General features: G+C 74.0%; 51 protein-coding genes and 1 other RNA gene (1 of these 52 cut by a window edge). 26 read left to right on the top strand and 26 right to left on the bottom strand.

Translation table 11 applies throughout. The features are described 5' to 3' along the window. Positions 1-118: 118 nt before the first annotated feature. The 3 genes from V2J85_RS20915 to V2J85_RS20925 form a co-directional block, all read right to left on the bottom strand. Entirely contained in the window at positions 119-1,276 is a 1,158-nt protein-coding gene (locus V2J85_RS20915) for a serine hydrolase domain-containing protein (RefSeq protein ID WP_419836814.1), read from the bottom strand. Between the two features lie 77 nt (positions 1,277-1,353). Continuing rightward, positions 1,354-2,670 (bottom strand): multidrug effflux MFS transporter, encoded by a 1,317-nt coding sequence (locus V2J85_RS20920; RefSeq protein ID WP_330822433.1) that lies wholly within the window; start codon positions 2,668-2,670, stop codon positions 1,354-1,356. A gap of 133 nt (positions 2,671-2,803) precedes the next feature. Continuing rightward, positions 2,804-4,471 (bottom strand): alkaline phosphatase D family protein, encoded by a 1,668-nt coding sequence (locus V2J85_RS20925; RefSeq protein WP_330822434.1) that lies wholly within the window; start codon positions 4,469-4,471, stop codon positions 2,804-2,806. Positions 4,472-4,646: 175 nt separating this feature from the next. On the opposite strand from V2J85_RS20925, the gene V2J85_RS20930 reads away from it, so the two are divergent. The 3 genes from V2J85_RS20930 to V2J85_RS20940 all read left to right on the top strand — a co-directional run bounded on the left by V2J85_RS20930 (position 4,647) and on the right by V2J85_RS20940 (position 7,813). Continuing rightward, the gene (locus tag V2J85_RS20930; RefSeq protein ID WP_330822435.1) at positions 4,647-5,573 is read left to right on the top strand and encodes a DUF4429 domain-containing protein; all 927 of its coding nucleotides are present in this window, start codon (positions 4,647-4,649) and stop codon (positions 5,571-5,573) included. 52 nt (positions 5,574-5,625) lie between these two features. Continuing rightward, positions 5,626-6,561 (top strand): SDR family oxidoreductase, encoded by a 936-nt coding sequence (locus tag V2J85_RS20935; protein WP_261951838.1) that lies wholly within the window; start codon positions 5,626-5,628, stop codon positions 6,559-6,561. 220 nt (positions 6,562-6,781) lie between these two features. After that, positions 6,782-7,813, top strand: a complete 1,032-nt coding sequence (locus V2J85_RS20940) for a trypsin-like serine peptidase (protein WP_419836815.1) — start codon at positions 6,782-6,784, stop codon at positions 7,811-7,813. Positions 7,814-7,841: 28 nt separating this feature from the next. Here the strand turns inward: V2J85_RS20940 and V2J85_RS20945 are convergent, their stop codons facing one another. Continuing rightward, positions 7,842-8,153 (bottom strand): hypothetical protein, encoded by a 312-nt coding sequence (locus V2J85_RS20945; protein WP_330822436.1) that lies wholly within the window; start codon positions 8,151-8,153, stop codon positions 7,842-7,844. Between the two features lie 123 nt (positions 8,154-8,276). Further along, a complete protein-coding gene (locus tag V2J85_RS20950; RefSeq protein WP_261951835.1) occupies positions 8,277-9,851 on the bottom strand; it encodes a S53 family peptidase in 1,575 nt (524 codons plus the stop codon). Positions 9,852-9,991: 140 nt separating this feature from the next. Between V2J85_RS20950 and V2J85_RS20955 the strand changes: the two genes are divergently transcribed. Further along, on the top strand, positions 9,992-10,570 hold the full coding sequence (locus V2J85_RS20955; RefSeq protein ID WP_261951834.1) for a dihydrofolate reductase family protein: 579 nt from the start codon (positions 9,992-9,994) through the stop codon (positions 10,568-10,570). 21 nt (positions 10,571-10,591) lie between these two features. On the opposite strand, the gene V2J85_RS20960 is transcribed toward V2J85_RS20955, so the two are convergent. The 4 genes from V2J85_RS20960 to rnpB all read right to left on the bottom strand — a co-directional run bounded on the left by V2J85_RS20960 (position 10,592) and on the right by rnpB (position 13,598). After that, positions 10,592-11,533 (bottom strand): transporter substrate-binding domain-containing protein, encoded by a 942-nt coding sequence (locus V2J85_RS20960; RefSeq protein WP_330822437.1) that lies wholly within the window; start codon positions 11,531-11,533, stop codon positions 10,592-10,594. A gap of 179 nt (positions 11,534-11,712) precedes the next feature. Then, on the bottom strand, positions 11,713-12,441 hold the full coding sequence (locus V2J85_RS20965) for a hypothetical protein (protein WP_261951832.1): 729 nt from the start codon (positions 12,439-12,441) through the stop codon (positions 11,713-11,715). Next, positions 12,438-12,923, bottom strand: coding sequence for a hypothetical protein (locus V2J85_RS20970; protein WP_261951831.1), 486 nt, complete (start codon positions 12,921-12,923; stop codon positions 12,438-12,440). The genes V2J85_RS20965 and V2J85_RS20970 overlap by 4 nt, the downstream gene beginning before the upstream one ends. Positions 12,924-13,195: 272 nt before the next feature. Then, an RNA gene (gene rnpB, locus V2J85_RS20975) (RNase P RNA component class A) lies at positions 13,196-13,598 on the bottom strand. Between the two features lie 121 nt (positions 13,599-13,719). On the opposite strand from rnpB, the gene V2J85_RS20980 reads away from it, so the two are divergent. Then, complete coding sequence (locus V2J85_RS20980; protein ID WP_261951830.1) at positions 13,720-14,529, top strand: MerR family transcriptional regulator; 810 nt, start codon at positions 13,720-13,722, stop codon at positions 14,527-14,529. Then, positions 14,526-15,248, top strand: a complete 723-nt coding sequence (locus tag V2J85_RS20985) for a hypothetical protein (protein ID WP_330822438.1) — start codon at positions 14,526-14,528, stop codon at positions 15,246-15,248. The genes V2J85_RS20980 and V2J85_RS20985 overlap by 4 nt, the downstream gene beginning before the upstream one ends. 50 nt (positions 15,249-15,298) lie before the next feature. Here the strand turns inward: V2J85_RS20985 and V2J85_RS20990 are convergent, their stop codons facing one another. After that, a complete protein-coding gene (locus V2J85_RS20990) occupies positions 15,299-16,783 on the bottom strand; it encodes an RNB domain-containing ribonuclease (protein ID WP_261951828.1) in 1,485 nt (494 codons plus the stop codon). A gap of 242 nt (positions 16,784-17,025) precedes the next feature. On the opposite strand from V2J85_RS20990, the gene yaaA reads away from it, so the two are divergent. Then, the gene (yaaA, locus tag V2J85_RS20995) at positions 17,026-17,823 is read left to right on the top strand and encodes a peroxide stress protein YaaA (RefSeq protein ID WP_330822439.1); all 798 of its coding nucleotides are present in this window, start codon (positions 17,026-17,028) and stop codon (positions 17,821-17,823) included. 76 nt (positions 17,824-17,899) lie between these two features. Next, a complete protein-coding gene (gene eda, locus V2J85_RS21000; RefSeq protein ID WP_330822440.1) occupies positions 17,900-18,589 on the top strand; it encodes a bifunctional 4-hydroxy-2-oxoglutarate aldolase/2-dehydro-3-deoxy-phosphogluconate aldolase in 690 nt (229 codons plus the stop codon). A 137-nt stretch (positions 18,590-18,726) separates the two neighbouring features. Here eda and V2J85_RS21005 read toward each other — a convergent pair whose 3' ends face one another. Genes V2J85_RS21005 through V2J85_RS21015 form a run of 3 tightly spaced genes read right to left on the bottom strand, consistent with a single transcriptional unit; the run spans position 18,727 to position 21,551 of the window. Further along, entirely contained in the window at positions 18,727-19,929 is a 1,203-nt protein-coding gene (locus tag V2J85_RS21005; protein WP_261951825.1) for a bifunctional RNase H/acid phosphatase, read from the bottom strand. Between the two features lie 3 nt (positions 19,930-19,932). After that, a complete protein-coding gene (locus V2J85_RS21010) occupies positions 19,933-20,676 on the bottom strand; it encodes a zinc ribbon domain-containing protein (protein ID WP_261957148.1) in 744 nt (247 codons plus the stop codon). Further along, positions 20,673-21,551, bottom strand: coding sequence for a Nif3-like dinuclear metal center hexameric protein (locus tag V2J85_RS21015; protein WP_330822441.1), 879 nt, complete (start codon positions 21,549-21,551; stop codon positions 20,673-20,675). Before V2J85_RS21015 ends, V2J85_RS21010 begins: the two co-directional genes overlap by 4 nt. 364 nt (positions 21,552-21,915) lie before the next feature. Between V2J85_RS21015 and V2J85_RS21020 the strand changes: the two genes are divergently transcribed. Both V2J85_RS21020 and V2J85_RS21025 read left to right on the top strand, forming a co-directional pair. After that, positions 21,916-23,298, top strand: a complete 1,383-nt coding sequence (locus tag V2J85_RS21020; protein ID WP_330822442.1) for a hypothetical protein — start codon at positions 21,916-21,918, stop codon at positions 23,296-23,298. Between the two features lie 161 nt (positions 23,299-23,459). Next, complete coding sequence (locus V2J85_RS21025) at positions 23,460-23,627, top strand: hypothetical protein (protein ID WP_261951822.1); 168 nt, start codon at positions 23,460-23,462, stop codon at positions 23,625-23,627. Positions 23,628-23,710: 83 nt separating this feature from the next. Here the strand turns inward: V2J85_RS21025 and V2J85_RS21030 are convergent, their stop codons facing one another. The 3 genes from V2J85_RS21030 to V2J85_RS21040 form a co-directional block, all read right to left on the bottom strand. Continuing rightward, positions 23,711-24,655, bottom strand: a complete 945-nt coding sequence (locus tag V2J85_RS21030; protein WP_330822443.1) for a 3-oxoacyl-ACP reductase — start codon at positions 24,653-24,655, stop codon at positions 23,711-23,713. A gap of 116 nt (positions 24,656-24,771) precedes the next feature. Then, positions 24,772-25,848, bottom strand: a complete 1,077-nt coding sequence (locus V2J85_RS21035; RefSeq protein ID WP_261951820.1) for a Zn-dependent alcohol dehydrogenase — start codon at positions 25,846-25,848, stop codon at positions 24,772-24,774. A gap of 152 nt (positions 25,849-26,000) precedes the next feature. Further along, on the bottom strand, positions 26,001-26,876 hold the full coding sequence (locus V2J85_RS21040) for a MaoC/PaaZ C-terminal domain-containing protein (protein WP_261951819.1): 876 nt from the start codon (positions 26,874-26,876) through the stop codon (positions 26,001-26,003). A 436-nt stretch (positions 26,877-27,312) separates the two neighbouring features. On the opposite strand from V2J85_RS21040, the gene V2J85_RS21045 reads away from it, so the two are divergent. The 4 genes from V2J85_RS21045 to V2J85_RS21060 are packed head-to-tail and all read left to right on the top strand — an operon-like array spanning position 27,313 to position 31,063. Beyond that, positions 27,313-28,338: an ABC transporter ATP-binding protein gene (locus V2J85_RS21045; RefSeq protein WP_419836816.1), complete on the top strand. Its 1,026-nt coding sequence runs from the start codon at positions 27,313-27,315 to the stop codon at positions 28,336-28,338. Beyond that, positions 28,338-29,066 carry an ABC transporter permease gene (locus tag V2J85_RS21050; RefSeq protein ID WP_330822444.1) on the top strand — a complete coding sequence of 243 codons (729 nt, stop codon included), beginning with the start codon at positions 28,338-28,340 and terminating at the stop codon, positions 29,064-29,066. The genes V2J85_RS21045 and V2J85_RS21050 overlap by 1 nt, the downstream gene beginning before the upstream one ends. Before the next feature lie 6 nt (positions 29,067-29,072). Continuing rightward, positions 29,073-30,461: a sensor histidine kinase gene (locus V2J85_RS21055; protein WP_261951817.1), complete on the top strand. Its 1,389-nt coding sequence runs from the start codon at positions 29,073-29,075 to the stop codon at positions 30,459-30,461. Beyond that, positions 30,458-31,063 (top strand): response regulator transcription factor, encoded by a 606-nt coding sequence (locus V2J85_RS21060; RefSeq protein ID WP_261951816.1) that lies wholly within the window; start codon positions 30,458-30,460, stop codon positions 31,061-31,063. The genes V2J85_RS21055 and V2J85_RS21060 overlap by 4 nt, the downstream gene beginning before the upstream one ends. A gap of 28 nt (positions 31,064-31,091) precedes the next feature. On the opposite strand, the gene V2J85_RS21065 is transcribed toward V2J85_RS21060, so the two are convergent. The 3 genes from V2J85_RS21065 to V2J85_RS21075 all read right to left on the bottom strand — a co-directional run bounded on the left by V2J85_RS21065 (position 31,092) and on the right by V2J85_RS21075 (position 36,262). After that, positions 31,092-32,540 carry an MFS transporter gene (locus V2J85_RS21065; protein ID WP_330822445.1) on the bottom strand — a complete coding sequence of 483 codons (1,449 nt, stop codon included), beginning with the start codon at positions 32,538-32,540 and terminating at the stop codon, positions 31,092-31,094. Between the two features lie 256 nt (positions 32,541-32,796). After that, positions 32,797-33,990, bottom strand: a complete 1,194-nt coding sequence (locus V2J85_RS21070) for a lipid-transfer protein (RefSeq protein WP_261951814.1) — start codon at positions 33,988-33,990, stop codon at positions 32,797-32,799. 76 nt (positions 33,991-34,066) lie between these two features. Beyond that, the gene (locus V2J85_RS21075) at positions 34,067-36,262 is read right to left on the bottom strand and encodes an acyl-CoA dehydrogenase family protein (RefSeq protein ID WP_330822446.1); all 2,196 of its coding nucleotides are present in this window, start codon (positions 36,260-36,262) and stop codon (positions 34,067-34,069) included. 362 nt (positions 36,263-36,624) lie between these two features. Here V2J85_RS21075 and V2J85_RS21080 point away from each other — a divergent pair, with 362 nt between their 5' ends. From V2J85_RS21080 to V2J85_RS21095, 4 genes are all read left to right on the top strand, one after another. Then, positions 36,625-37,290, top strand: a complete 666-nt coding sequence (locus V2J85_RS21080) for a class I SAM-dependent methyltransferase (protein ID WP_330822447.1) — start codon at positions 36,625-36,627, stop codon at positions 37,288-37,290. Positions 37,291-37,317: 27 nt separating this feature from the next. Beyond that, positions 37,318-38,250 carry an N-acetylmuramoyl-L-alanine amidase gene (locus V2J85_RS21085; protein WP_330822448.1) on the top strand — a complete coding sequence of 311 codons (933 nt, stop codon included), beginning with the start codon at positions 37,318-37,320 and terminating at the stop codon, positions 38,248-38,250. A 168-nt stretch (positions 38,251-38,418) separates the two neighbouring features. Continuing rightward, positions 38,419-39,267, top strand: coding sequence for a DUF5336 domain-containing protein (locus tag V2J85_RS21090; protein ID WP_261951810.1), 849 nt, complete (start codon positions 38,419-38,421; stop codon positions 39,265-39,267). 171 nt (positions 39,268-39,438) lie between these two features. Beyond that, positions 39,439-40,449 (top strand): LLM class F420-dependent oxidoreductase, encoded by a 1,011-nt coding sequence (locus V2J85_RS21095; protein ID WP_330822449.1) that lies wholly within the window; start codon positions 39,439-39,441, stop codon positions 40,447-40,449. A 17-nt stretch (positions 40,450-40,466) separates the two neighbouring features. Here V2J85_RS21095 and V2J85_RS21100 read toward each other — a convergent pair whose 3' ends face one another. The 4 genes from V2J85_RS21100 to V2J85_RS21115 form a co-directional block, all read right to left on the bottom strand. Continuing rightward, the gene (locus V2J85_RS21100) at positions 40,467-41,285 is read right to left on the bottom strand and encodes a maleylpyruvate isomerase family mycothiol-dependent enzyme (RefSeq protein WP_261951808.1); all 819 of its coding nucleotides are present in this window, start codon (positions 41,283-41,285) and stop codon (positions 40,467-40,469) included. 78 nt (positions 41,286-41,363) lie between these two features. Beyond that, positions 41,364-42,434, bottom strand: coding sequence for a prenyltransferase/squalene oxidase repeat-containing protein (locus V2J85_RS21105; protein WP_261951807.1), 1,071 nt, complete (start codon positions 42,432-42,434; stop codon positions 41,364-41,366). After that, entirely contained in the window at positions 42,431-43,297 is an 867-nt protein-coding gene (locus V2J85_RS21110; protein WP_330822450.1) for a class I SAM-dependent methyltransferase, read from the bottom strand. The genes V2J85_RS21105 and V2J85_RS21110 overlap by 4 nt, the downstream gene beginning before the upstream one ends. Positions 43,298-43,383: 86 nt before the next feature. Then, positions 43,384-44,775: a glycosyltransferase family 4 protein gene (locus V2J85_RS21115; RefSeq protein ID WP_410011154.1), complete on the bottom strand. Its 1,392-nt coding sequence runs from the start codon at positions 44,773-44,775 to the stop codon at positions 43,384-43,386. A gap of 260 nt (positions 44,776-45,035) precedes the next feature. On the opposite strand from V2J85_RS21115, the gene V2J85_RS21120 reads away from it, so the two are divergent. Then, positions 45,036-45,668: a TetR family transcriptional regulator gene (locus tag V2J85_RS21120; RefSeq protein WP_261951805.1), complete on the top strand. Its 633-nt coding sequence runs from the start codon at positions 45,036-45,038 to the stop codon at positions 45,666-45,668. A 53-nt stretch (positions 45,669-45,721) separates the two neighbouring features. Here V2J85_RS21120 and V2J85_RS21125 read toward each other — a convergent pair whose 3' ends face one another. Together V2J85_RS21125 and V2J85_RS21130 are read right to left on the bottom strand one after the other, a co-directional pair. Then, a complete protein-coding gene (locus V2J85_RS21125) occupies positions 45,722-45,976 on the bottom strand; it encodes a ferredoxin (RefSeq protein WP_330822451.1) in 255 nt (84 codons plus the stop codon). Beyond that, the gene (locus V2J85_RS21130; RefSeq protein WP_330822452.1) at positions 45,976-47,427 is read right to left on the bottom strand and encodes an aldehyde dehydrogenase; all 1,452 of its coding nucleotides are present in this window, start codon (positions 47,425-47,427) and stop codon (positions 45,976-45,978) included. Before V2J85_RS21130 ends, V2J85_RS21125 begins: the two co-directional genes overlap by 1 nt. 239 nt (positions 47,428-47,666) lie before the next feature. Here V2J85_RS21130 and V2J85_RS21135 point away from each other — a divergent pair, with 239 nt between their 5' ends. After that, positions 47,667-48,830, top strand: coding sequence for an MBL fold metallo-hydrolase (locus V2J85_RS21135; RefSeq protein WP_330822453.1), 1,164 nt, complete (start codon positions 47,667-47,669; stop codon positions 48,828-48,830). A gap of 176 nt (positions 48,831-49,006) precedes the next feature. Then, a complete protein-coding gene (locus V2J85_RS21140) occupies positions 49,007-49,906 on the top strand; it encodes an SAM-dependent methyltransferase (RefSeq protein ID WP_261951801.1) in 900 nt (299 codons plus the stop codon). Between the two features lie 16 nt (positions 49,907-49,922). Here the strand turns inward: V2J85_RS21140 and V2J85_RS21145 are convergent, their stop codons facing one another. Further along, positions 49,923-50,330, bottom strand: a complete 408-nt coding sequence (locus V2J85_RS21145; protein ID WP_261951800.1) for a cytidine/deoxycytidylate deaminase family protein — start codon at positions 50,328-50,330, stop codon at positions 49,923-49,925. A 535-nt stretch (positions 50,331-50,865) separates the two neighbouring features. Between V2J85_RS21145 and V2J85_RS21150 the strand changes: the two genes are divergently transcribed. The 5 genes in view from V2J85_RS21150 to V2J85_RS21170 are tightly spaced (each overlapping or abutting the next) and all read left to right on the top strand, a layout consistent with a single transcriptional unit that may run on beyond the window. Continuing rightward, positions 50,866-52,212: a prenyltransferase/squalene oxidase repeat-containing protein gene (locus V2J85_RS21150; RefSeq protein WP_330822454.1), complete on the top strand. Its 1,347-nt coding sequence runs from the start codon at positions 50,866-50,868 to the stop codon at positions 52,210-52,212. After that, the gene (locus tag V2J85_RS21155) at positions 52,212-52,874 is read left to right on the top strand and encodes an SCO2322 family protein (RefSeq protein ID WP_330822455.1); all 663 of its coding nucleotides are present in this window, start codon (positions 52,212-52,214) and stop codon (positions 52,872-52,874) included. The genes V2J85_RS21150 and V2J85_RS21155 overlap by 1 nt, the downstream gene beginning before the upstream one ends. Further along, positions 52,871-54,037 (top strand): CbiQ family ECF transporter T component, encoded by a 1,167-nt coding sequence (locus V2J85_RS21160; protein ID WP_261951797.1) that lies wholly within the window; start codon positions 52,871-52,873, stop codon positions 54,035-54,037. The genes V2J85_RS21155 and V2J85_RS21160 overlap by 4 nt, the downstream gene beginning before the upstream one ends. Beyond that, complete coding sequence (locus V2J85_RS21165; RefSeq protein WP_261951796.1) at positions 54,034-55,656, top strand: ABC transporter ATP-binding protein; 1,623 nt, start codon at positions 54,034-54,036, stop codon at positions 55,654-55,656. Before V2J85_RS21160 ends, V2J85_RS21165 begins: the two co-directional genes overlap by 4 nt. Next, a protein-coding gene (locus V2J85_RS21170) for an ECF transporter S component (protein WP_330822456.1) crosses the window boundary here: on the top strand, positions 55,653-56,005 show its start. The gene runs 463 nt beyond the window's last position; the window shows 353 of its 816 coding nt (coding positions 1-353); it begins with the start codon at positions 55,653-55,655; its stop codon lies off the right edge, out of view. Before V2J85_RS21165 ends, V2J85_RS21170 begins: the two co-directional genes overlap by 4 nt.

A 56,005-nucleotide genomic window follows, 5' to 3' on the forward strand; every position in this document is an offset into this window, starting at 1 on the left:
CGGCGGGGCGGGGGGGCCGCCGAGCCCCTGGTCTTTGACCCTTTCCCCCACCGGGCGGGGGCGCGGAATTCGGCGGGAGGGTGGGGGCCGGAGGGGGCGGGTTTCCGGACGTAAAGCGTCAGCAGTCCGGAAACCCGCCCCCGGAGGACCACACCCGGCACCACGACGACAGCGAGCGCCCCCGGCCCAACAACCCCACCCCGCCGAAGGCGAAAAAACAGCAACCCCCACGGCGGGCCAGCCGAAAACGTACGGCAAGCCTCAGCCGACCGCTCGCGCCAAGCACGTCGCGGCGGCGTGGATGGACCGTGTTGGCGAGCAGGACCAGGAACGTGTCGGTGGCGCGGTCCAGGACCAGGCTGGTGCCGGTGAAGCCGGTGTGCCCGGCCGCGCCGCGGCCCGCCAGCTCGCCCATGAAGTACGGCTGGTCGACGACGAAGCCGAGGCCCGGCGGGTCGAGCAGGGCGTCGACCGCGGCGGGCCCGAGGATCCGGGTGGTGCCGTACGCGCCGCCGTTGAGCAGGGTGCGGCACAGCACGGCCAGGTCCTGGGCGGTGGAGAACAGGCCCGCGTGGCCGGCCACCCCGCCCAGCGCCCAGGCGTTCTCGTCGTGCACCTCGCCGCGGAGCATGCCGCGGTCCGCCTTGGCCCAGGGCCGCCGCTGGTCCTCGGTCGCCGCCACGCCGTGCGGCGGCAGCGGTCCGTAGCGGGTCGAGGTCATGCCGAGCGGGCCGGTGATCTGCTCGCGGACCAGGGCGTCCAGGCGGCGTCCGGTGCGGCGCTCCAGGATCAGCGCCAGGGCGATGAGGTTGAGGTCGGAGTAGCGGTAGCCGGCGCCGGCGCCGCCGCTGGGGGCCGCCGCCTCCCGCCACAGCAGCGCCAGTTGGGCGGCCCGGCCGGGGTGGTCGTAGAAGGGCAGCTCGGGCGCGAGCCCGGAGGTGTGGGTGAGCAACTGCCGGACGGTGCGGCCGGGGGCGAAGGCCGGCAGATGGGCCCGGACCTCGTCGTCGAGGGAGAGCCGGCCGCGTTCGGCCAGCTGGACGGCGACGACGGCGGTGAAGAGCTTGGTGAGCGAGGCCAGGTCGAAGACGGTGCCGGCCCGCATCGGCTCCCACAGGTCGCGGGGCAGGTCCACCCCGCGGTCCCGCTCGGGGTCGTACGCCCGGTAGCGCTGCGCCCAGCCGGCGGCCTCCTCGGCGACCACGACCGGGCCGCGGCCGGCCAGCACCACGACCCCCGGGCTCCACGGCGGCCGGCCCTCGGGCACCTCCCGCACCCCACGCACCAGCCGCTCGACCCAGGCGGGGTCCAGTCCCGCCCGGGCCGGCGTACCAGAGGTGAGTCGCGGTGCGTTCAGAGTGCGGTCCTCCCGCCGTGGCTGCTCTCCCCCTTACGCTGCCACGGACGGCACAGTCCCAGGAAGCTCCCGAGCGCCAATACGGCGCAGGAGAGCTGGACGAGTGCCATCGGTACGGCCGTCCGCTCGCCCGCGATGCCCACCAGCGGCGAGGCCACCGAGCCGAGGAGGAAGGTCGAGGTGCCCAGCAGGGCGGAGGCGGAGCCGGCCGCGTGCGGGGTGCGCAGCAGCGCCAGGGTGTTGGTGCTCGGCATGACCAGACCCATCGCGGCCATCAGCACGAACAGTCCGGCGGCCGTCGGCAGGAGGCCGACGTGCCCGAAGACTCCTGCGGACATCAGCAGCAGCGCGGCCGCGGCGAGCGCGATCACGGCCAGGCCGGCGCCCAGCACCTTGTCCAGGGCGACCCGGCCGACCAGCACCTTGCCGTTGATCTGGCCGACGGCCACCAGGCCGACGGAGTTGATGCCGAACAGCAGGCTGAAGACCTGCGGGGAGGCGCCGTAGATCTCCTGGACGACGAACGGCGAGGCCGAGATGTACGCGAAGAGGGCGGCGAAGGCGAAGGCGCCGACGAGGAGGTAGCCGGAGAAGACCCGGTCGGCGAGGAGGTCGCGCATGGTGCGCAGGGCCTCGCCGATGCCGCCGGAGTGCCGCCGGGCGGGCGGCAGGGTCTCCGCCAGGCGGCGCCAGACCAGGAGGGTGAGGGCAAGGCCGACGGCGGTGAGGACGACGAAGACGCCGCGCCAGTCGGTGATCTGCAGGATCTGCCCGCCGATGAGCGGGGCGACGACCGGCGCCACCCCGGAGATCAGCATCAGGGTGGAGAAGAACCGCGCCATCGCCACCCCGTCGTAGAGGTCGCGCACCACGGCGCGGGCGATGACGATGCCGGCGGCGCCCGCCAGCCCCTGCAACAGCCGGAACGCGATGAGGAGTTCGGCGTTGGTGGCGAGCGCGCACAGGGCGGTGGCCAGGACGTAGACGACCATGCCGGCCAGCAGCGGGCGGCGGCGCCCCCACTTGTCGCTCATCGGGCCGACGATCATCTGGCCCAGCGCCATGCCGGCGAGGCAGGTGGTGAGGGTGAGCTGGACGGTGGCGGCCGGGCTGTGCAGCGCGGCGGTGACCTGCGGCAGGGCCGGCAGGTACATGTCCATGGAGAGCGGCGGGACCGCGGTGAGTCCGCCGAGGACGAGGGTGACGAGGAGGCCGATGCGGCGGGACGCGGCGGGAGGTGCTGCTGCCGCGTCCCGCCCGGCTATGGCAGGGGTGTCCGAGGGGTCTGCCGGTCTGGTGCCGGGCTCCGTCATGTGCGTCTCCATGGGTCGGTGGGCCGATCCATGGTGTCATGAGCAGGGCGGGTTCGGGCCCCTTACCGGGTGCGCCATTGGACCTAGGACCGTGGTCCCGGCCGGCGGTCCGGCCGGGGCCACGGCCCGGGCATCAGGCCGGCTTGAGGCCCGGGTTGCCGGCCTCGGTGACGAAGGACGCGGCCGTCCTCACCGGCGCGCCGGGGGTGGTGACGGCGGACACCGTCCGGTAGTCGCCGCGGGCGGTGTCCCGGTCCAGGGTGACCGTCACATAGCCGCGGCGGCCGTTGTAGAACTTCAGGTGCGGGTTGGCGGCCATGTACGTGCCCCAGTTGGCGGGCTTGTCCGCGCCGTCCTTGCCGCTGGCGATCGAGGTGGTGACGAACTCCACGCCCGCGGTGCGCGATCGGGGGTCCGCGAAGTCCTTCTTGATGTCGAAGGCGTAGTGGACGTGCACATCGCCGGTGAGCACGACGAGGTTGTCCACGCCGGCCGACTCGGCGCCCGCCAGCACCCGCGCGCGGGAGGCCGGGTAGCCGTCCCAGGCGTCCATGCTGACCTGGTAGCCGGGGCCGGTGGCGTTGCGCCGCTCGGAGAACGCGACCTGCTGCGGCAGCACGTTCCAGCGGGCGGTGGACTGCCGCCAGCCGTCGATCAGCCAGCGTTCCTGGGTGGCGCCGGTCAGGGTCCGCTTCGGGTCCGTGGACTCCGGGCCCGGTGCGTGCCAGCCGTCGCCGTAGGCCTGGTCGGAGCGGTACTGGCGGGTGTCGAGGATGTCGAACTGGGCGAGCTGACCGTAGTGGAGGCGCCGGTAGAGCCGGGCGTCCGGGCCGTGCGGCCGCTGCGGGCGGCGCAGCGGCTGGTTCTCCCAGTACGCGCGGTAGGCGGCGGCCCGGCGGACCAGGAACTCGGCGGGCGGGAGGTCGTCCTCGCTGATGTCGGAGGCGTAGTTGTTCTCCACCTCGTGGTCGTCCCAGGTGACGATGAACGGGTGGGCGGCGTGTGCGGCCTGGAGGTCCGGGTCGGACTTGTACAGCGCGTAGCGCAGCCGGTAGTCCTCCAGCGTGACCGTCTCGCGGTTGAAGTGGGCGGGCAGCGTGCGGCCGGTGTATTTGCGGGCGCCGCCGGCCGCGTCGACCGGGTACTCGTAGAGGTAGTCGCCGAGGTGGAAGACGACGTCGAGGTCCTCCTCCGCCAGGTGCCGGTAGGCGGTGAAGTAGCCGTCGTGGTAGGCCTGGCAGGAGACCGCGGCGAGCTTCAGCCGGGAGAGCTGGGCGCCGCGGGCCGGCGCGGTGCGGGTGCGGCCGACCGGGCTGATCCAATTGCCGGCCCGGAAGCGGTAGTAGTAGACGCGGTCCGGGGCCAGGCCGGTGGGCTCGATGTGCACGGAGTGGTTGAACTCCGGGTGGGCGTCGGCCCGGCCCTGCCCGGCCAGACGCGAGAAGCGCTCGTCGTAGGCAACCTCCCAGCGGACCGTGACTCTGGCGTTCGGCATCCCTCCCCCACTCTCACCTTCGTTCGAGCGGGAGGACCCCCATCCCGGCTCGTACGGGCGCGGCGCGAGGCGGGTCCAGAGCACGACCGAGCCGGGCTGCGGATCGCCGGAGGCGACGCCGAGGGTGAAGGGGTTCTCGGTGATCTTCCGGGCGTCGGCCTCGGCGGCGTGCGCGGCGCCGGCGGCCGGGAGGTTGGCCGTGAACGCGAGCGCGGCGGCGGCCCCGGTCGCGGTGAGGAAGCGGCGCCGGCCCACGCTCGCGGCAGCGGCCCTGATCTCCTGCTCGTACAGTGCGGTGTGCGTCATCTGGCCCTCCCCTGGCGGCGGTTGCTGCCGACGATTGGAGGGCCGCGGGACGGCGGGCCACTGACCCGTGTACGACGCAGGCATGACGGCTCGATGATGGTTGGTCCGACACCGGACGTCGCCGGACAATCACGGCACGGGGCACGCACCGCCGGCTCTCCGTAGGATTCGGGACATGGCTGAACTGATGGCGCGTGACGGCACCTGGAGCTTCGACGGAGAGGGCATACGCATCGTGCCGGGGCGCGAGCGCGGGGTGCACAAACTGCGCCAGGACCTGGGCGAGTTCACGGTCCCCCTGACCGCGCTGGCCGGCATCGCCCACGAACCGGGCCGCAAGGTCGGCCGGCTCCGGCTGCGGCTGCGGGACGGCGCGGATCCGCTGCTCCAGGTCACCGGCGGCGGGCTGTCGGACGACGCGAATCCGTATCAGGTCGCCGTGGAGGCCGCGCGGGTGGACGTCGCCGAGTACTTCGTGGACGCGGTCCGGCAGGCCCTGCTGCTGGAGCAGGTGCCGGACGGGCCCTGCGACCGCTATCTGCTGCCCGGCCCGTCGGTACCGCTTACGGCCGCCGGGGTGGACGGGGTCGCCACCTTCGACGGGGAGCGGGTGCGCGTGGAGTGGCGCTGGAACACCAGTGAGACCAAGCGGCAGTGGGGTCCGCGGGACTACGCCCTGACCGACCTCGAAGCGGTGGAGTGGCGCCCGTCCGCCGGCCTGGAGTCCGGCTTCCTGCGCTTCCGTCCGCACGGCGCGAAGGAACGGCTCAAACCGGAGCACGACCCCAACTCCATCGAACTGTGGGGCTTCAAGAAGGAGAGCGGCACCACCGCGCTGCTGGCGGCCGCGGTCACCGCACGGCTGCCGCACCCCTCGGCGCCCGCGGCCCCGGCCCTTCCCGCGGCCGCTCCGGCCGTACCCGCGGCGGCGTCCGCACCCCCCGCGGCCGGGCCCCCGGCCGCCGCCCCCGCCGACGACCACGACGCGCTGCTGCGCCGGCTGCGCGAACTGGGCGAGCTGCACCGCGAGGGCATCCTGACCGACGAGGAGTTCACCGCCACGAAGGCGGCGGTGCTGCGGCGCTTCGACACCGGCGGCTGAGTCGCCGCGGCGGGCGGCCGGTTCGCTCCCCGCCGCCGTTTACGCTGCCGCCATGGCACAGAACACACAGCGGGCAGGGGCAGCACAGGCGACGCCGGTGGCGCGGGCCGGGCACGTGGGCGGCACGGCGACCGCGCCCCGGCCGACACTGCCGGCACCGGCCACACGGGGCGGGCAGACCCCGCAGACCGCGGCGGCGGCCCAGGAGGCACGGGAGGGCGGCGCGGCGCCCCGTAAGGTCGCGGTGGTCACCGGCGCCGGATCCGGCATCGGGCGGGCGGTCGCCCAGGCGCTGATCCGCGCCAACTGGTCGGTGGCGCTGGCCGGACGGCGCGCCGAGGCGCTGGCCGAGACCGCCCGCCTGACCGACCTGACCGAGCCGACCAGCCCCGCGGTCGTCACCGTGCCGACCGACGTCACCCGCCCCGAACAGGTCGACGCGCTGTTCGCGGCGGTCCGCGACCGGTTCGGCCGGCTCGACCTGCTCTTCAACAACGCCGGCACCTTCGGCCGGGCGGTGCCGCTCACCGAGCTCTCGTACGACGACTGGCGCGCGGTGGTCGAGGTCAACCTCACCGGTGCGTTCCTCTGCGCCCAGGCCGCGTTCCGCACCATGCAGGAGCAGGAACCGCAGGGCGGCCGGATCATCAACAACGGCTCGATCTCCGCGCACGTGCCGCGGCCGCACTCCGTCGCCTACACCGCCACCAAGCACGCGATCACCGGGCTGACCAAGTCGCTGTCCCTGGACGGCCGTCCGTACCGCATCGCCTGCGGCCAGATCGACATCGGCAACGCGGCCACCGAGATGACCGGCCGGATGCAGACCGGCACCCTGCAGGCGAACGGGCAGACGGCGGTGGAACCGGTGATGGACGCCGCGGACGTCGCCCGGACGGTGGTGCACATGGCGGAGCTGCCGCTGGAGGCCAATGTGCAGTTCGCGACGGTGATGGCGACCACCATGCCCTACATCGGCCGGGGCTGACCGACCGTCGGCGGCGGCGTCGGCCGCACCGCCGGTCCCGGCCGTTTCCGTCCGACCCCTGCCCTCCGGTCGCTTCCGGTGGCACGCTTACCTCTCACCGCACCACTCGTCTGCCGGGCCGCCGCCTGCGGCGGCCTCTCCCCCGCGCTCTCAAGGAGCAGGGGGACCCCACTCGCGGCCGCGCGCCCGGTGTGCGCGGCCCCCGCAGAAGGAGTTACGCGTGAGACGAAACGAGCGTGGCCGCACGGCAGTTGACGGCATAGCGACGCGGCGTCCGGCGCGCGGGTCCCGGGCCGCCCTCGGCACCCTGACCGCCGCCGGCACGCTGCTGGCCCTGCTGCTCCCCACCGGTTCGGCCGGTGCCGCCACCCCGCAGGACTCCCACCGCTCCGCCACCCCGCAGCGCACCGCCGGCGCCTTCTGGACGGCGGCGCGGATGCGGTCCGCCACCCCGCTCGACCTCGCCGCACCGGCGAAGCAGCACCGCGCCGCGGTCCCGCGCAGCGCCCCGTTCACCGTACGGCCGACGCTCCCCGGGCTGCCGTCCCTCCCCGCGCCGCGGCCCACCGCCGCGGCCCAGCCGGGCGGGCCGTGGACCGGTGGCGGCGCGGTCACCAAGACCGCCGGCCGGGTGTTCTTCACCTACCAGGGACGCACCGCCTCCTGCTCCGGTGACGCGGTGACCAGCGCGAACAAGAGCACCGTGCTCACCGCCGGGCACTGCGTGAAGCTGGACGGCGCCTGGCACACCAACTGGGTCTTCGTGCCCGGCTACCACGACGGCCAGGCCCCGTACGGCAAGTGGTCGGCCGCCAAGACGCTCTCCACCCCGCAGTGGACGGCGAGCGAGGACATCAACTACGACGTCGGCGCGGCGGTCGTCGCCCCGCTCGACGGCAAGAAGCTCACCGACGTCGTCGGCGGGCAGGGCCTGTCCTTCAACTCCGGCTACAACAAGACGATGTACGCCTTCGGCTATCCGGCGGCGGCACCGTACGACGGCACCAAGCTGATCTACTGCAGCGGCACCACCATGAAGGACCCGCTGTTCTCCAACGACCACGGTCTGTCCTGCAACATGACCGGCGGTTCCAGCGGCGGCCCGTGGTTCACCTCGTTCGACGAGAAGACCGGCACCGGGCTGCAGTCCTCGGTGAACAGCTTCGGCTACCAGTTCCTGCCCAACACCATGTTCGGTCCGTACTTCGGCGACGACGCCAAGAACCTGTACAACACGGCACAGGCGTCCTGACCGGCGGTCCCCCACGGGCGGGCGGGGCCTACTCCCCGTCCGCCACCCCGGTCGTCACCGCCCGGCCGACGTCGTCGTAGCCGCCGGCGACCAGCGCCGAGGCCGCCACGACGAGCGCGACCAGGGCACCGAAGATCAGGAACGGGCGGGCACCGTACAGGCGTTGGCGGCTGCGCCCGGGTGCCCGCCCGGTGCGCGTCCGCTGCCGGCGCGGCCCCAGGGCGCCCGGGCCCATGCCGCGCCGCCATCCCAGCGACCGGCTGATCCGCCGCTTCCAATACACCAGCCGGTAGTAGTGCTTGAGCACCGCAGCCCCCACCCGTACACCCGTTCCGTACACCCATTCGAGAAAATTCCCCCCGAGGGTACCGGCCGCGGGACCGCTCCCCCGCGCGTTCGGGCCATCCGCCGAGGGCCCGCCGGGTGCGGTCGTGCACACCCGGCGGGCCGGCTGCCCAGGAGCTCAGCGGGGCACCATCTCCCGCAGGGAGGCGAGGAGTTCGGTGCCGTTCGGGACGCCCAGGCCGGTACAGGCGTCCCAGCCGGGGCCGGCCTCGAAGTCACCGTTGGTGCCGACGGTGACGTCACGGAAGCCGCGGGCGGTGTGTCCGGGGGTGGCACCGGCGTACAGCAGCGGGTGCAGCATGCCGAGCGGGCGGCCGAGCGCCTCGACCAGCCGGCAGGTCAGCGCCGCCCACAGCGGGGCCACGGCACTGGTGCCGCCGACCACCGAGCGGTGGCCGTCCACCAGCACCTCGTAGCCGGTGGCCGGGTCGGCGACGGCGGAGACGTCCGGCAGGCCGCGGCCCGGGCCGCTGCCGTTGTGCGGCACACCGGCCGTGGTCTGCCAGGACGGCAGCGGGAACGCCTCGCTGACGCCGCCACCGGTGGCGCCCCCGCCGTCGCCGCCCCACACCACTTCGCTGCGCACCAGACCGGAGTCCGGGTCGGCGTCCAGGCGGGTGCCGCCGCAGGCCAGGGCGTGCGGGCTGGAGGCCGGGAAGTCGGCGTGCGGGCGGCCGTCGGGGACACCGTCCCGGCTGCCGTCGTCGCCGGCCGCGGCACACACCGTCACGCCCAGCGCCGCCGCGTCCGCCAGCGCCTCGTCGAACACCGCGCGGGCCTGGTCGGTCCAGAACGGCTCCGCGGCGCCCCAGCTGATGCTCAGCGCGGCCGGGGTCGGGGTGTCGTGGACGGCCTGGGTCACCGCGTTGACGAAGCCCTGGTCGGTGTTGTGCGCGAAGTACACCTTCTGCTCGGCACCGGGCGCCAGCGCACCGGCGACCTCGATGTCCAGCAGCACCTCGCCGTCGGCGCCCTGCGGGTCGCCGCCCGGCTGGTTCCGGGCGGTGCCGACGCTGACCGCCGTCACCTTGGGCATCTTCGGCAGCCCGAGGGACCGGAAGTACTCCGCCAGCTCGCGCTGGTCGACCCCGCCGCCGAGTTCGATGATCGCCAGCGTCTGGCCGCTGCCGTCGGTGTCCGGCGGGAACTGGTACACGCCGGCCAGCTGCGAGGGCTTGTACGAGGTCTGGCGGGCCCGGGCCCGCGCGTGCCGGATGTGAGGGCGCGCCTGCGGGCGGTCGTCCAGACCGAGCACCGCCACGACCACGCCGTCCAGCTCGGCGGGCAGCTGCAGCGGGCCCTCGCGGTGCCGGTGCTCGACGAGCTCGCCGTGGGTGGGATCGGGGCTGGCCACCCGGGTCAGCCGGGTCCCGAACGCGGCGGCCATCCGGTCCGCGGTGCCGGACACCTTCATGCGCCGGGACGCCAGGTCGACCTCGTTCACGTCGACGCCGTGGCGGCCCAGCACCTCGCGCACGCGGTCGGCGTCGGCCTGGTCGGCGCCGTACCGCTGCGCCAGCTCGGCCTGCGAGATGGTGTCCGGCCCGGTGATCAGGTCCCGGGGGACCTCGGCCCGGCGGCGCAGCATGATCGTGGCGTGCACGGGCGTGGAACCGTCGAGGGAACCGGCGGGGCGCGCCTTGGGTGCGGCGGCCCGCTCACTGCCTGGAATGGGTACAAATCGTTCATTCATAGCACAAAGTATCGACCCGATCACGCCACGTCCGCATGTCGAGTGAGGGGCGGCGGGCGGGGCCCACTCGGGTGGCACGGGACGCGAGTCGGATCCCCCTCCCGCCGGGCGGGCGTAGGGTGCCGCCCGGGAGGACCGCCATGCGAAAGATCGTCCTGATGATGTCGATGTCGCTCGACGGCTTCATCGAGGGGCCGGACCACGACATCGACTGGCACCTCGTGGACGACGAGGTGCACCAGTACTTCAACGACCGGATCCGGACCATGGGCGGCTTCCTGACCGGCCGCGTCACCCATGAGCTGATGGCCGGTTTCTGGCCGACCGCCGACGCCGGTCCGGACGCCGGCGGGCCGATGGCCGAGTTCGCCGGGATCTGGCGGGAGATGCCCAAGTTCGTGTTCTCCCGGACCCTGGAGCGGGCCGACTGGAACACCACGATCCTGCGGGAGGTCACGGTCGAGCGGATCAGGGAGCTGACGGCTCGGCCGGGCGGGGACCTGGCACTCAGCGGCGCGCACCTCGCCGCGTCCTTCCTGCGGCTCGACCTGGTCGACGAGTACCACCTCTGCGTCCATCCGGTCCTCATCGGCCGCGGCACCCCGCTCTTCCCCGACACGGACACCCGGACCCGCCTCCGGCTCACCGGAACCCGTACCTTCGGCAACGGCGTCGTCCTGCTCCGGTACGCACGGAACGGCGGGCCCGAGGAGGGCTGACCGCTGCCGCGAGGTGGTCCCTCAGGTGCGCGGGCGGTCCCGGCAGGACAGGGCGTCGATGGTCTCGGTGCGCGGCTTGTAGTCGGTTTCCCAGGTCGGGTCGGCCTTCGTCGCGGCCCACAGCGACGTCGAGAAGTCGTGGCTCCAGTTGTTGCTGTTGACGTAGTCCCGCAGCGCGTCGCGCAGCCGCAGGCAGTCCTTGCGGTGCCCCTTGGCCATCGCGATGCCGTAGTGGTTGACGGAGCCGTAGGTGATGTCCGGGACGACCTTGAGGTCCGGGTTCTCCTGCGTGAAGCCGTAAAGGATCATCTGGTCGGTCGAGACCGCGTCGGCCACCTTCTTGACCTTGAGGTCGGTGAGGCAACTCGACGCGTCCGGCCGCTCGTAGACCGCGATCCGGGAGTACTCCGGCCCCTCCAGCGTGGTGGCGGACGTCGTCCCGGGCCAGGTGCAGACGCGCTTGCCGAAGAGGTCCTCGGGCTTGCGGATCCGCTTGTCGTTCTTGCGGACCATGATCCCCTGGTACGTGGACGCGTACGGGCCCGCGAAGTCCAGCGTCTTCATCCGGTCGACGGTGATCGAGAAGGTCGCGACGACCAGGTCCTTCTTCTTCTCGGTGAGCACCGCGCTGCGGTCCTCCGACGGCACGATCCCGAAGTCCGGCTCGGCGCCGACCGCCTTGAGGATCTGCTGGGCGACGGTGATGTCGAAGCCGGAGAACTTGTAGGTGTGGACGACGCCCGTGCCGGGCTGGTCGTTCTTGGCGCCGACCGACACCTTGCCGCCCGCGAACAGCGAGGGCGGCTCCGAGGAGCCGCAGGCGGTCGCCACGAGCGCGGTGAGCGCGAGCACCGCCGGCCCCGGGAAGGCCTTGGCGCGACGGGCCTTCAGCGGTCGCGCGGCGCTCGTGGGTCGGGCGGTGCTCGCGGGGCGGTCCGTGCTCGTGGGGCGGTCCGTGCTCATGGGCCGTGCGGTTCTCGACGCTCGGGTGGTGCTCAACGCTCGGGTGATTCTCCATGCTCGGGTGATTCTCATCGGTCTCCCCCGTTCCGACGGTTCTGCTTCCGGCGCGCATCTGCTTCTTACGGGATCCGCGTCACTCCCTGAGGTCCGTAGGGCACCGCGGCGGACCTGACGGTGCGTCACTGGTCATGCAACACCGCGCCGGTGGTCCGTACGTCCATCCGGCAGCCGCGGCCGGTGTGCAGCCGGACGCCGATCGTCACCGTCGTGGTCCGGGCTCCCAGGGCGAAGTCGGCGGTGCCTCCGGGCCGGAGGTCCGCGGTGCGGTCCGCGGTCCCCGCGGTGAGCAGCGAGAGCGTGGCGCGGGTGTCCGGCAGGCAGGTCGGGCCGGCCGGGTCGTGGTCGGTGATGGCCAGCGTCAGCCGCAGCGCGTTCCGCGGCTCCGCCAGGGCGCGGGCGTCGAGCCGGAGGGTGAGCGTGCGGTGCGCGGCGTCGTCCAGCGGCTGGCTGCCCTCCGCACGGACCTGCCCGGTCACATCGATCTCGCCGTGCGTCCGGACGCTCTGGAAGGCCAGCCAGCCGCCGACCGTGGCCAGTACGGAGACCAGGGACAGCACACCGGCCAGCCGGGCGTCGCGCGGGCTGCGGTCGAGGACGCGGGCCGCGGCGGTGAGCACCGACAGACCGGTGAGCAGGCCCCAGAGGGTGTACTGGCGGGCCGGCCCGTCCGGCCAGTCGGTGCCGGCGATCACCACGGCGGCGCAGGCCAGCAGCAGTGGCAGCCAGCGGGCGCTGGGGTGCATCACCCACTTGATGAAGATGTTCCTGATGTCGTGGGCCGCGATGGAGTGATCGCCGTGCGAGGTCGCGCTGTGGTGGACGTCGCCGCTGCCCGCCGGCCGGCTCATGAACCGTTCCGGGTGTCCGCGCTGCCTCCCATGTGGATGTCGCCGTGGATCTCGCCGGCCGCGATCGATCCCTGGCCGGTCGCGGTGACGTGGTGGTGGACGGTACGGCCGCCCGCGGCCCCGGCGAGCCGGTCGATCTGCCGCAGCAGCTGGGACCCGTCCCGCCGGTCGGCGGGCCCCGCCAGCCAGGCACCCACCGCCTCCGCCAGCACCCGCCGCTCGTCATCACCGAGGGCCGCCAACTGCCCGTCGAGGTCGTCCGCCCGCTCCCGGTCGAGGACCAGCCGGCCACCGTCGCCGACCGGATCCCCGTCCGCCCCGTCCCCGCGGCGCAGCAGCCGGCGGAAGAACCCCTCCCCGGCCGTCACGGTGCGCTCGGCGATCCGCTGCTGGGCAGCGCTGATCACGGACGTACCGAGGCTGTTCGCCGCCATGGTCAGGTAAGGCGCGATCTCCGCCGATACGGTCGCCAGGTCGGACATCCGGCTCTCCCCACGCTCAGAAGTCACGGCCCCCCGCCGCAACACCCATACGGGAAAGGCGTGTTACCCATGTGAGAGCTGGTCCACACCCGCACGCCTGAGGGGTTTTCACCACGAGCGATCCCGAACCGAGAAGCCGTTCGCACCGCCGCACGCGCGGGGGTGGCGCCGGGGCGCGGTCGCCCGGGCGGAAACCCCGGCGGGAACCCGGACGAGCGCAGACGGACGGCAGACGGCTGCAGCCGCATGCCGGCCGGAAGGACCACAGGCGGCGGACGAGTCGGCCTGTACGCCGGGTTCTGTCGCCCCCGGTCCTTGCGGGCCGGGGGGAGACGGCCATCCATCTAGGGCTGCCGTTGCCGACAGCCTCGTGCGGTCTACCCGCGGACTCGGGCGGGCAGCCCTCGGTCGTCCGCGCAGGGGCATCGCCGATGCCCCCTCTTGACCTTGCTCCGGGTGGGGTTTACCTAGCCCTCCGAGTCACCTCGGAGGCTGGTGGTCTCTTACACCACCGTTTCACCCTTACCGGAGGCCGAAGCCTCCGGCGGTTTGCTTTCTGTGGCACTGTCCCGCGGGTCACCCCGGGTGGGTGTTACCCACCACCCTGCCCTGTGGAGCCCGGACGTTCCTCGGGAGGGTCGTTGCCGATCCCCACGCGGCCGTCCGGCCGGCTCGTCCGCCGTGGCGACCATGCTACCCGGCGCGGAACCGGCCCCGCGTCCCGGCATCGCGTCCCGCCCTCGGAGCCCCGGGCCGCGCTTGACCTTGTCGCAGCGGCAACGTTTCTACTGGCGGCATGAGAATCGGTGAGCTCGCAGGTCTCGTCGGCGTCAGTACCCGTGCCGTCCGCCACTACCACCAGCTCGGACTGCTGCCCGAGCCGGAACGCCGGGCCAACGGCTACCGGGAGTACGGGCTGCGGGACGCGGTCGCGCTCGCCCGGCTGCGCCGGCTGACGGAGCTGGGACTCGGGCTGGAGGAGGTCCGGGACGTCCTCGCCGACGACTCCGGGCGCGAGCTGCACGAGGTGCTGACCGAACTGGACGCCGACCTGGCGCGCCAGGAGGCGGAGATCCGGGCGCGGCGGGCCCGGCTGGCCGCGCTGCGGCAGCAGGCGGAGGAGCACGGCGGGCTGCCCGCGGAGGGGCCGGTGTCGGACGAACTGGCCGCGATGTTCCGGGAGATGGCCCGCACCTCGGCCACGCTCCCCGGTCCCGAGCCCGCGGTGGCGGCGAAGGAACGGGAGGTGCTGGCGCTGCTGGAGTCGGCGGGCGACGGGGCGGGCGAGCGGGTCGCCGGCCTGCTCGGGGACTTCGCCGCGGCGCCGGGGGCGATGGAGCGGGCGTACGAGGTGTACGGGCTGCTCGACGAGCTGGCGGAGGCCGCGGCGGACGATCCGCGGGTGGAACGGGTCGCGCGGGCGCTCGCCGACTGCATTCCGGACACCGTGGTCGCCGAGGTCAGCGGCGAGCACTGGGCGCGCGCGGCCGATGCGGGCCGGGAGACGGACGGCGGATTCATGGCGGCGTACTACGCGCACTTCCCGCCCGCGCAGGCCGAGGTCATGCGCCGGGCGATCCGGCTGGTCGCGGAGCGTGCCCGGTGAAGCGGCGGCACGGGAGGGTGCGGCGGCTGCTGGCGCATGAGGGGCGGTGGCTGGCGAGTCTGGTGTGGTGGGTGGCGCGGCGGCGGTTCGGGGTGGCGGCGGGCGAGCGGGCCCTGCCGTACGCGGCGGCGCAGTCGGCGCTCGTCTACGGGCTGACGTTCGTGTGCGTGGTGGAGACGGCCGGGGTGCATGCGATGCTCGCCGACGTTCCGGTGGCGCGGGTGGTGATGCTGGTCGTCGACGTCTACACGGTGCTGATGCTGCTGGGCTTCCAGGCGGCCGCGGTCACCCGGCCCCATGTGCTCGGCACGGACCACCTGCTGCTCCGGGACGGCGCGCGGCGGGAGATCCGCATCCCGCTGGACCGGATCGCCTCCGTCCGGTACGACCTCCGCTTCTCCCACGACGGCAAGGCCGACAAGGACGGCGAGGGCTCCGGAAAGGGCAAGGGCTCCGGAAAGGGCATGGACTCCGGGGACGGGAAGGGCGGCGGGGGGGGCGGGGTGTGGTCGCTGGCCGTGGGCGGGCAGACGTCGGTGACCGTCGAGCTGACCGCGCCGGTCGTCGCGGTACGGCTCTCGGGGCGCCGCGACGAGGTGCGGACGGTGCGGTTCCATGCCGACGACGCACGGGGCGCGGTGGCGGCCGTACGGGCGGCGAGGGTGGCGGCGGACGAACGGACGCCTGCGGCGGACGGGCTGACCGCGGACGCCGCGTAGCGGCAGCGCGCGGGTCCGGGGCCGGGACCGGGACCGGCGTCGCCACGGCCTCACACCGGCGTGAAGCGGACCGGTTCGAGGCCCGGTTCGGCCTCGGCGAGGCGGACCTGGATGCGCTGGCCGAGGGGCAGCGCGGGGCCCTCCGGGGCGGCCTCGACGGAGCCGATGACGGCCGGCTCGTAGAGGTGGACGGTGCCCCGGGTGGGGTCCTTCTCCTGGATGTCGACGACCAGGGCCTCGAAGGTCTCGCCGACCCGGTCGCGCAGCAGCGCGGCCTCGACGAGGTCGACGCAGGCCCGCTCGACCTGGTTGGCACGCTGGGCGCCGGTCTCCATCTCGCGCGGCAGCGCGGGCAGCGCGCTGCGCACCCAGTCCGCCGGCTCGTGACCGGCGGAGGCGGCCAGGCACAGCTCGGAGGTGTAGCGGTCGACGAGCCGGCGCAGCGGTGCGGTGGCGTGCGCGTACGGTGCGGCGACGGCCGAGTGCAGCGCTTCGGAGGCGCTGGGCGGGGCGCCGTCGAAGACGGTGTAGCCGGCGCCGCGCAGCAGGGCCGTGCACTCCTGGAGGAACGCGGCGTGCGAGGCGCAGTGCGGGTCCAGACCGCGGATCAGCGCGGAGTACGAGGTGTGATGCGGCCAGTCGACGCCGAGCGCCCGGGCGGTCAGCCGCAGCCGGGCCACCGAGCCGTCCGGGGCGGTGGGCAGGGTCCGCAGGATGCCGGTGCCGGAGGCCAGCATCAGTTCGGCCGCGGCCATTCCGGTGAGCAGGGAGATCTGCGCGTTCCAGCCGTACGCCGGCAGGGGCGCGCGGTACTCCAGGTGGTAGCGGCCGTTCCGTTGGACGATCTCCTGCTCGGGGACGTGCAGCGAGATCGCGCCCCGGGCGACCTCCAGCTCCTCGCGCAGCAGGCCGATCTCCCGGAGCAGGTCGAGCGGCTCCTCGGCCGTCCCCTCGTCGATGGCCCGCTGGACACCCGCGTAGTCGAGGCGGGCACGGGAGCGGACCAGGGCGCGGCGGACGGAGGCGGCGACCAGGACGCCCTCGGGGTCGAGGTCGAGCTGCCAGAGGACGGCCGGGCGGTCCTGGTCGGGCAGCAGGCTGGCGGCGCCCTCGCTCAGCGCGTACGGGTAGAGCGGGATCCGCTCGTCCGGGAAGTACAGCGTGGTCACCCGGTGGTGGGCCTCGGCGTCCAGCGCACCGCCCGGCGTCACGAAGGAGGCGACATCGGCGATGGCGTAGTGGATGCGGAAGCCCCCACCGGGGCGGGAGGAGAGGAACATCGCCTGGTCGAGGTCGCGGGAACCGGGCGGGTCGATGGTGAAGAGGGGCAGGTCGGTGGCGTCGTCCAAGGCGTGCTCGGTCGCCACCGCGCCGTCGGCGGCCGGGATCCGCGGGGCCCGGGCCGCGCTGTCCGCCTCGGCCTGGGCCGTCGGCGGGAAGTGGTCCGGGACCTCCAGATCGATCCGCAGCTCCCGCAGCGCGGCGCGCAGCGGATCCTCGGCTGCGTCGGTCACATGCATATGGCGACGGGGCATGGAACCGAGCGTATGACCGGATGGCGCGGGTGGCGCGCGGGGCGACCGGGGCGGGGAGCGCGCCCGGCACGGGTGGCGCGCCGTTGTGATCGGGCCAGGGAGCGCGCCTGGCGCGTCCGGAAGGCGCGGCTCGGGGTGGGCCGCGGTCCCCGGGGCGGGCCGCGGTTCCCGGGGCGGGCGTCGCAGGCCATACGCTTTCCGGGGGCCGCACCCCCGCCCGTACCGCCGTGAAGGAGAACACCGTGCTCGTGCTGTTGCCGCCGTCCGAAGGCAAGGCCCCGGGAGCGGCCGGGGCGCCGCTGGACACCGGCGCGCTGTCGCTGCCCGGGCTGACCGCCGCGCGTGAGGCGGTCCTCGGCGAGCTCACCGAACTGTGCGCGGCGGACGAGATCAAGGCCCAGGAGGTGCTCGGGCTCAGCGACGGCCTCAAGGGCGAGATCGCCAAGAACGCGGGGCTGCGGACGGCCGGGACGCGGCCGGCCGGCGAGATCTACACCGGCGTGCTCTACGACGCGCTCGGCCTCGCGTCCCTGGACGGACCGGCCCGGAAAGCGGCCGAGCGGTCGCTGCTGGTCTTCTCCGGGCTGTGGGGCGCCGTCCGCATCACCGACCGGATCCCGTCGTACCGCTGCTCGATGGGCGTGAAGCTGCCGGGGCTCGGCGCGCTCGGCGCGTACTGGCGGGCGCCGATGGCGGAGGTCCTGCCTGCGGCGGCCGGGACCGGCCTGGTGCTGGACCTGCGGTCGGCGGCGTACGCGACGGCGTGGAAGCCCAAGGGCGAGGTGGCCGGGCGGACCGCGACGGTGCGGGTGCTCCAGTCGAAGACCGTGAACGGCGTGGAGAAGCGCACGGTCGTCAGCCACTTCAACAAGGCGACCAAGGGCCGGCTGGTCCGCGACCTGCTGTCGGCGGGCCGTACGCCGCAGGGCCCGGCGGAGCTGGTCGAGGCCCTGGGCGACCTGGGTTACGCGGTGGAGGCCCAGGCCCCGGCGAAGGGCGGCAAGCCGTGGGCGCTCGATGTGATCGTCACGGAGCTCTAGGGCCCAGGACCGGCACCGAGGCAGTGCATTGCACCCTGTGCAACGGTCGTTGCGCAGAGTGGGTGCGGCGCGCAGTATGGGCGGCGTGACTAGCGCCGCCTCCTCCCCCGCTTCCGCCCCCGGCCCCGCGTCCGCCCCCGGTCTCTCGGTCCCGTCGGTCCTCGGGCTCGCCCCGGTCATCCCGGTCGTCGCGCTGGACGAGGCCGCCGACGCGGTACCGCTCGCCCGGGCGCTGGTCGCCGGTGGGCTGCCGGCGATCGAGGTGACCCTGCGGACGCCCGCCGCGCTGGGCGCCATCCGGGCGATCGCCGACGAGGTCCCGGACGCGGTGGTCGGCGCGGGCACGCTGCTCGACCCCGGCCAGGTCGCCGCGGCCCGCGCGGCCGGCGCCCGTTTCCTGGTCAGCCCCGGCTGGTCGCCGCGGCTGCTGGGCGCGCTGCGGGACTCCGGTCTGCCCTTCCTGCCGGGTGTCTCGACGGCCTCGGAGGTGGTGACCCTGCTGGACGAGGGCGTCACCGAGCTGAAGTTCTTCCCGGCGGAGGCGGCGGGCGGGACGGCCTATCTGACGTCGCTGGCCGCCCCGCTGCCGCAGGCCCGTTTCTGCCCGACCGGCGGGATCACCCTGGCGTCCGCGCCCGGGTACCTCGCGCTGCCCAACGTCGGCTGCGTGGGCGGGACGTGGATGCTGCCGGCCGACGCGCTGGCCGCCAAGGACTGGTCGCGCGTCGAGCGGCTGGCCCACGAGGCGGCGGCACTCCGCGACTGACCCTCAGGACCGCCCGGCCCCTCTCAGCGCGGGTCCGACGCCTCGCTCAACGCAGGTACGACGTCCCCCTCAACACACCTGCGACGTCCCGCTCAACGCAGGTGCGACGCCCGCTCAACGCAGGTGCGACGTCTCGTTCAACGCAGGTGCGACGTCTCGTTCAGCAGCCGCAGGGAGGCGTTGCCGTCGGAGTAGTACGCGACCGCGGACAGCGAGGCGGCGGAGAGTTCCATCCGGAACAACGACTCCGGCGGGGCGCCCAGCGCCAGCCGGACCAGGGTCTTGATCGGCGTGACGTGGGTGACCAGCAGGACCGTCTTGCCCGCGTACCGGGCCAGCAGCTTGTCGCGGGTGACCGCGACCCGGCGGGCGACCGACGCGAAGGACTCGCCGCCCCCGGTGGGCGCCGCCTTCGAGGAGTGCAGCCAGGCGTCGAGGTCCTCGGGGTGGCGCTCGCGCACCTCGGCGAAGGTCAGCCCCTCCCAGGCCCCGAAGTCGGTCTCGCGCAGACCCTCTTCGACCCGTACCTCCAGGCCCAGCCGGTCGGCGACCGCCTGGGCGGTCTCCCGGCAGCGCCGCAGCGGTGAACTGACCACGGCCTGGATCGTGCCGCGGGCGGCCAGCGCGGCCGCGGTGGCCTCGGCCTGGCGGTGGCCAACGGCGGAGAGTTCGGGGTCGGTGCCGCCGCTGCCGGAGAACCGCTTCTCGGGCGTCAGCGCCGTCTCGCCGTGCCGCAGCAGGACGAACGTGGCGGGGACGCCGAGGTCCGGGGCGCCCCAGCCGACCGGCGGGGCGGCCGCCGCCTCGGGGGCCGCGGCCTGCTCCGCGCGTTCGGCGGCCTCGTCGGCGGCCCGGGCGGCGGCGCTGCGGGCGGGTGCGGTGGCGGTGGCCAGCGCCGCCCGGGAGTCCCGCGGCTCCCACTGCTTGCCGATCTTCCCGGCGTCCATCGCCTCGTTGGCGAGCCGGTCGGCGTGCTTGTTCTTGGCGCGCGGGATCCACTCGTAGCTGACCCGGTCGGCCGGGAAGACCGACCTGGCCTCGGCGGCCAGCGGCTTCATGTCCGGGTGCTTGATCTGCCAGCGCCCGGACATCTGCTCCACGACCAGCTTGGAGTCCATCCGGACCTGGATACGGGCCTCCGGGTCCAGCGCGTGCGCGGCCCGCAGCCCGGCCACCAGGCCCTTGTACTCGGCGACGTTGTTGGTCGCGGTGCCGATGAACTCGGCGGCCTCGGCGAGCGCCTCGCCCGTTTCCGGGTCGAGGACGACCGCGCCGTAGCCGGCCGGCCCCGGGTTGCCCCGGGACCCGCCGTCCGCCTCGACGATCAGCGTGCGCGGCACGGCCTACAGGCCCGAGTCCGGCGTGCGGACCAGGATCCGGCCGCAGTTCTCGCAGCGCACGACGGCGTCGCGGGCGGCCGCCCGGACGTCGTTCAGCTCGGTGATGTTCAGCTCCAGGCGGCAGCCCTCGCAGCGGCGCTGGTAGAGGCGGGCCGCGCCGACGCCGCCCTCCTTGGCGCGGATGCGGTCGTAGAGCTTCAGCAGGTCGGCCGGGATGTCGGCGACGGTCAGCTCGCGCTCCTTGGTGACCGCGGCGGCCTCGGCGTCGATCTCGCTGCTGGCGGCGTTGCGGCGGGCGACGGCGTCGTCGACCTTGGCCTGGATGGCCTCGACCCGGGAGGTCAGCTCGGCGACCCGCTCCTGGGCGGCCTCGCGGCGCTCCATGACCTCCAGGACGACGTCCTCCAGGTCGCCCTGGCGCTTGGCGAGCGAGGCGATCTCGTGCTGGAGGTTCTCCAGGTCCTTGGGGGAGGTGACGGCGCCGGAGTCCAGCCGCTTCTGGTCGCGGGCGGCGCGCTGGCGCACCTGGTCCACGTCCTGCTCGGCCTTGGTCTGCTCGCGGCTGGTGTCGCTCTCCTCGGTCTGCGCGGCGACGAGCAGGTCGCGCTGCTGGGTGAGGTCGGCCTCCAGGGTCTGCAGCTCGGCCAGCTCGGGGAGGTTCTTGAGCCGGTGCGCGAGCTGGGTGAGCCGGACGTCGAGGGCCTGGACGTCGAGGAGGCGGATCTGGTCGGCGGGCGCGGCGTTCAGCGGGGGGCTCCTGTGGTGTGCGTCGGGGTGAAGATCGGGGTGGACGCCGCGTGGGCGGTCCAGGGGTCGGTGACCGTACGGGAGACGTGCGTGCGCAGTCCCCAGTCGTGCCGGTCGGAGACCGCGTCGAGCTGGGCCGCGGCCTGCTCGCACCACGGCCATTCGGTGGCCCAGTGGGCCGCGTCGAGCAGCGCCGGCGGGCTGGTCCGTCCGGTGGTCTGGGTGGCCTCGGACGCCGGGTGATGGCGCAGGTCGGCGGTGAGGAAGGCATCCACACCGGCCGCCCGGACGTCGTCGAAGAGGCTGTCGCCGGAGCCGCCGGAGACCGCGACGGTGCAGATCTCGCGGTCCGGGTCGCCGGCCGCCCGGATGCCCTGCGCGGTGGCCGGCAGGTGCGCGGCCGCGTACGAGGCGAACTCGGCCAGGGTCATCGGGTGCGTCAGCTCGCAGATCCGGCCCAGGCCGCGGCGGCCCGCCGGGTCGCTCGGGTCCGGCACCAGGGGGCCGAGGACGCGCAGGTCCAGGGCGCCCGCCAGGGCGTCGGAGACGCCGGGGTCGGCGGTGTCGGCGTTGGTGTGCGCGACGTGCAGGGCGATGTCGTGCTTGATGAGCGTGTGCACGACCTTGCCCTTGAACGTCGAGGCCGCGACCGTCGTCGTCCCGCGCAGGTAGAGCGGGTGGTGGGTGACGAGCAGGTCGGCGCCGAGCCGTACCGCCTCGTCGGCGATCTCCTGGACGGGATCGACGGCGAACAGCACGCGGCGGACCTCGGCGTCCGGGTCTCCGCAGACCGTACCGACGGCGTCCCACCCTTCGGCCCGCTCGGGGGGCCAGAGGGCGTCGAGCGCGGTGAGGACTTCAGACAGTACGGGCACGGGTGGAAGGTTACCTCCCGGGCGGGAACCCGCACCGCCTGCGCCCGCGCGCGGGCGCAGGCGGGAGGTCATATGACGAGGAAGCCGCGCGGTCGTCCAGGACGCGGTCGCGGTGACGTCGAGGCCGAGGTACCGGGTCCCGTCGTCGACGTACGGCTTCGCTCCGGCGCCGTGGTCGCTGCCTCCGCCGACGAAGTCAGGTCGGCCTGAGTGAGCTCACCGTTGAAGCGTGAAGCACAACCGCCCCATCCGGCACCGGCGAACCGGACATCCGCCACCCTTATGCGTGAAGTGCCGCAACTCTCGTTGATCGGCCGGAAGTGCGAAAACTAGCTTCGGTCTGCCGACTGGAGGTGACCACTTCATGACGATCTGCGCCACTGAGGACGCCGCGGCGCCGCCCCGCCCGCACCGCGCGGCCCTGACGATCGCCGCCGACGGCTCGTACGCCGCCCGGCTCGCCCGGCACGACGACGCCGACCGGAGCTGGTTCCCGGAGCGCTGGACGCTGAGCGGCCCGGAGCCGTACGCGGTGCCGCTGCCCGGCAGCCAGCCCGAGGAGCCGGACAGCGAACTGCTGCCGCTCGCGGACGGCCGGGTGCTGATCCTGCGCCGGGCCGCCGACCGCTTCGCCCTCTCGCTGCTCTACCCGACCGGCCCCGGGACCGGTGAACTCCTGCTGGGCACCGTGGAAGCGGAGGAACTGACGCTGCTGCCGCCGACACCGGGCGGCACCGACGCGTACGCCCTGGCCCCCGCGTTCGGGCACACCGCGCTGTGGCGGGTGCCCGGCGACGCGGGCGGGCCCGAGCGGGTCGCGGAGATTCCCGGGCGCTGTACGGGCGGCGCGTGGCTGGACCGCGGCGGGCGGCTGCTGGCCCTGGACCGGGAGCTGGCCGGCCGGACGAAGACCGTGCTGGTCGACCTGGAGCGGGGCGGCGAGACCGGGCTGCTGCTGCAGATCACCGAGGAGAGCAACGACCGGCTGCTGCTGGCCGATCCGGACAGCGGGCTGCTGCTGGTCCGCTCGGACGCGCCGGGCCACGACCGGCTGGGCTGGGGCGTGCTGGGCAGCAGGTTGCCGGTGCGGTTCCCGGAGTGCCTGCGGCCGGCCGATGCCGCGGTGACGCCGTTCGCCGTGCAGCCGGGGCAGATGCTGGCGCCGGAGAGCTGCGCGGTGGCGTTCCGGGTGGACGCGGCGCACGGCACCCGGCTGGGGATCTGGCGCCCCTGGGGCCGGCGGCTGCGGCAACTGCCCGTACCGGAGGGGTGGCTGGCGGGGACCGGGCTGTGGACGGCCGACGGCGAACTGCTGCTGCCGTGTGCGACGGACGCCGAGCCGTGCGGGCTGGCGCGGATGGCCATACCGCTGGAGCCGGTGGAGCCCAGGATGCCGGTGGGATCGGTGGGCTCGGTGAGCTCGGTGGGGTCAGTGGGATCGGTGGAGCGAGGCGGGACGATGGGGTCGGTGGGGCGAGGCAGGCCGGTGGGATCGGTGGAGCGAGCGGGTCCGGTGCGGCCGGCAGGTCCGGTGGGGTCGGTGGGGCCGGTGGGGTCCGTACGGGCGGGGGCGGATGCGGCGGACGTGCGCGGCGGGGGGATTGTCCCGGATGCAGGGGATGCCACCAACCACTCCACATCATCTGCACAACCGAAGGCCGCCCACGCGGAACCGCGGCGCGCCCTCTCACATCCCCATATGTGCAGGCCAGTTCCGCTGCAGCAGGCGCCCCTCGGGGCCCGCTAGGCCCGGTGGAGCGTGATTTCCCACCCCGTTAAACTTTCGGGTGGGGGCTACGCAGCCGGTTGACCGGCCACCGATCACGCCGCTCGGGGTACGACCCCACGGCGGTCGGGCGGGGTCCCGACGCGTACAGCAGCAAGCGATCCGACGGAGTGACTCTTTCCATGTCCGAAGCCCGAACCGACACGACCCAGGCGCGCCCCCAGGAGGCATCCGCCCAGGCCGCCGCGGCTGCAAGCTCCGGCAGGCACCGTGGCCCGGCCGCCGCGGAGGAGTCCGACTCCACCGCGCACGGCCGGCACCGCCGGGACAAGCAGCCGCAGGGCGCGTAAGTCCCAGGGGATCCGGGGCCACGCCTCGGGACGCGCGCCTGGAGAGCCGCGCTCCAGAAGCCGTGCCCTCAGGAGCCCTGTCCTCAGGAGCCGTGTTTGAGAGCCAGCACCTCGCCCGCCGCGAACGTCTCGTGCGGCGGGCGCTGTGCGTAGTGGGGCGTCAGCAGCTCGTCCAGCTCCTCGAAGGTGAAGGCCTCCTTCGCGGTGTCGAACTTGGCGGCGATCCGGGGGCGTTCGGCGATCGCGACCATGCCGCCGTGGACGACCAGCAGCTGGCCGTTGACCCGGGCCGCGGCCGGTGAAGCCAGGTAGCCGACGAGCGGTGCGACGTGCTCGGGGGCCAGCGGGTCGAGCCGGCCGTCGGACGGTACCCCGAAGCCGGCGAAGACGTCCTCGGTCATCCGGGTGCGGGCGCGTGGGCAGATCGCGTTGGCGGTCACGCCGTATTTGGCCAGCGCCAGCGCCGTGGAGGTGGTGAGGCCGACGATGCCCCCCTTGGCGGCGGCGTAGTTGGGCTGGCCGGCCGAGCCGGCGAGGAACGCCTCCGAGGAGGTGTTGATGATCCTGCCGTGCACCGGGCCGCCGGCCGCCTTGGACCGCTCGCGCCAGTGGGCCGCGGCGAAGCGGGTGGTGTTGAAGTGGCCCTTGAGGTGCACCCGGATGACCGTGTCCCATTCGTCCTCGGTCATCGAGAACACCATCCGGTCCCGGAGGATGCCCGCGTTGTTGACGAGGATGTCGAGCCGGCCGTAGGTGTCGATCGCCAACTGGACGAGTTCGCCGGCCTGTTGGTGGTCGGCGACGTCACCGACGTGGGCCACCGCCGTGCCGCCCGCCGCGCGGATCTCGGCGGCGACGTCCTCCGCGGGGCCCGCGGAGGCGGCGCCCGATCCATCGCGGCCCGATTGCCCGTAGTCGTTGACCACGACCCGCGCGCCGAGCCGGGCGAGTTCGAGGGCCTCGGCGCGGCCCAGTCCGCGGCCGGCCCCGGTGACGATCGCGGTCAGGCCCTCAAGTGGCTGTGCCATCTGGCGTTCCCGTCCTCTCGGTCTTCGTGCGGTCCTCGGTCTTGGTGTGGCGGCTCTTGGTCTTCGTGCGGCCTCTCGGTCTCGGTGGGGCGGCTCTCCGTCCCGTTGTCCGCCGGTCAGATCTCTATGCAGGTGCGCAGTGCCGTCCCGGACCGCATCTGGTCGAGGGCGTCGTTGATCTCCGGGAGCCGGACGCGGTGGGTGATCAGCCCTTCGAGGTCGATCCGGCCGGCCCGCCACAGGGCGATGGCCCGCTCGTAGGAGCGCAGGACGTCCCCGCCGCCGTAGAGGGACGGCAGGATCCGCTTCTCGTCGAAGAACAGCTCGAACATGTTGACCTGGAAGGTGTCGTCCATGGCGCCGGCGCCGACCACGCACAGGGTGCCGCCGCGCCGGGTCGTCTCGTACGCGGTGCGGGCGGTGGCGGACCTGCCGACCACCTCGAAGACGTAGTCGAAGCCCTCGCCGCCGGTGATCTCGGCCTTGGCGCCGTCGAGTTCCTCCGGGGCGACGGCGTCGGTGGCGCCGAAGCGCAGGGCCGCCTCGCGCCGGGCGGGCACCGGGTCGACGGCGACGATCCGGGCCGCGCCGCAGACCCGCGCGCCCTGGATGACGGAGATCCCGACGCCGCCGCAGCCGATGACCGCGACCGAGGAACCGGGCGCCACCCGCGCCGTGTTGAGGGCCGCGCCGAGCCCGGTGGTGACGCCGCAGCCGATCAGCGCGGCGATCTCGTACGGGACGTCGTCCGGGATGGGGACCGCGCAGTTGGCGGCGACCACGACCTCCTCGGCGAAGGTGCCGGTGCCGGCGAACCCGAAGACGTCCCCGCCGGGGCGCCGGAAGTTGGGCGTGCCGGCGTTCATGAACCCGGCCAGGCAGAGGTGGGTCTGGCCGCGTTTGCAGGACGGACAGCTGCCGCAGGCGGGCAGCCAGCACATCAGCACCCGGTCGCCCGCCGCCAGGCCGGTGACGCCGTCGCCGACGTCGACGACCTCCCCGGCGCCCTCGTGGCCGGGGACGAAGGGCACGGGCTGCGGCAGCACCCCGTTCATCGCCGAGAGGTCGGAGTGGCACAGTCCGGTCGCCCGGATGCGGATCCTGACCTTGCCGGGCCCGAACCCCACCGCCTCGACGTCGTCGAGGACCTCCAGCTTGTCCTGCCCGGTCTCGTGCTGTACGGCTGCGCGCATCTCACGGCTCCCCTCGGAGACGACAACTCGGACGCATCAATCGGAGACATCAATCGGAGGCGACAACTCCGCGACCACCGCTCGGAGACTGCCGCTCGGAGACTGCCGCTCGGAGGCGACAAAGCGACAAAGGAGCGCCGGCCGAGCGGTGGCTAGCCGTGCTCGACGACGGTGTCCGCCAGCACCGCCGCCTCGTCCCGCTCGGGCGCCGTCACCGACACCTGGATCCGGCCGGGCTCGCGCCAGAGCCGGATGCGCAGTGCCTCGCCCGGGAAGACCACCCCGGCGAAGCGCGTGGTGTACGACCGGACCCGGGAGACGTCCCCGTCCAGCAGGGTGTCGACGACCGCCTTGAGCGTGACCCCGTAGGTGCACAGCCCGTGCAGGATCGGCCGGTCGAAGCCGGCGAGCCCCGCGAATTCGGGGTCGGCGTGCAGCGGGTTCCAGTCGCCGGAGAGGCGGTAGAGCAGCGCCTGGTCGGCACGGATCTGCCGCTCGGTGGTCAGGTCGGGGGCGCGGTCGGGAAGTTCGAGGCGGGCGGACGGGCCGCGGTCGCCGCCGAAGCCGCCCTCGCCGCGGACGAAGATCTGGGTGTCGCAGGTCCACAACGGCCCGTCGTCGTCCCCGACTTCGGAGCGCAGCACGATGACGGCGGCCTTGCCCTTGTCGTACACGGCCGGGACGGTCGAGGTCTGGGTGGCACGGCCGCGCACCGGCAGCGGGCGGTGCACGGTGACGGTCTGCCCGCCGTGCAGGACGGCGGCGAGGTCGACGTCGATGCCGGGGGCGGAGAGTCCGCCGGCCAGCGCCATCCCGCCGCCGGCGACGGTGGCGAAGCTGGGCAGGACGTGCAGCGCGCTCTCCAGGGTGTAGCGCAGTTCGTCCGGGTCGGTGGCGGCCTGCGGCTTCTCCGGGGTGGCCGCGCCGGCGCCGATGCCGAGGTGGTAGAGCTGGACGTCCTTGTGGTCCCAGGCGAGTTCGGTGGTCCGCGGTTCGGCGGCGGTGGCCTTGGTGACGTCGATGGGCATGGGGGCGGTTGCTCCTTCACCACGGTGGAGTTCATGGGAAGACCCCGGCCCGGCCGTCCGCACCGTCGGCCCGGCCGGGGTCGTCACTGGTCGGCGCGGACCGCGCGGGCCGGCGGTGCCGCACGGGACAGCCGCCAGGCGCGGACCGCGCCGGTCGGCCGTGCCGCACGGGACACCCGCCAGGCGCGGAACGCGCGCCGGTCGGCCGTGCCGCACAGGACACCCGCCAACTTCTAGAACGCGTTCTAGCCGATGGCCTTCATGTATAGCCGATCCGCCCGACACCGGGAAGCCCCCTGACGGTATGTCAGAAACGCGTCGCGGCCGCGGTCCGCACCCATGACATTTGTCAGGGGGCATCACCCACATTCGCCCCTGCCCCGGCCCGCCCACGCTCCGTAACGTCATGGACAGGAAACGACCGAAGGGGGCGGACATGACACCGGGGACGACACCGGAGACGACACCGGGCAGGGCACGGCAGACGGCGCAGGTGAGTCCGGTGGGGCGGGGCGGCGACGGGACGGCCGTGGCGTTCTCCGGCGTCACCCGGAGTTACGGCGCGGTGCGGGCCGTGGACGGCATCGACCTGCGGATCGCCGCCGGCGAGACGGTGGCGCTGCTCGGCCGCAACGGCGCCGGCAAGTCCACCACCCTGAACATGCTGCTGGGGCTGCTGCCGCCCTCCTCGGGCACGGTACGGCTGTTCGGCGGCGAGCCGGAGACCGCCGTACGGGCCGGCCGGGTCGGGGCGATGCTGCAGGACGGCAAGGCCATCCCCCGGGTCACCGTCCGCGAACTGGTCGGCTTCGTGGCCGCCACCTACCCGCGACCGATGGACGTCGCCGAGGCGCTGGAGCTGGCGGGCCTGGCCGAGTTCGCCGGGCGGCGGGTGGACCGGCTCTCCGGCGGCCAGGCCCAGCGCGTCCGGTTCGCGGTGGCGCTGGCCGGCAACCCCGACCTGCTGGTCCTCGACGAGCCGACCGCGGCCCTGGACGTGGAGGCCCGCCGGACGTTCTGGCGCGCGATGCGGGCCTACGCCCGGCGCGGCAACACCATCGTCTTCTCCACCCACTACCTGGAGGAGGCCGACGACCACGCCGACCGGATCGTGGTGATCGACCGGGGCCGGGTGGTCGCCGACGGCAGCGGCGAGGCGATCAAGCGGCGGGCCGGCGGGTCGCTGGTCTCCTTCGACCTCGCGGGCGCGCCGACCGCGCCGCTGTCCACACTGCCCGGCGTGCACAGCGTGGAGGTCCGCGGCGACCGCGCCCTGCTGCGGACGGCGGACTCCGACGCCACCGTCCTGGCGCTGGCCGGACTGGGCCTGGTCCGCGGCCTGGAGGTCACCGCCGCCAGCCTGGAGGACGCCTTCCTCACCCTCACCTCCCCCGACGGCGCGAACCCCGACGCCCTGAGCCCCCACGCCCCGAACCACGACGCCCTGAAGGAGACCGCGTGATGCTCGGCTACCTCCGTCTCGAAGTCCGCCGCACGCTGCGCGACCGCGGCTTCGTGATCTTCGGCATCGGGATGCCGGTGCTGATGTACGTCCTGATGACCAACATCGGCGCCGGCCCCGGCGGCGCCGACATGGGCTGGAAGACCGCCTCGATGGTCGGGATGGCCGCGTACGGCGCGCTGGGCGCGGCGATCGGCACCGGCACCGGCGTCGCCGAGGACAAGCAACTGGGCTGGCTGCGGCAGCTGCGGATCACCCCGATGGGGCCGCTGCGGGCCGTGGTGGGCCGCGGACTGACCGGGTCGGTGACGGTGCTGCCGGCCATCGTCGCGGTGCTGCTGGTGGGCGCGCTGGTCAACGGCGTCCGGATGCCGGCCTGGCAGTGGGCCGCGCTGGCGGGCCTGCTGTGGCTCGGCACCGCCCCGTTCACCCTGCTCGGGCTGGGCAACGGCTACCGCCTCTCGGCGCAGTCCACCGGTGTGGTCAACACCGGCTGCATGCTGCTGCTGTCGATCGTCGGCGGACTGTGGTTCCCGGCCGAGCTGTTTCCCGGCTGGCTGCGCGCCCTGTCGGCCTGGACGCCCGGCAACCGCTTCGCCGAACTCGGCCGGAGCGTCACCGAGGGCGGCGCACCGAGCCTCGCCGCAGTGGCGGTGCTGGCCGCCTGGCTGGCAGTCTTCGGCACCTACGCGGTGTACGCGTACCGCCGGGCCGCACGGACGGTGTGACCGGCGATGGCGCAGATCTGGGAAACGACGGTGCAGCAGACCACAGAGCAGGACCCCGCCGGCCGGACGCCCGGCGGGGCGACGGGGACGGACGGGGCGGCCGGCGGCGACGGCACGTCGTGTGCGGCCGGGCGGCGCGGCAGGAAGCTCGACAGGGGCCCGGGCAAATACAGCTTCCTGCCCTGGCTGCTGATGGGGCTGGGCGCCTTCTCCAACATCGTGCAGGGCAAGACCGGCAACCCCTGGCTGGCCGGGCTCGGACTGCTCGCCTTCAACTCCCTCTACCTCACCGTCATCCTGTCGGCCTTCAGCCCGCGGCTGCGCGACACCCGCTACCCGGTCGTCGCCCTGGGCGCGCTCACCGCGGTCACGTTCGCCATCGCGCTCGGGTTCGGCGGCAGCTGGTTCCTGTTCTTCCCGCTGCTGTCGCTGGCCTCCGGCACGGTCCGCGCGCTGCGCGGCAAGAAGCTCGCGGTGTGGCTGATCACGCTCAGCGGTACGGCCGGGTTCCTGTCCGGCTGGCAGGCCGGCGACCCCGGCGACTCGTTCGGCGTCGGCTACGGCACGTTCCTCTCCGGCATGGTGACGTCCACGGTGCTCAGCCTGTTCGACACCATCCAGGAACTGAAGGCCACCCGGCAGGAACTGGCCCGCAGCGCCGTGGAGAAGGAGCGGCTGCGCTTCTCCCGCGACCTGCACGATCTGCTGGGGCACACGATGTCCCTGGTCGTGGTCAAGGCCGAGGCGGTGCGCCGGCTGGCGCCGCGCGATCTGGACGCGGCGCTCACCCAGGCCGCGGACATCGAGGCGGTCGGCCGGCAGGCGCTGACCGAGATCCGCGAGGCGGTCACCGGTTACCGCGAGGGCAGCCTCAGCACCGAACTGGACCGGGCCCGTTCGGCGCTGGAGGCGGCCGGCATCGAAGCCGTCGTCCGGCAGGCCGGGCCGCCACTGCCCCCGCAGGCGGGTGCGCTGCTGGGCTGGGTGGTCCGCGAGGGCGTGACCAACGCGCTCCGGCACAGCGGCGCCACCCGCTGCGAGATCGCGGTGCACGCCGACGAGGAGCGGGTCCGGCTGACGATCACGGACGACGGCCGGGGTCCCGTAAGCTCCGGTGCGGCCCCGGCGGCCGGCCGCACCTGGTTCCGCGACCGCGTCCCCGGGCGCGACGCTGACGCCGCCGGTACGGCCCCCGCGGACGGTGCCGCCGCGTCGCCCGGAGCTCCGGGCCCGGTCGGCGGCACCGGTCTGAAGGGCCTGGCCGAACGGCTGGCAGCGGCCGGCGGCACACTGAGCAGCGGCCCCGACGGCCGGCGCGGCTTCCGGGTGACCGCCGAACTCCCGGTCGGCACGGGGGAGATGACGGAGACGGAGAGGGAAGGGCTGACCAGGTGATCAAGGTCCTGCTCGCGGAGGACCAGGGGATGATGCGGGGCGCGCTGGCGCTGCTGCTCGACCTGGAAGAGGACATGCAGGTCGTGGCGCAGGTCGCGGCGGGCGACCGGATCGTTCCGGCCGCGTTGGAGGCCCGTCCCGACATCGCCCTCCTGGACATCGAACTCCCCGGGCGCAGCGGGCTGGACGCCGCGGCCGATCTGCGCGACGCGCTGCCGTCGTGCAAGGTCCTGATCGTCACGACCTTCGGGCGGCCCGGCTATCTGCGCCGCGCCATGGAGGCCGGGGCGTCCGGCTTCCTGGTGAAGGACGGCCCGGTGGAGGACCTGGCGGCGGCGATCCGCCGGGTCCTCGCCGGGGAGCGGGTGATCGACCCCGGGCTGGCCGCGGCGGCGCTCAGCGCCGGGCCCAATCCGCTGACCCAGCGCGAGCGGGACGTGCTGACCGCCGCGGTGGACGGCGCCACCGTCTCCGACATCGCCGGCAAGCTCCACCTCTCCCAGGCCACGGTCCGCAACTACCTCTCCGCGGCGATCGGCAAGACCGGGACCCGCAACCGTATGGAGGCGGTACGGGCGGCGCGGCAGAACGGGTGGCTGTAGCCCGGCGCCCGGGGACGGCCGCTCGCCCCTAGCCGGTGGCCACGTCCGCGCGGCGCCGCGGCAGGGCGAGCAGCATCAGCAGGATGCTGCCCAGCAGCACTCCCGAGCCGACCTGGAAGGCCAGCCCGTAGCCGTCGGCCAGCGCCGCCTTCGCGCCGTGGCCCGCCTCGATGCGGGAGGCGGCGACGGTGGACAGGATCGACAGGCCCAGGGCGCCGCCCATCTGCCGGGAGGTGTTGATCAGGCCGGAGACCAGGCCCTGGTCGGCCGGGTCGGCGCCGGAGGTGGCGATGGCGGCGACCGGCGTCGCGGTCAGGCCGGCGCCCAGCGCCATCAGGATGCCGGGGCCGAGGATCGTGCCGAGGTAGGTTCCGTGGACGTCCATCGTGCCCTGCCAGACCATGCCGGACGCGGAGATCACCGCGCCGGTGACGGCCAGGGTCTTGGCGCCCAGCCGGTTCATCAGCCGCGGCCCGATCTTGGAGCCCAGGACGATGGACAGCGAGTGCGGGATGAAGGAGAGCCCCGCCTGCAGCGGTCGGTAGCCGAGCACGTTCTGGACGTAGAGCGACAGGAAGTACCACATCGAGAACATCGCGGCGCCGGCCAGCACCATCGCCGCGTTCGCCGAGGACACCGAGCGCAGCCGGAACAGCCCCAGCGGCATCAGCGGCGCCTTGGCCCGCGCCTCGACGGCGAGGAAGGCGGCGATCACGAGCAGCCCGGCGGCCAGCGGCACCAGCGCGGACGCCGACGCCCAGCCGTCCGTCTCGGTCTGCACGATCCCGTACGCGACCAGCCCCAGCCCGCCGGTCACCAGCAGCGCACCGGGCACGTCGAGCCGTCGGGCCGCGCCCTGCCGGCTCTCGGTGAGCCACAGCACCGCACCGGTCAGCACCAGCGCCCCGACCGGCACGTTGATCAGCAGCACCCAGCGCCACGACAGGTACTCGGTGAGCACCCCGCCGACCAGACCGCCCACCGCGCCGCCGCCGGCACCGACCGCCGTCCAGGTGGCGATCGCGCGGGTACGGGCCGGGCCGGCCGGGAACGACGTGGTGAGGATGGTGAGGGTGGCCGGCGAGAGCACGGCGGCGCCGACGCCCTGGACCGTACGGGCCGCGATCAACTGCCAGGGCTGCTGGGCCAGTCCGCCGCCCAGGCTCGCCAGGGTGAACAGCGCCAGCCCGACGACGAAGATCCGCTTACGGCCGAAGAGGTCGGCGGCCCGACCGCCGAGCAGCATGAAGCCGGCGAAGGTGATCACGTACGCGTTGACGATCCACTGCAGGCCCAGCTCGCTCAGCCCCAGACCGGTCCGTACGGCGGGCAGCGCCACGTTCACCACGGAGACGTCCAGCACGACCAGGAACTGTCCGGCGCAGACCAGCAGCATCACCAGCCAGGCCGGTGCGGCGCTCCGGCGGGAGGTCGTGGGCAGGGTGGCGGACTCGGCTATCGGGGGCATGCGGACCATGCTCGCATCGACCCCGCACCCCCCGCATCGGGATATCGGTGCATACGCCACCTGACCGGGGTCCTAGGTCGGAGGGCGGAGGGCGGGGGCGCACACGTCGAAAGGCGGGGCGGGGCGGGGGCGGGTCCGTAGGGGTTGGGGGTGGCGGTCCCCTAAGGGTCGCAAGGGCCCCCGAAGGGCCAACTACCCGCTTCGGGGCGGGAGTTAACGCGTTACCGACGGGCGCGCGGACGGAAGGTCGCGTGGCCGCCCGGCCTCACCTCCGCAGCAGCGTCACCACCGCCGCGCCGCCCAGGCCGATGTTGTGGGCCAGGCCCACGCGGGCGCCGGGGACCTGCCGGGCGCCGGCCGTGCCGCGGAGTTGCCAGACGAGTTCGGCGGCCTGGGCGAGGCCGGTCGCGCCCAGGGGGTGGCCCTTCGAGATCAGGCCGCCGGACGGGTTGACCACCCAGCGGCCGCCGTACGTGGTGGCCCCGTCGGCGACCAGCTTCCCCGACTCGCCGTCCGCGCACATGCCCAGCGCCTCGTACGTCAGCAACTCGTTGATCGAGAAGCAGTCGTGCAGCTCGATGACGTCCACGTCCTCGATGCCGAGCCCGGACGCCTCGTAGACCTGCCGGGCCGCGGCCCGCGACATCGGCTTGCCGACGACGTCGATGCAGGAGCCGGCGGCGAAGCTCTCCTCGGTGTCGGTGGTCATCGCCTGGGCGACGATCTCCACCGCCCGGTCGGCCAGTTCGTGCGCCCGGACGAACCGCTCGGAGGCGACCACCACCGCGGCCGCGCCGTCGGACGTCGGGGAACACTGGAGCTTGGTCAGCGGACGGTGGATGACCTTGGCGGCCAGCACCTCCTCGACGGTGTGGACGTCCCGGAACTGGGCGCGGGGGTTGTGCGCGGAATGCCGGTGGTTCTTCGCGCCGACCGCGGCCAGTTGCTCGGCCGTGGTGCCGTACCTTTCCATGTGCTCGCGGGCCGCGTTGCCGAAGATCTGGGCGGTGGGCGGGGTCCGGTCGAAACCGTGCGCGGCCGCCATGACGCCGTAGTGGCGGGCGACCGGGGAAGCGGCGAAATCACCTCCCGCCGCGCCGCCGCCCAGCGCACCGCGCTTCATCTTCTCGAAGCCCAGCGCCAGCACGCAGTCGTTGAGGCCCGAGGCGACGAACTGGCGGGCCATCATCAGCGCCGTCGAGCCGGTCGCGCAGTTGTTGTTGACGTTGTAGACGGGGACCCCGGTCAGGCCCAGCTCGTAGGCGGCGCGCTGACCGGCCGTGGACGGCTGGTGGCAGTAGCCGACCGGGACCTGCTCGACGGCGTCGTAGCCGATCCCGGCGTCCGCGAGCGCGGCCTCGCCCGCCTCCTTGGCCATGTCCCAGTACTGCCATTCGCGGGTCTCGGGCTTCTCGAAGTGCGTCATCCCTACGCCGATGAGGTACGCCGTGCCTGACATGGAGGTCCTCCTGGTGGGTCACCGGGCGCCGTGCGGGGGGGGCGGACGTGTGCTGGGGGGCGGATGTGTGCCGGGGTCAGATGAGGGGGCGGGGCTCGGGGTCGCGGGGCAGGCCGAGCAGCCGCTCGGCGACCACGTTCCGCTGCACCTGGGTGGTGCCGCCGGCGATGGTCAGACAGCGCGACATCAGGAAGCCGTGCAGGGCGCGTTCACCGGCGCCCTCGCGCACCGCGCCGTCCGGGCCGAGCAGTTCCAGCGCCAGTTCGGCGACCTTCTGCTGGTGCGGGGTCTGCGCCAGCTTGCGGATGCTGGCGCCGGCGCCCGGTTCGAGGCCGGAGACCTGCTGGAGCGTGGTGCGCAGCGTGAGGCAGGCAAGGGCGTGCGCCTCGGCGGCCAGGGCGCCCACCCGGGCCCGTACGGAGCCGTCGAGGCCGGCGGTGCGGTCGAGGAGCGCGGCCAGTCCGGTGTCGAAGGTCAACTGGTCGGCCATGTGGACGCGTTCGTTGTCCAGGGTGGTGCGGGCCACCTTCCAGCCGTTGCCGGTCGCGCCGACCACCGCGTCGGCCGGCAGCAGCACGTCGTCGAAGTAGACCTCGTTGAAGAGCGCCTCGCCGGTGATCTCCTTCAGCGGCCGGACGTCGATCCCGGGTGTCTTCATGTCGACGACGAAGAAGGTCAGGCCCTGGTGCTTGGGCGCGTCCGGGTCGGTGCGGGCGAGCAGGATGCCGTGGTCGGCCCACTGGGCGGCCGAGGTCCACACCTTCTGCCCGTTGATCCGCCAGCCGGGGCCGTCGGGGCCGTCCACCCGCTCGGCGCGGGTGCGCAGGCCGGCCAGGTCCGATCCGGCCTCCGGTTCGGAGAACAGCTGGCACCACAGCATCTCCCCGCGCAGCGACGGCATCAGGTAGCGCTGCTGCTGTTCGGGGGTTCCGTGGGCGAGCAGGGAGGGCACGACCCAGGTGGCGATGCCCAGGTCGCTGACGGTGACCCGGGCGGCGGCCAGTTCCTGCTGGACGGCCAGCTGCTGGACCGGTCCGGCGCCCAGGCCGTAGGGCGGCGGGAGATGCGGTGCGGCGTATCCGGTGGGGGCCAGTTCGCGGCGTACGGCGGCGGGGTCCAGGCCGCGCACCCGGTCGATGACCTCGCGGGCCGCGGTGCGGAACTGCTCGGCCCCGGCGGGGAGTTCGAGGCTCAGCGGGCGCCGGGCGCCGCCGGCGGCGAGGGCGGCGGCGCGCAGCCGGTGGGTGTCGCCGGCGCCGAGCAGCTGGCGGGCCGCGGTCGCCCGGCGCAGGTGCAGATGGGCGTCGTGTTCCCAGGTGAAGCCGATGCCGCCGAGGATCTGGATGCAGTCCTTGGCGCAGCTGAAGGCGGCGTCGAGGGCGGTGGCGGTGGCGAGGGCGGCGACCAGGCCGCGGACCTCGGGCGGCTCGCGGTGGGCGCGGGCCGCGTCCCAGACCAGGGCGCGGGCCTGTTCGCAGCGGACGAGCATGTCGGCGCAGAGGTGTTTGACGGCCTGGAACTGGCCGATGGGGCGGCCGAACTGCTCGCGGACCCGGGCGTGTTCGGTGGCGGTGGCGAGGGCCCAGGCCGCCGTCCCGCAGCTCTCGGCGGCGTACAGCACCCCGGCCAGGTCGCGGACGAGCGCGTCGTCGACGGCCACCAGCCGGTCCGCGGGCACCGGCACGCCGTCCGCGCCGACTTCGGCGACCGGGCGGGTCGGGTCGGCGCTCCCCTGGACGCGTACGGTCAGCGCCGCGGCGTCGACGGCGAGGTGGACGGTCCCGGTCGCGGTCCGTGCGGCGAGCACGAGGAGGTCGGCGTCGGCCCCGGCGAGGACCGGGGGCGCGGTGCCGTCGAGGAGGTAGCCGTCGGGTGTGCCGGTGGCGGTGAGCGTGCCGGGGCCGAGCGCCACCGCGCCGATCAGCTCGCCGGTGGCGAGGGCCCGTACGAGGTGCCGGTGCGCGCCTCCTCGGTGGAGCAGCGCGGCGGCGAGGACGGTGGGCAGGTAGGGGCCGGGGAGTGCGGCGCGGCCCAGTTCTTCGAGGACCACGGCGAGGTCGAGCAGGTCGCCGCCGCCCCCGCCGTCGGCCTCGGGGAGGTGGAGGCCGAGCAGGCCCTGTGCGGCGAGGCCGTCCCAGTGGGCGGGGCGTCCGGTGCGGGCGGGTGTGGTGTCGAGGAGGGTGCGGACCTCTTCGGGTGGCACGGCCCGGCGGGCCCAGCCGCCCACTGCCTCGGCCAGGTCGCGGTGGTCCGGTGTGATTCCGATGCCCATGCGGGGCAGACTAGAACACGTTCCATTCTGACGGAAGGTCAGATGAGCCGGAATGTTCCGCCCGGCGGACGGCGGCGAGTGCCCCGCGGGGAACGGTCCGGCGGCGGACGGGAAACGGTCCGGTGAATTCCGGTACGGAATGCCATTTGCCCGCCCGCCGGTTTCCGGCCCGCGCCTTTCCCGTTTCCGGACATCCGGGAAACGTCCGGCGATAAACCGGTGGGAACGGCCGGGAATCCGCCGGCGCGACTCCCCCGCGCCGCCCGGCCGGCCGGAAAGCCGCACGAAATGCGAACCCCCGCACGGCCACCCCCGGCCCGTACGGCACGATGAGCCTTTGACCGCACCACCAGGAGGAAGCCATGTCCGCTCCCACGGCGCCGACCGCCCCGCAGCCGGAGATCCTCGCCGCGTTCGAGGCGGCGAAGGGCTTCATGCCCGTGGACGAGGGGCTCGCGCTGTACGCGGCGGCGGCCGGGGCGGCGCGGCTGGGGCTGCCGCTGGTGGAGGTCGGCACGTACTGCGGCCGGTCCACCCTGCTGCTCGCGGCCGCGGCCCGGGCCGCCGGGGTGACGGCCGTCACCGTGGACCACCACCGGGGCAGCGAGGAGCAGCAGCCCGGCTGGGACTACCACGACCCGTCCGTGGTGGACCCCGAGGTCGGCCGGATGGACACCCTGCCGACGTTCCGCCGGACCCTGCACGCGGCCGGGCTGGAGGACCACGTGATCGCCGTCGTGGGCCGCTCCCCGCAGGTCGCGGCCGTATGGGGGCGGCCGGTGGGGCTGGTCTTCATCGACGGCGGGCACACCGACGAGCACGCCACCGCCGACTACGAGGGCTGGGCGCCGCACGTGGCGCCGGACGGGCTGCTGGTCATCCACGACGTGCACCCGCACCCCGAGGACGAGTTCACCGGCCAGGCGCCGTACCGGATCTACCTGCGCGCGCTGGCCTCCGGGGCGTTCACCGAGGTCGCGGTGGAGGGGACGCTGCGCGTCCTGCGGCGTACCGGCCCCGGCAGCTGATCCGGGCCGCGGGCTACCATCGCGGAGATGTCGAACGGCAGTACCTTCCCCCCGCCCCGCCGCCGGCGCGGCACCGTACTCCTGGTGCTGGCCGCCGTGGCCCTGGTGGCCGTCGGCGGCTGGCTGTTCTGGCGGCAGGCGGGCGGCCACGGCGGCCCGACGGCCCGCGGCGGCTCACCGGCGCCCGGCCGGACGGCGGGCGGCGGCACCGGGGCCGGCGGCGGGCCGGACCGGAGCACGGACCACGGGGGCACCCACCGGCCGGGCGGCAAGGGCGATCCGCACGGCAGCCTCAAGGGCCGGACCGTGGTGATCGACCCCGGGCACAACCCGCACAACAGCCGGCACACCGGGCAGATCGCCCGGCTGGTGAACATCGGCACCGCGCGCAAGGGGTGCGACACCACCGGCACCGCCACCAACGACGGCTACCCGGAGGCGTCCTTCACCCTGGACGTGGCCCGCCGGGTCCGCACCCTCCTGGAGGACCAGGGCGCCAAGGTCGTCCTCACCCAGGACGGCGACCGGTCGTACGGGCCGTGTGTGGACGAGCGCGCGGCGATCGGCAACAAGGCGCACGCGGATGCCGCGGTCTCCATCCACGCCGACGGCTCGGCCGCCGGCAACCGCGGCTTCCACGTCATCCTGCCCGCGAGGGTGTCCGCCGGGCCGGCGGACACCGCGGCGATCACCGGTCCGTCGCGGCAGCTCGGCGAGCGGCTGGCCGACCGCTTCCGGGCGGTAACCGGAAGCGCTCGTTCCAATTACATCGGCGACGGCACCGGCCTGGACGTCCGCGGCGATCTCGGCGGACTCAACCTCTCCACGGTGCCGAAGGTGTTCATCGAGTGCGGCAATATGCGCGACGCCAAGGACGCCGCGCAATTGACCGACGGCGGGTGGCGGCAAAAAGCGGCCCGCGGGATCACCGAGGGCATTACGGACTTCCTGACCCGCTGACCGCGTACGACGTCCGCGACCGCGGCCGATAACGCATCGAAACCAACAGGCCGACCCGCCGGATTCGGCGATAGGTTCCCCTTTACGATGGGTGGTCACCGCCGTGCCTCGCACCGCGCGCACCGCGACAGCGACGAACAGCCCACGAAAGAGACAAAGGACCCTTACGTGAACATCCGCTCCCTCACTAGAGGCGACGGCGTGGTGATCGGAGCAGCGGTGTTGCTGTTCATCGCCTCGTTCCTCAGCCTCGCCGGCGCCCCGGACTGCACCGGCCCGTTCGCCAAGTACTGCGAGGCGCAGGACTACAGCAGCCCCAATGCCTGGAGCTCCGTGTCCGTGCTCATGAGCGTGTACCTGGCCGGCGTGATCGGCGCGGCGGTCATCATCCTCAGCCGCGCGCTGCCGCAGCCGCGCAAGATCGCCGGTCTGGACCTCGGCCAGTTCGGCGTGGCGCTGACCATCTTCGCGGCGTGGACGGCGTTCTGGGACATCATCGACGCCAACAGCGCGGGCGCCGGCCTGATCGTGGGTCTGATCGCCGCGCTGGCGCTGGCCGGCGGCGCGGTCGCCGGTCCGCTCGTCCCGGCACTGAAGGCGGAGCTGATCGGCGCGCCCAAGCCGCCGGCCGCCCCCTACGGCGCGGGCCCCAACCCGGGTTACGGCTACCCCGGCGCCCAGCAGCAGGCGGCGGGCCAGGGCTACGGCTACCCGGGCCCGGGCGGCCAGCAGCAGACCGGCCAGACGCCCGGTCAGCCGGCGGCCGACGCCACGGCCGGCGGTCCGGCGGGCGCGACCCCCGCGGCCGGCAACGCCGCGGACTTCGCCCCGTTCTGGTTCGCGGTCCCGGTCGCCCGCCCGCTGTACGGCGAGGACGGCGCGCCGTCGCCGATCGCCGAACTCGCGCCCGGCACCTGGTACCTGGCGGTGGAGCAGCGCGGCCAGGCCCTGATCGCGCAGACCCAGGACGGCCGCCGCGGCGTCCTGCAGGACACCACCGGCATCCAGCGCGGCTGATCCGCCGCCCGCCGTCCCCCAGCGGTCCTTCCACGGCCCCCCGCCCTCCGGCGGGGGGCCGTTGCGCTGCCCGCGCACCGGCCGTACAGTGCGCCGCACGACCGCGAACTGACGGTTCGTCAGCCAGCGCGGTGAGGCTCGGTACGGTCCGTACGGAGAGAGGCGGTCGCCATGCGACTCGGTCTGGCACTGGGCTACTGGGGCCGCGGCCCGGACCCCCGGCACCTCGAACTCGCCCGCGAGGCCGAGCGCCTGGGCTACGACTCGGTGTGGACCGCGGAGGCCTGGGGCTCGGACGCGTTCACCGCCCTCACCTGGATCGCCGCGCACACCTCCCGCATCCGGCTCGGTACCGGCATCGCCCAGATGGCCGCCCGCACGCCCACCGCGACCGCGATGCACGCCCTCACCCTCGATCACCTCTCCGGCGGGCGGCTGCTGCTGGGCCTGGGGCTGTCCGGGCCGCAGGTCGTCGAGGGCTGGTACGGGCGGCCGTTCCCGAAGAGCCCGCTGACCGCCACCCGCGAGTACGTGGACGTGGTCCGCCAAGTCCTGCGCCGGGAAGGGCCGGTGGTGTCCGACGGGCTGTTCCATCCGCTCCCCTACCGCGGCCCGGACGGCACCGGTCTGGGCAAACCGCTCAAGCCCATCACCCATCCGCTGCGCGCCTCGGTGCCGGTCCTGCTCGGCGCGGAGGGGCCCAAGAACATCGCCCAGACCACCCGGATCGCGGACGGCTGGCTGCCGCTGTACTGGTCGCCGCGGCGCACCGGCGTCCACCAGGAGTCGCTGGCCGGCGCGCCCGCGGGGTTCCGCATCGCGCCGATGGCCCGCGCGGTGGTCTGTGACGACATCGCCGAGGGGCTGTGGCCGGTCAAGGCGATGCTCGGCTTCTACATCGGGGGCATGGGACACGCGGCCCGGAACTTCCACGCCGATCTGATGGCCCGTATGGGATACCCGGACGAGGCCCGCCGCATCCAGCAGCTCTTCCTGGAGGGCCGCAAGGAGGAGGCGGTGCGCGCCGTGCCGGACGCCTTCGCCGACGAGATCTCCCTGGTCGGCCCGCGCGAACGGATCGCCGAGCGGCTGGAGTCGTGGCGTGCGGGCCCGGTCACCGACCTGCTGGTCACCGCGCCGGACCCGCGGACACTACGGGTGCTGGCCGAGCTGAACTCCTGACGCCCGGCGCGCGCCGCTCACTCGAACGAGGCGTAGGTCAGCCACGTGTCGAGCAGCGCCCGGTCGCCGAGCACCTCGACCCGGTCGCTGTCGGCGGGCAGCCGGCGGTAGAGGACGCACAGTACGTCGGTGAGCGGGCCGCGCAGGGCGACCGCCGCCTTCTCGTGGGCGCGGCGGTGGGTGAACCGGTCGCCGGTGAGGTCGAGCAGCCACTCGGCGTTCAGCCCGTCCGGGGTGTCCGTGGCGTGCAGGTGGAGGGTGCGGCCGGGCCCGAAGGGCTGCACGCCGTGCGCCGCGAACCGCTCGGCGGCCTCCGGCAGTTCGCACAACTGCAGCCACTCCTCGATGCAGTCGGCGGCCACCTCCTGCGGCACGTCGAAGGGGACGCCGGCGGCGAGCGCGGCGTCGACGCGGTGCACGACCGTCTCGTGGGTCATCCGGCGGGCCCAGAAGCCGGCCCGCTGCACCGGCGGCGCCCAGGTCCACACCTCGGCGTCCGGCCCGGCCTCGCGCAGCGCCGCCACGGTCCGCTCCGCGCCCTCCGCGAGCCAGGCGTCCAGGGCCGCGGCGTCCTCCCCCTCGGGCCCGGCCGCGCCCGGCACCTCGTCGGGCCCGATGGCCTTCTCCGCGCGGGTGGCGACGAGCGTGCCGGCCCAGCGGTGCGCACCACCCACGTGCCGGGCGAGATCGGCCAGCGTCCAGTCGGGACAGGTCGGCACGGTCACGGAGAGGTCGGCGCTGCGCACGATCTCCCGCAACCGGCCGGTCTCGTCCAGGAGTTGGGAACAGTAGGCGTCATGACTGAGGGAGCCCTGAAGGGGCACGGAGTGGGTCATACGGCGCACACTAGTGCGCCGCACCCCGCCCCGCCCCCTTCTCCACGCGGCCCGTCCCGGATACCCGTGCGACAGCCCCTACCGGCAGCAGTCCGGCTCCAGTCCCGACGGCAGCCGCTCGGCGCCGAAGACCGTGGTGGTCGCCTCGTCGCCGCCCACGGCCGCCACCGCGAGCAGCAGCGAACCGGCCGTCCAGGAGGTGCGTTCGCGCGGCCAGATCGCGTCGTCGTCGAAGACGTAGCCGGTCCAGTACATGCCGTCCTCGGCGCGCAGGTGCTGGATCCACTTGAGGATCTGCACGGCCCGCTCCGACTCCCCCATCGCCCACAGCGCGAGCGCCAGTTCCGCGCTCTCGCCGCCGGTGACCCAGGGGTTGGGCAGGACGCAGCGCACGCCCAGGCCGGGCACCACGAAGCGGTCCCAGTCGGCGTCGATCCGGTCCCGGGCCGCCTGGCCGCGGACCGCGCCGCCGAGGATCGGGTAGTACCAGTCCATGGAGTAGCGGGCCTTGTCCAGGAACCGCTCGGGATGGCTGCGTATCGCGTGACCGAGCCGGCCGGCCGCCAACTCCCAGTCCGGCTGCGGCTCCTCGCGCTGCTCGGCGAGCGCCAGCGCGCAGCGCAGCGCCTGGTAGATGGAGGACGAGCCGGTCAGCAGCGCGTCGCGGACCGGGGTGCCGTCGTCCTCGCGCTTCCAGCCGATCTCCCCACCGGGCTGCTGCAGTTCGAGGACGTACTCGATCGCGGCGTGGACCGCGGGCCACATCCGGTCGAGGAAGGCCTCGTCGCCGGTGGACAGGTAGTGGTGCCAGACGCCGACCGCGATGTAGGCGCAGAAGTTGGTCTCCCGGCCGCGGTCGGTGGGCGCCTCGGCGTCCCCGTCGGCGTAGGCCGCGTACCAGGAGCCGTCCGGGTTCTGGTGCCGTACCAGCCAGTCGTACGCGGCCTCGGCGCGCTCGTGTTCGCCGGCCGCGTCCAGGGCCATGGCGGCCTCGGTGTGGTCCCACGGGTCGAGGTGGTGGCCCCGGAACCACGGGATGGCGCCGTCCGCGCGCTGGGTCGCGAGGATGCCCTCGACCGTGCGGGCGGCCTCTTCGGCGGTGAGCACCCCCGGCAGGACGAGCCGTTCGGTACGCCCGGGACTCGTCACTTGGCGGCCCCGGCGGAGGACTTGGCAGCGGACTTGGTGGAGGCCTTGGCGGAGGACGTGGCGGTCTTCCGGGCGCGGGCGGCGGGCCGGGCGGCCGGCTCCGGGGCCTCGGCGGGCGCGCCCGCCTCGTCGGCGACGGGCGCCTGCGGCAGGTGCGGCTTGGTGGCGTAGACGACGAAGCTCTTGCCGATGACCGGGTTCAGGGCCCGCTCGGCGAGCCGGGTGGCCAGCGGCTTCTTCATGATGTCCCAGACCAGCAGCTTGTGGTACGCCTGCACCGGCAGCGCCTTGTCGTTGTCCACCCCGAAGGCGCACTTGAGCCACCAGTACGGGCTGTGCAGGCCGTGGGCGTGGTGCGTGCCGTACGGCTCCAGGCCGGCCTCCCGCATCTTGCCGAGGAGTTCGTCGCCGCGGTAGATGCGGATGTGGCCGCCCTCGACCTCGTGGTAGGCGTCGCTGAGCGCCCAGCAGATCTTCTCCGGGCCGTAGCGCGGCACGGTGACGGCGATCCGGCCGCCGGGGCGCAGCACCCGCACCATCTCGGCGAGCACGCCCTTGTCGTCGGGGATGTGCTCCATGACCTCGGAGATGATGACGACGTCGAAGCTGTCGTCGGGGAACGGCAGGGCCAGCGCGTCACCCTCCATGGCGGTGGCGGACGCGCCGGCCGGGGCCTCGCCGGCCTCCTTCATCGCGGCGAACCACTTGGCGACCTCGCGGATCTCGTCGCCGTTCTGGTCGAGGGCGACGACCTGCGCGCCGCGCCGGTAACACTCGAAGGCGTGCCGGCCGGCGCCGCAGCCCAGGTCGAGCACGCGGTCGCCGGGAGCGAGCGGGAATCGGGAGAAGTCGACGGTCAGCACGGCGTTCTGCTTTCGTCCGGCGGTGGGTGGCGGTGGTGCGAAACGGCGGCGGGGCGCCCGGGAGGCGGCGCCGGGAGGTGACGGAGCTATCTGCGGGCGGCGGCGGACCGGCTGCCCTGGAGGGCGATGGCCTCGCGGTAGCGCTCGGCGGTGCCGAGGGCGGCCTGGCGCCAGGTGAAGCGGGCCAGCACCCGCTCCCGGCCGGCCGTGCCCAGCCGGCGGCGCAGCTCCGGGTCGCCGAGGAGCCGCAGCAGACCGTCCGCCAGCGCGCCTGCGTCGCCCGGCGGCACCGCCAGACACGTCTCGCCGTCCGGCCCGGCGACCTCCGGGATGGCGCCGCCGGTGGTGGCGAGCAGCGGGGTGCCGGTGGCCATCGCCTCGGCGGCGGGCAGCGAGAACCCCTCGTAGAGGGAGGGCACACAGGCGATCTGGGCACTGCGCACGAGGTCGACGAGTTCGGGGTCGCTGATGCCCTTGACGAACTCGATGGCGCCGGCCAGTCCGAGCCGTTCGATGGCGGCGGCGACCGGTCCGTCGTCGGCGCGCTTGCCGACGACCACCAGATGGGCGTCGGGGTTCTCGGTGCGTACCTTGGCGAGCGCCTCGACGAGGTGGACCAGACCCTTGAGGGGGACGTCGGCGCTGGAGGTGGTGACGATCCGGCCCGGCACCTCGGGGACGGACGCGTCCGGCGAGAAGAGGTCGGTGTCGGCGCCGATGGGGACCACATGGATCCGCTCGGGGCGGACCCCGAGGTCGTCGACGATCTCCTGGCGGGACGAGCCGGAGACGGTCAGCACGGACGGCAGCCGGCGGGCGACCCGCTTCTGCATCCGGGTGAAGCCGTACCAGCGGCGGACCGAGGCGCGGCGCTTCCAGTCGGTGGCGGCGGCCAGGTCGAGCCGGCGGTCGACGGTGATGGGGTGATGGATCGTGGTGACCAGCGGGGCGCCGAGCGCGCCGGGGCCGCCGAGCAGGCCGTAGCCGAGGGTCTGGTTGTCGTGGACGACGTCGAACTGGCCGGCGCGGGCGGCGAGATGCCGCCGGGCGCGCAGCGAGAAGGTCAGCGGTTCGGGGAAGCCGCCGGTCCACATCGTGCCCACCTCGAGGGCGTCGATCCAGTCGCGGTACTCGCCGCGCTTCGGCGTGCGGAACGGGTCCGGCTGGCGGTAGAGGTCCAGGCTCGCCAGCTCGGTCAGCCGCACGCCCTCGTCGAGGACCGGATAGGGCTGGGCGCCGATCACCTCGACGCTGTGGCCGAGCCGGGCCAGCTCGCGTGAGAGGTGGCGTACGTAGACGCCCTGGCCGCCGCAGAACGGGTTCCCCTTGTACGTGAGCATCGCGATGCGCAGGGGGCGCCCGTGGTCCTGTGAGGTGGTGATCGCGGCGCGCTCCAGGCTTCCCGGGTCGCTCGGGGCGGCGGCCGAGGAGCCCCCGGCAGGGCGAGGCGCGGCTGCCTGAACGGCCTCTGCGGTCACGCTCGGCCCCCTTCTCACTGGACTTTCGCCGGAGCGTAACCGCTGGCGGTAATCTAGAACAAGTTTCAGAACTGCTGGGCTACTGATCAGTTCACCGAGCTTCGAATCTACCGGCCGAGAACGATGCGAAAAGAGCCGCACCAGGTGATTCGCGCCACCACCCGACCCCCTGCCATGCTGTGCCGGTCGCGGCAGCGGCACTCATCACATCGCGGACAGAACGCCACGGACGGCCACGGAACAGCCATGGAATGGGAACAATGACTACGGAATCCAAGGCAGCCAGGCCGGCGCTTCCCGCGAGTCCTCCCCTGACCGAGCGTCAGGAGGCCCGGCGCCGCCGCATCCTGCACACCAGCGCCAAACTGGCCTCCCGTGGCGGCTTCGACGCCGTACAGATGCGCGAGGTCGCCGAGTCCTCGGGCGTCGCGCTCGGCACGCTCTACCGCTACTTCCCGTCCAAGGTGCACCTGCTGGTCGCCACCATGCAGGACCAGCTCCAGCACATGCACGAGACGCTGCGCAAGCGCCCGCCGGCCGAGCCGGAACCGGGCGCCCGGGTCGCCCAGACCCTGATGCGGGCGTTCCGCGCCCTGCAGCGCGAACCGCACCTCGCGGACGCCATGGTCCGCGCGCTGACCTTCGCCGACCGCTCGGTGAGCCCCGAGGTCGACACGGTCTCCCGGCTGACCACGGCGATCATCCTCGACGCGATGCGCCTGGACGGCCCGCCCACCCCCGAACAGCTCTCCGCGGTCCGCGTCATCGAGCACACCTGGCACTCGGCCCTGATCACCTGGCTCTCCGGCCGCGCCTCGATCGCCCAGGTCAAGATCGACATCGAAACGGTCTGCCGCCTGATCGACGTGACGTCACCGGGGGCGGGGGGCTAGGGGGCGCCTCCCCGTGGCCTTTGGACTTTGCCCTCTGGCCCCTGAAGGCCCCCTCACTCCTCCGGAGGGAAGACCGCCGCCCCGCTGTCCACCACGGTGAGCGTGATCGCCTCCACGGGGCACCCCTCGGCCGCCGCCAGTACGCGCTCGCCGGCCTCCGTCTCCGTCGCCACCGGGTGGGACTGCCGCGCGGTGTCCAGCCGGAACCCGTCCGGGGCCGCGCCGACACACATCCCCGACCCGATGCACACGCCCCGGTCGACCGCCACCCGCCACCGTTCCGCCGTCCGCCCCTCCGCGTCCGCCATCACGCACCCGCCGGCAGGTGGATCATCTTGTGCTCCAGATACTCGCCGAACCCCTCGGGCCCGAACTCCCGCCCGATCCCGGAGTTCTTGTAGCCGCCGAACGGCCCGAGCATGTCGATGCTGAACGTGTTGACCGAGTACGTACCGGTCCGCACCCGCCGCGCCACGTCGACGCCGTGCTCGACATCGCCCGTCCACACCGAGCCGGACAGCCCGTAGTCGGAGTCGTTGGCGATCCGCACCGCCTCCGCCTCGTCCTCGTACGGCAGCAGGCAGATCACCGGCCCGAAGATCTCCTCCCGGGCGATCCGCATGCCGTTGCCGACCTCGCCGAAGAGCGTCGGCTCGACGTACCAGCCGGTGGTCTGCCCCTTCGGACGGCCGCCGCCGGTGAGGACCTTGGCGCCTTCCTTCTGGCCGAGCGCGATGTAGTCCAGCGAGCGCTGCTGCTGCCGGCGGGCGACCAACGGGCCGACCTCGGTGGCCGGATCCAGCGGGTCGCCCACGGTGAGCGCGGACGCCGCCGCGGTGAAGCGCTCGGCGATCTCGTCGTAGTGGCTGCGCGGCGCGAGGATCCGGGTCTGCGCCACGCACGCCTGCCCGTTGATCATCCAGGCGAACGGCACGATGCCGGCCACCGCCGCGTCCAGATCGGCGTCCGGCAGGATCACCGCCGCCGACTTGCCGCCCAGCTCCAGCGTGACCCGGCTGAGGTTCCGGGCCGCGACCTCCATGACCCGCTTGCCCGCCGCCACCGACCCGGTGAACGACACCTTGTCCACGCCCGGATGCCCGACGAGGTACTCGCTCACCTCACGGTCCGCCGGCAGGATCGAGAGCACCCCCTCCGGCAGCCCGGCCGCGGTCGCGATCTCCGCGAGGAGGTACGCGTCCAGCGGGGTCTCCGGCGACACCTTCAGCACCACCGAACAGCCGGCCAGCAGCGCCGGAGCGAGCTTGGCGGCGGCGGTGAACTGCGGCACGTTCCACGGCACCACGGCCGCCACCACCCCGGCCGGTTCCCGCCGTACGAGGATCGGCCCCAGCACCCCGGCCCGCCGCTCCTCGAACGGGAAGTCCCGGGCCACCGTGAGCGCCGCGTCCCAGGCCAGCACCGAGGCCAGCGACTGCACCATGACGCCCGAGGTGAACGGGGTGCCGTTCTGCGAGCTGATGACCCTGGCGATCTCCTCGCTGCGCGCCGCGAAGGCGTCCTTGATACGAGTCACCACCGCGATCCGGTCCGCGAGCGGGGCGTTCGCCCACACCCCGGACGCGAAGGAGGTGCGGGCCGCGGCCACCGCACGGTCGACATCGGCCCGCGAGGCGTGCGGGACCCGGCCGATGACCTGCTCGGTGTGCGGTGAGACGACCTCGATCGTGTCCCGGCCGGCCGGATCGACCAACGCACCGCCTATGTAGAGCTTTCCGTGCTCGACGAGGTCGCTCATGGCTGCCGCCTCCCGACGATGAGCTGCTGTGGACGAACGATGGCGCTACTACGCCACGTTTGCTGACGGTTCGTCAGACACGCTGCGTATCAGGAACTGTTACCAGTTCCAGTGGGAGGAGTCCACGGCGCCGACCGAATCCGGGCCCCGCCAACTCCCCCATGGCGGCGGACACTTAATCCCTCACTTGAAACCCGTTCTAGTTATAGTGAGGGCGGTTTCGACGAGAGGGGTCCGCGATGGGCGCGCAGGTGATCGACCACAAGGGCGGGGTGTGGAGCATCGCCGTCCCCATCCCGGACAATCCGCTCGGCCACACCCTCGTCCACCTCCTGGAGACCGACCGCGGGCCGGTGCTGATCGACACCGGATGGGACGACCCGGACTCCTGGGACACCTTGGTGGCCGGCGTGACCGCCTGCGGTTTCGCCCTCACCGATCTCCACGGCATCTTGATCACCCATCACCACCCCGATCACCACGGCCTGTCCGCCAAGGTGCGGGAGGCGTCCGGCGCCTGGATCGCGATGCACGCCGCGGACACCGCCGTCGTACGCCGCACCCGCGCGGCCGTACCAGGAGAGTGGCTCGACTACCTGATCACCAAGCTCTCCACCGCGGGCGCACCGGACGCGCACGTGGCCCGGCTGCGGGAGGCACACGCCAAGCGGAGGAGCGGCCACCGACCGCCGGGCCGGGAGGTCGCGCTGCCGGACCGCGACATCGCCCCGGGCGAGCTGCTCGACCTGCCGGGCCGCCGGCTGCGCGCCATCTGGACGCCGGGCCACACACCGGGCCATGTGTGCCTGCACCTGGAGGAGGAGCACCCGGCGGCCGGCCCGCGACAGGACGGCGAGACGGGCAGGGGCGGAGACGGAGGCGGAGGCGCAGGCGGACAACGGCCCGGCTTCGGGCGGCTGTTCTCCGGCGACCACCTCCTCCCCGGCATCACCCCGCACATCGGCCTGTACGAGGAACCGGACGGCGACGGGGGTCCCACCCGCTCCAACGAAGGGGAGAGCCCGGGGGGCGCCACCGACCCCCTGGGCGACTACCTCGACTCCCTCGAACGCGTCGCCCGCCTCGCGCCCGCCGAGGTCCTGCCCGCGCATCAGCACGCCTTCACCGATGCCGGCGGACGCGTACGCGAGCTCATCGCCCACCATGAAGAGCGGCTCTCCGGACTGCGAGCACTGCTCCGCGAACCCCTGACCCCCTGGGAACTCGCCGTCCGCATGGAGTGGAACCGTCCGTGGGAGCACATCCCGTTCGCGTCACGGAACATCGCGGTCTCGGAGGCCGAGGCCCATCTGCGCCGCCTGGTGAAGCTGGGACAGGTGGAGCGGGTGGAGCGGGCGACGGACGGTCCGGCGCGCTATCAGGCGGTGCAACTGAACCCGTAGGCGGTGCCGGTGGAGCCACGGCAAGGCCACGGCAAGGCCACGGCGGGAAATTAAGTAGCCTCGGGCAACCAAATCGCGGTAGGCTCAGGCCGCCACCACCCACCCTGCTCACCGCACCCCCATTTCCCCTTCCCCCTTTCCTCCTTCCTCTTTTCCTCAGCCTCCGGAGGCCCCTCATGGGCGAGTTGCGCGGCGTCGCCGCCACCGCACTCGGTGTAGCCCGGATCCGTGCGACCGAAAGCGCCCGCCCGGACCGGCTCTTCGACGACCCGTACGCCGCGGGCTTCGTGGCCGCCGCCCCGCCCCGGCCCGCCGCGGCCGCGCGGACTGACGACGCGGAGGTGCCCGCCCCCCAGCGGGAGGCGTTCTACCGCGGGTTGTTCCGGCACGTCGTGCTGCGCACCCGCTTCTTCGACGACTACCTGACCACGGCCACCACCCAACACGCCCTGCGCCAGGTCGTGATCCTCGCCGCCGGCCTCGACACCCGCGCCCACCGGTTGCCGTGGCCCGACGGCGTACGCCTCTACGAGGTCGACCTGCCGGAGGTGCTGGCCTTCAAGGAGCGGGTGCTGGCCGAGCAGGGCGCCCGGCCGCGGTGTGCGCGTACCGCCGTCGCCGCCGACCTCCGCACGGACTGGACCGCACCGCTGCGGGCCGCCGGTTTCGCGCCGGACGAGCCGACGGCCTGGCTCGTCGAGGGGCTGCTGGTCTACCTGTCGGCCGGGGAAGCCGCCCGGCTGCTGACCACCCTCGGCGAGCAGTCCGCCCCGGGCAGCCGCCTCGCCTTCCCCGGCTCGGAGGACTTCCGCACCAGCGCGATGATGGCCGATGGCCGTACCCTGCCGTCGATGCGCGAGATCAGCGCGCTGTGGAAGGGCGGCCTCGACGAACCGGCCGCCGACTGGCTGGGCCGGCACGGCTGGCAGCCGCGCATCCACGCCCGCGAGACGGTCGCGGCGTCGTACGGACGGGTCCTGGGCGACCGGCCGGACGGGGCGGGCACCGACGGGACGGACGGCCGTGGCGCCTTCGTCGTCGCCGTACGCGGCCGCGACGAGGTCCCGTCCGTCTAGTGCCGAGCGGCGCGGGCTACTCGGCGTCGAGCTGGTGGTCGGCCCAGACGTAGGTCTCGGGCAGCAAGTCGGTGAGGGGGACGGCTCGGACGCGGTCGCCTTCGCCGACGATGACCTCAAGGGCGGGAAAGTAGTCGAGCAGGACCTGGCGGCACCGGCCGCACGGGGGAACGACCCCCCGGTCGCGGTCGCCCACGGCGACGATCGTGTCCAGCTCGTAGGCGCCCTGGGCGGCTGCCGTGCCGATGAGGACGAGCTCGGCGCAGGGGCCTCCGGTGAAGTGGTAGGCGTTCACCGAGGTGACGATCCGGCCGTCCCGGGCGCGGGCCGCGGCCGCCATGGTGTGGTTGTCGCCCCGGCAGCGGGTACGAGCGACGTGGGCCGCGGCCTGGATGAGTTCGTGGTCGACGTGGTGGGTCTGCATGCTCGCCTTCTCTGCCTGGTCACGTGACCTGCGACGCTGACCCGAGGCACGAGGGCGCGCAAGTGAATATCGCAGGTGCGCCTGCCGACCGCGGGGCCCCGGCGGGCCGACGCCCCCGAGGGCGCACCCCGCCGGCCGCAGTGCCCTCCCCGCGCCCGCGGCCCCCGGCCGGGGGCCGGTTAAGGTGTGCGGGACAACGTCATCCGTACCCGATCGGGGGAAGCCGGTGTAAATCCGGCGCTGACCCTCCCCCAAGCTCTCGGCTTCGCTCGAGCCCGGGGGCACCCCCATCCGTGAGGACGGCCGGTCGCTCCTCGTGCGGCGATCCGGCCGGACGAGTCGGAGCACCCGATGGGGCACGGCCAAGGCTCGCGCCACCGGTACCGCCACGTGCGGACGGCCGGTGCGCGGCACCGTCGAGGTATACGGAGCCGAGCCCGGTGCCACCGCGCCCGATCGCAGGATCGGAGCGCGGGTGGTGGGCCGAGCGCGGCTGCGTGCACCGCCGCGACCCGACCCGAGAGGCACCGACCCGATGGCTCCCATGGCTTCCATGGCTCACCAGGCCCCTTCGACGCACCCCGTCGCCTTCCTGGCGCGCCGCGCCGCCACGGCGCTGGCGGCCGCGGTGGTCCTGGGCGCGGCCGCTGCCCCCGCCGCGTCCGCCGCCGGCCCTTCCCCGTCCCCGCAGAAGCTGCCCGCCGGGCTGTACGGCACCAAGGACCCGCAGTACGACGGCGTCTGGCGGCAGTCGCTCGCGCTGCTGGCGCAGCACACGGTGGGCGTGCGGCCCGCGGCCCCGGCGGTGGACTGGCTGGTCGGGCAGCAGTGCGCGGACGGCTCGTACACCGCGTTCCGGGCCGACCCGGGCAAGGCGTGTGACGCCAAGACGATGCGGGACACCAACCAGACGGCCGCCGCGGTGCAGGCGCTGGCCGCGCTCGGTGGGCACGGCAAGACCGTGACGAAGGCCGTGGACTGGCTGAAGTCGGTGCAGAACGACGACGGTGGCTGGAGCTCGATGCCCGGTTCGCCCAGCGACGCCAACTCCACCTCGGTGGTCATCGGCGCGCTGGCGGCGGCCGATCACAAGCCGGAGTCGGTCACGTCGAAGAAGGGCGGCAAGACCCCTTACGACGGGCTGCTCACCTTCCGGCTGGGCTGCGACGCCAAGGAGGAGGGGCGCGGTGCGTTCACCTTCCAGCTCAAGGACGCGGCGCCGAACGCCGACGCCACCGCGGCCGCCGCGACCGGCGCGCTCGGCAAGGGCTTCGTCGTCGCCCCCGCAAACGGCGCCGCCGATACTCCCGTCAAGCCGCTGACCTGCAAGAACGGCATGGAGAACGGCGCCGGCAAGGGCAAGCAGGCGGGGGCGGACGGCCGGGCGCGGGCCGCGGACGGCGGCGCCGCCTACCTCGTCGATCAGCTCGGCAGGAACGGACAGCATCTGATGTCGACGATGCCGGGTGCGAAGGAGCAGCCGGACGTCGGCAACACCGCCGATGCCGTGGTGGCGCTGGCGGCCGGTGGCCACCGCTCCGCCGCGCAGCGGCCGCTCGCGTGGCTGGAGAAGAACGCCGCCGGCTGGGCCCGGCAGAACGGCCCGGCCGCGTACGCACAGTTGGTGCTCGCCGCGCACGCCACCGGCACCGACCCGCGCGCGTTCGGCGGCACCGACCTGGTGTCCGCCCTGAACGCCACCGGCCCGAAGCCGGCCGCGGTGTCCGCCGGGGCCGAGACGTCCGGGAAGGACGCGAAGAGCGACGACGGCAAGGGCGGGGGCATGGGCGTCGTGTGGGTCGTCGCCGTCGGCCTGGCCATCGGTGCCGGCATCGGCTTCCTGCTGAGCGGCCGCAGGAACCGCGGGAAGAACGGCCTCTGATGCGCCGGGCACTCCAGGCGGTGCTGCTGGCCGGCACCCTCACCGGTCTGGCGGCCGCCCCCGCCCAGGCGCAGGAGTACCGCTACTGGTCGTTCTGGAACGGCGGCGGCAAGGACGGCTCCTGGGCGTACGCCACGGAGGGGCCGGCCACCCTGCGGCCGGCCGACGGCGCGATCGAGGGCTTCCGCTTCACCGTCAGCGCGGACTCCGCCGCGGCCGGAAAGCCGCGTACCGCCGCGGACTTCGACGCCGTCTGCGGTACGACGCCCGCCAAGGACGGCCGCAAGCGGATCGGCATCGTCATCGACTTCGGCACCGCCGCGGACGCCCCGGGCGGTGAGCGGCCGCCGAAGGCGCGGACCGCCTGTGCCCAGGTGCCCGCGGACGCCTCGGCCGGTGAGGCCCTGGCGGCGGTCGCCCGGCCGCTGCGCTACGACTCCGACGCGCTGCTGTGCGGGATCGCCGGCTACCCGAAGTCGGGGTGCGCGGACCAGGTGAAGGACGCGGGTGGAGGCGCCGGTTCCGGTGCCGGCAAGGCCACGGAGGCCGACCGGGCTCACGACGCCGACGGCGGGCCGTCCGCCGGTCTGCTCGGCGGCGGTGCGGCCGTCCTCGTCCTCGGTGCGGCGGCCGGGTGGCAGGCGCGCCGCCGGCGCGGATGAGCGCCCCGCAGGCGACCCGTACCACCGCGCTGCACGCCGGCGCATGGTGGCTGTGGGCGCTCGGACTGGCCACCGCGGCCTCCCGGACCACCAATCCGCTGCTGCTCGGGCTGCTGGTGGGAGTGGCCGGGTACGTCGTCGCGGTGCGGCGTACGGACGCGCCGTGGGCCCGCTCGTACGGCGCGTTCGTGAAGCTGGGTCTGCTGGTGATCGGCATCCGGCTGGTCTTCGCGTTCGTCCTCGGCTCGCCGATCCCGGGTAGCCACACGCTCGTCACGCTTCCCGAAGTGCCGCTTCCGGACTGGGCCGAGGGCGTCCGGATCGGTGGCCGGGTCACCGCGGAGGGCATGCTCTTCGCCCTCTACGACGGGCTGAAGCTGGCCGCCCTGCTGATCTGCGTCGGCGCCGCGAACGCGCTGGCCAACCCGTCCCGGTTGCTGAAGTCGCTGCCCGGTGCGCTGTACGAGGCGGGCGTCGCCGTGGTCGTGGCGATGACCTTCGCCCCGAACCTGGTCGCCGACGTCCAGCGGCTCCGGGCCGCCCGCCGGCTGCGCGGCCGGCCCGACCGGGGCTTCAAGGCGCTGCTCCAGGTCGGACTGCCGGTGCTGGAGGGCGCGTTGGAGCGTTCGGTGGCGCTGGCCGCGGCCATGGACGCCCGGGGTTACGGCCGCAGCGCCCGTGTCCCGCGTGCCGTACGGCACACCACCTCCGCCCTCACCCTCGGCGGGCTGCTGGGCGTCTGCGCGGGCACCTACGGCCTGCTCGGTGACACCGGGGCCGGCTACGGGCTGCCCCTCCTCCTGGCCGGGCTGGCGGCGGCGCTGGCCGGGCTGTGGCTGGGCGGCCGCCGTTCCGTGCGCACCCGTTACCGCCCCGAACGGTGGGGCCCGCGCGCCTGCTTGGTGGCGGGTTCCGGCATCGCCGTCGCGGCCCTGACGATCTGGGCCGGCGGCTACGCCCCCGCCGCCCTCCACCCGCCCGCCTTCCCGCTCACCGCCCCGGTCCTGCCGCTCTGGCCGGCCGCTTCCCTCCTCGTCGGCCTCCTCCCGGCCGTCGTGGCCCCGGCCCCGGCCCCTGCCGGCGCCACCGCCCCGGCCGCGGACCCGGCCACCACCAGGGCCACCAGAACCGCCAAGACCGCCCAGAAGGAGCCCAGCCAGTGATCCGGTTCGAGCAGGTCTCCGTCACCTACGGGGACGCCGCCGCACCTGCCGTCCAGGGCGTGGACCTGACCGTCCCGGAGGGTGAGCTGTGCCTCCTGGTCGGTCCCTCCGGCGTCGGCAAGTCGACGGTGCTGAACGCCGTCTGCGGGCTGGTGCCGCATTTCACCGGGGGGACGCTGCGCGGCCGGGTCACCGTCGACGGCCGTGACACCCGCACCCACAAGCCGCGCGAACTGGCCGATGTGGTCGGGACGGTGGGCCAGGACCCGCTGGCGCACTTCGTCACCGACACCGTCGAGGACGAGCTCGCCTACGGCATGGAGTCGCTGGGGCTCGCTCCGGACGTGATGCGCCGCCGGGTCGAGGAGACCCTCGACCTGCTGGGCCTGGCCGAGCTGCGGGACCGGGCCCTGACCACCCTCTCGGGCGGTCAGCGGCAACGGGTGGCGATCGGTTCGGTGCTCACCACCCACCCCAAGGTCCTGGTCCTGGACGAGCCGACGTCGGCCCTGGACCCGGCCGCGGCCGAAGAGGTGCTCTCCGTCCTCCAGCGTCTGGTGCACGATCTGGGGACCACGGTCCTGCTGGCCGAACACCGGCTGGAGCGCGTGATCCAGTACGCCGACCAGGTCATCCTGCTCCCCGCGCCCGGTGCGCCGCCGGTCATGGGCGCACCGTCCGACGTCATGGCGGTCTCCCCGGTCCATCCCCCGGTGGTGGGCCTGGGCAAGCTCGCCGGCTGGTCCCCGCTCCCGCTGTCCGTACGGGACGCCCGCCGCAAGGCCGCTCCACTGCGGGCGCGACTGGAAACCGTCACACCACCACGGCCGGTGGACGCCGCGCGGACCGCGGAGGCCGCGGCGGTCGCGGAGGTCACCGGGCTCGGTGTACGCCGGGGGCGGATCGAGGCGCTGCACCGGGTGGACCTGTCCGTCCGGCGCGGCGAGACCGTCGCCCTGATGGGGCGGAACGGCGCGGGGAAGTCCACGCTCCTGTCCACCCTCGTCGGGATGCACCAGCCGTCGTCCGGCGCGGTGCGGGTGGGCGGCGTCGTTCCGCACCGGACCGGTCCGCGGGAGCTGTTGCGGCAGGTCGGCCTGGTGCCGCAGGAGCCCCGTGACCTCCTCTACGCGGACACCGTCGCCGCCGAGTGCGCCGCGGCCGACCGGGACGCGGCCGCCCCCGCGGGCAGCTGCCGGGCGCTGGTCGCGCGGTTGCTGCCCGGTGTGCCGGATTCCGTTCATCCCCGGGACCTGTCGGAGGGCCAGCGGCTCGCGCTCGCCCTCGCGGTCGTGCTGACCGCCCGGCCTCCGCTGCTCCTGCTCGACGAGCCCACCCGCGGCCTGGACTACGCCGCCAAGGCCCGCCTGGTCGAGGTGCTGCGCGGGCTCGCGGCCGAGGGGCACGCCATCGTCCTGGCGACCCATGACGTGGAGCTCGCCGCCGAGTTGGCGCACCGGGTGGTGATCCTCGCGGACGGTGAGGTGGTCGCCGACGGGCCCACCGACGAGGTGGTGGTCTCGTCGCCGTCGTTCGCCCCGCAGGTCGCGAAGGTGCTGGCACCGCTGCCCTGGCTGACCGTTCCGCAGGTGGCCGGTGCCCTGGAGGGCGCCGTATGACGGCCGGCCGGCAGGCCCGTGCGGTGCGGCTCGGGCCCCGCTCCGTCGCCGCGCTGGCCCTGGTGTCGGCGATCGGCATGATGGCGTTCGGCTGGCCGCTGCTGGCCGACTCCGCGTCCGGGCTCGCCCATTCCAAGGACGCGCCGTGGCTGTTCGCGGCGCTGCTGCCGATGCTGCTCGCCGTGGTGGTGGCGACGATCGCCGACGTCGGCCTGGACGCGAAGGCGATCGCCATGCTCGGTGTGCTGGCCGCGGCCGGGGCCGCGCTGCGTCCGCTGGGCGCGGGGACGGCCGGGGTCGAGCCGATGTTCTTCCTGATGGTGCTGGCGGGCCGGGTGCTCGGGCCCGG

The organism is Streptomyces bugieae (assembly GCF_036352915.1).
Classification (GTDB): Bacteria; Actinomycetota; Actinomycetes; order Streptomycetales; family Streptomycetaceae; genus Streptomyces; species Streptomyces endophytica.

Excerpts from the sequence above, each read along its gene's own strand:
- V2J85_RS20920 (WP_330822433.1), bottom strand. The coding sequence starts at position 2,670 with ATGACGGAGCCCGGCACCAGACCGGCAGACCCCTCGGACACCCCTGCC.
- V2J85_RS20925 (WP_330822434.1), bottom strand. The coding sequence starts at position 4,471 with ATGACGCACACCGCACTGTACGAGCAGGAGATCAGGGCCGCTGCCGCG.
- V2J85_RS20930 (WP_330822435.1), top strand. The coding sequence starts at position 4,647 with ATGGCTGAACTGATGGCGCGTGACGGCACCTGGAGCTTCGACGGAGAG.
- V2J85_RS20935 (WP_261951838.1), top strand. The coding sequence starts at position 5,626 with ATGGCACAGAACACACAGCGGGCAGGGGCAGCACAGGCGACGCCGGTG.
- V2J85_RS20950 (WP_261951835.1), bottom strand. The coding sequence starts at position 9,851 with ATGAATGAACGATTTGTACCCATTCCAGGCAGTGAGCGGGCCGCCGCA.
- V2J85_RS20955 (WP_261951834.1), top strand. The coding sequence starts at position 9,992 with ATGCGAAAGATCGTCCTGATGATGTCGATGTCGCTCGACGGCTTCATC.
- V2J85_RS20960 (WP_330822437.1), bottom strand. The coding sequence starts at position 11,533 with ATGAGCACGGACCGCCCCACGAGCACGGACCGCCCCGCGAGCACCGCC.
- V2J85_RS20965 (WP_261951832.1), bottom strand. The coding sequence starts at position 12,441 with ATGAGCCGGCCGGCGGGCAGCGGCGACGTCCACCACAGCGCGACCTCG.
- V2J85_RS20970 (WP_261951831.1), bottom strand. The coding sequence starts at position 12,923 with ATGTCCGACCTGGCGACCGTATCGGCGGAGATCGCGCCTTACCTGACC.
- V2J85_RS20980 (WP_261951830.1), top strand. The coding sequence starts at position 13,720 with ATGAGAATCGGTGAGCTCGCAGGTCTCGTCGGCGTCAGTACCCGTGCC.
- V2J85_RS20990 (WP_261951828.1), bottom strand. The coding sequence starts at position 16,783 with ATGCCCCGTCGCCATATGCATGTGACCGACGCAGCCGAGGATCCGCTG.
- eda (WP_330822440.1), top strand. The coding sequence starts at position 17,900 with ATGGGCGGCGTGACTAGCGCCGCCTCCTCCCCCGCTTCCGCCCCCGGC.
- V2J85_RS21020 (WP_330822442.1), top strand. The coding sequence starts at position 21,916 with ATGACGATCTGCGCCACTGAGGACGCCGCGGCGCCGCCCCGCCCGCAC.
- V2J85_RS21025 (WP_261951822.1), top strand. The coding sequence starts at position 23,460 with ATGTCCGAAGCCCGAACCGACACGACCCAGGCGCGCCCCCAGGAGGCA.
- V2J85_RS21030 (WP_330822443.1), bottom strand. The coding sequence starts at position 24,655 with ATGGCACAGCCACTTGAGGGCCTGACCGCGATCGTCACCGGGGCCGGC.
- V2J85_RS21035 (WP_261951820.1), bottom strand. The coding sequence starts at position 25,848 with ATGCGCGCAGCCGTACAGCACGAGACCGGGCAGGACAAGCTGGAGGTC.
- V2J85_RS21040 (WP_261951819.1), bottom strand. The coding sequence starts at position 26,876 with ATGCCCATCGACGTCACCAAGGCCACCGCCGCCGAACCGCGGACCACC.
- V2J85_RS21045 (WP_419836816.1), top strand. The coding sequence starts at position 27,313 with ATGACACCGGGGACGACACCGGAGACGACACCGGGCAGGGCACGGCAG.
- V2J85_RS21050 (WP_330822444.1), top strand. The coding sequence starts at position 28,338 with ATGCTCGGCTACCTCCGTCTCGAAGTCCGCCGCACGCTGCGCGACCGC.
- V2J85_RS21055 (WP_261951817.1), top strand. The coding sequence starts at position 29,073 with ATGGCGCAGATCTGGGAAACGACGGTGCAGCAGACCACAGAGCAGGAC.
- V2J85_RS21065 (WP_330822445.1), bottom strand. The coding sequence starts at position 32,540 with ATGGTCCGCATGCCCCCGATAGCCGAGTCCGCCACCCTGCCCACGACC.
- V2J85_RS21070 (WP_261951814.1), bottom strand. The coding sequence starts at position 33,990 with ATGTCAGGCACGGCGTACCTCATCGGCGTAGGGATGACGCACTTCGAG.
- V2J85_RS21075 (WP_330822446.1), bottom strand. The coding sequence starts at position 36,262 with ATGGGCATCGGAATCACACCGGACCACCGCGACCTGGCCGAGGCAGTG.
- V2J85_RS21080 (WP_330822447.1), top strand. The coding sequence starts at position 36,625 with ATGTCCGCTCCCACGGCGCCGACCGCCCCGCAGCCGGAGATCCTCGCC.
- V2J85_RS21085 (WP_330822448.1), top strand. The coding sequence starts at position 37,318 with ATGTCGAACGGCAGTACCTTCCCCCCGCCCCGCCGCCGGCGCGGCACC.
- V2J85_RS21095 (WP_330822449.1), top strand. The coding sequence starts at position 39,439 with ATGCGACTCGGTCTGGCACTGGGCTACTGGGGCCGCGGCCCGGACCCC.
- V2J85_RS21100 (WP_261951808.1), bottom strand. The coding sequence starts at position 41,285 with ATGACCCACTCCGTGCCCCTTCAGGGCTCCCTCAGTCATGACGCCTAC.
- V2J85_RS21120 (WP_261951805.1), top strand. The coding sequence starts at position 45,036 with ATGACTACGGAATCCAAGGCAGCCAGGCCGGCGCTTCCCGCGAGTCCT.
- V2J85_RS21125 (WP_330822451.1), bottom strand. The coding sequence starts at position 45,976 with ATGGCGGACGCGGAGGGGCGGACGGCGGAACGGTGGCGGGTGGCGGTC.
- V2J85_RS21130 (WP_330822452.1), bottom strand. The coding sequence starts at position 47,427 with ATGAGCGACCTCGTCGAGCACGGAAAGCTCTACATAGGCGGTGCGTTG.
- V2J85_RS21135 (WP_330822453.1), top strand. The coding sequence starts at position 47,667 with ATGGGCGCGCAGGTGATCGACCACAAGGGCGGGGTGTGGAGCATCGCC.
- V2J85_RS21140 (WP_261951801.1), top strand. The coding sequence starts at position 49,007 with ATGGGCGAGTTGCGCGGCGTCGCCGCCACCGCACTCGGTGTAGCCCGG.
- V2J85_RS21145 (WP_261951800.1), bottom strand. The coding sequence starts at position 50,330 with ATGCAGACCCACCACGTCGACCACGAACTCATCCAGGCCGCGGCCCAC.
- V2J85_RS21150 (WP_330822454.1), top strand. The coding sequence starts at position 50,866 with ATGGCTCCCATGGCTTCCATGGCTCACCAGGCCCCTTCGACGCACCCC.
- V2J85_RS21155 (WP_330822455.1), top strand. The coding sequence starts at position 52,212 with ATGCGCCGGGCACTCCAGGCGGTGCTGCTGGCCGGCACCCTCACCGGT.
- V2J85_RS21160 (WP_261951797.1), top strand. The coding sequence starts at position 52,871 with ATGAGCGCCCCGCAGGCGACCCGTACCACCGCGCTGCACGCCGGCGCA.